This is a genomic window from Citricoccus sp. SGAir0253 (assembly GCF_005877055.1).
GTDB lineage: Bacteria > Actinomycetota > Actinomycetes > Actinomycetales > Micrococcaceae > Citricoccus.
Window position 1 is genome coordinate 961,410 of the sequence record NZ_CP039424.1, and the last position, 56,784, is coordinate 1,018,193.

At 71.6% G+C, this 56,784-nt stretch carries 51 protein-coding genes and 1 pseudogene (1 of these 52 cut by a window edge); 29 read left to right on the plus strand and 23 right to left on the minus strand.

Annotated elements, in window-relative coordinates:
• Positions 1 to 221 precede the first annotated feature (221 nt).
• From E7744_RS04440 to E7744_RS04495, 12 genes are all read left to right on the plus strand, one after another.
• Complete coding sequence (locus tag E7744_RS04440) at positions 222 to 1,367, plus strand: acyltransferase (RefSeq protein ID WP_168199751.1); 1,146 nt, start codon at positions 222 to 224, stop codon at positions 1,365 to 1,367.
• Positions 1,351 to 2,898: a right-handed parallel beta-helix repeat-containing protein gene (locus E7744_RS04445; protein ID WP_168199752.1), complete on the plus strand. Its 1,548-nt coding sequence runs from the start codon at positions 1,351 to 1,353 to the stop codon at positions 2,896 to 2,898. Before E7744_RS04440 ends, E7744_RS04445 begins: the two co-directional genes overlap by 17 nt.
• 62 nt (positions 2,899 to 2,960) lie before the next feature.
• Complete coding sequence (locus E7744_RS04450; RefSeq protein WP_137773091.1) at positions 2,961 to 4,298, plus strand: nucleotide sugar dehydrogenase; 1,338 nt, start codon at positions 2,961 to 2,963, stop codon at positions 4,296 to 4,298.
• On the plus strand, positions 4,288 to 4,905 hold the full coding sequence (locus E7744_RS04455; protein ID WP_210417157.1) for an acyltransferase: 618 nt from the start codon (positions 4,288 to 4,290) through the stop codon (positions 4,903 to 4,905). Before E7744_RS04450 ends, E7744_RS04455 begins: the two co-directional genes overlap by 11 nt.
• Positions 4,895 to 6,019 carry a DegT/DnrJ/EryC1/StrS aminotransferase family protein gene (locus E7744_RS04460; RefSeq protein ID WP_137774835.1) on the plus strand — a complete coding sequence of 375 codons (1,125 nt, stop codon included), beginning with the start codon at positions 4,895 to 4,897 and terminating at the stop codon, positions 6,017 to 6,019. Before E7744_RS04455 ends, E7744_RS04460 begins: the two co-directional genes overlap by 11 nt.
• A complete protein-coding gene (locus E7744_RS04465; protein ID WP_137773093.1) occupies positions 6,016 to 6,999 on the plus strand; it encodes a Gfo/Idh/MocA family protein in 984 nt (327 codons plus the stop codon). Before E7744_RS04460 ends, E7744_RS04465 begins: the two co-directional genes overlap by 4 nt.
• Before the next feature lie 127 nt (positions 7,000 to 7,126).
• Entirely contained in the window at positions 7,127 to 9,247 is a 2,121-nt protein-coding gene (gene glgX / locus E7744_RS04470) for a glycogen debranching protein GlgX (RefSeq protein WP_137773094.1), read from the plus strand.
• Between the two features lie 17 nt (positions 9,248 to 9,264).
• Positions 9,265 to 9,945, plus strand: a complete 681-nt coding sequence (locus E7744_RS04475) for a hypothetical protein (RefSeq protein ID WP_137773095.1) — start codon at positions 9,265 to 9,267, stop codon at positions 9,943 to 9,945.
• Positions 9,946 to 10,032: 87 nt separating this feature from the next.
• On the plus strand, positions 10,033 to 11,031 hold the full coding sequence (rfbB, locus tag E7744_RS04480; protein ID WP_137773096.1) for a dTDP-glucose 4,6-dehydratase: 999 nt from the start codon (positions 10,033 to 10,035) through the stop codon (positions 11,029 to 11,031).
• The gene (locus tag E7744_RS04485) at positions 11,031 to 12,485 is read left to right on the plus strand and encodes a bifunctional dTDP-4-dehydrorhamnose 3,5-epimerase family protein/NAD(P)-dependent oxidoreductase (protein WP_137773097.1); all 1,455 of its coding nucleotides are present in this window, start codon (positions 11,031 to 11,033) and stop codon (positions 12,483 to 12,485) included. The genes rfbB and E7744_RS04485 overlap by 1 nt, the downstream gene beginning before the upstream one ends.
• A gap of 41 nt (positions 12,486 to 12,526) precedes the next feature.
• A complete protein-coding gene (locus E7744_RS04490) occupies positions 12,527 to 12,877 on the plus strand; it encodes a holo-ACP synthase (protein WP_137773098.1) in 351 nt (116 codons plus the stop codon).
• Between the two features lie 25 nt (positions 12,878 to 12,902).
• Entirely contained in the window at positions 12,903 to 14,390 is a 1,488-nt protein-coding gene (locus E7744_RS04495) for an NAD(P)H-hydrate dehydratase (RefSeq protein WP_168199753.1), read from the plus strand.
• A gap of 765 nt (positions 14,391 to 15,155) precedes the next feature.
• Here the strand turns inward: E7744_RS04495 and E7744_RS04500 are convergent.
• Entirely contained in the window at positions 15,156 to 16,898 is a 1,743-nt protein-coding gene (locus E7744_RS04500) for a right-handed parallel beta-helix repeat-containing protein (protein WP_137773100.1), read from the minus strand.
• A 262-nt stretch (positions 16,899 to 17,160) separates the two neighbouring features.
• Positions 17,161 to 18,063, minus strand: a pseudogene (gene rfbA / locus E7744_RS04505) (glucose-1-phosphate thymidylyltransferase RfbA).
• Between the two features lie 252 nt (positions 18,064 to 18,315).
• Between rfbA and E7744_RS15760 the strand changes: the two are divergent.
• The 3 genes from E7744_RS15760 to tsaE are packed head-to-tail and all read left to right on the plus strand — an operon-like array spanning position 18,316 to position 20,422.
• Positions 18,316 to 18,459 carry a hypothetical protein gene (locus tag E7744_RS15760; protein WP_168199754.1) on the plus strand — a complete coding sequence of 48 codons (144 nt, stop codon included), beginning with the start codon at positions 18,316 to 18,318 and terminating at the stop codon, positions 18,457 to 18,459.
• A 50-nt stretch (positions 18,460 to 18,509) separates the two neighbouring features.
• Entirely contained in the window at positions 18,510 to 19,817 is a 1,308-nt protein-coding gene (gene alr, locus E7744_RS04515) for an alanine racemase (RefSeq protein ID WP_168199755.1), read from the plus strand.
• A complete protein-coding gene (tsaE, locus tag E7744_RS04520; RefSeq protein ID WP_168199756.1) occupies positions 19,814 to 20,422 on the plus strand; it encodes a tRNA (adenosine(37)-N6)-threonylcarbamoyltransferase complex ATPase subunit type 1 TsaE in 609 nt (202 codons plus the stop codon). The genes alr and tsaE overlap by 4 nt, the downstream gene beginning before the upstream one ends.
• A gap of 47 nt (positions 20,423 to 20,469) precedes the next feature.
• Here the strand turns inward: tsaE and E7744_RS04525 are convergent, their stop codons facing one another.
• From E7744_RS04525 to E7744_RS04565, 9 genes are all read right to left on the minus strand, one after another.
• Positions 20,470 to 22,266: a thiamine pyrophosphate-requiring protein gene (locus E7744_RS04525; protein WP_137773101.1), complete on the minus strand. Its 1,797-nt coding sequence runs from the start codon at positions 22,264 to 22,266 to the stop codon at positions 20,470 to 20,472.
• Complete coding sequence (locus E7744_RS04530; protein ID WP_137773102.1) at positions 22,250 to 23,734, minus strand: aldehyde dehydrogenase; 1,485 nt, start codon at positions 23,732 to 23,734, stop codon at positions 22,250 to 22,252. The genes E7744_RS04525 and E7744_RS04530 overlap by 17 nt, the downstream gene beginning before the upstream one ends.
• Entirely contained in the window at positions 23,731 to 24,567 is an 837-nt protein-coding gene (locus tag E7744_RS04535; protein ID WP_137773103.1) for an ABC transporter ATP-binding protein, read from the minus strand. The genes E7744_RS04530 and E7744_RS04535 overlap by 4 nt, the downstream gene beginning before the upstream one ends.
• Before the next feature lie 26 nt (positions 24,568 to 24,593).
• The gene (locus E7744_RS04540; RefSeq protein ID WP_137773104.1) at positions 24,594 to 25,424 is read right to left on the minus strand and encodes an ABC transporter permease; all 831 of its coding nucleotides are present in this window, start codon (positions 25,422 to 25,424) and stop codon (positions 24,594 to 24,596) included.
• Positions 25,424 to 26,389, minus strand: coding sequence for an ABC transporter permease (locus E7744_RS04545; RefSeq protein ID WP_137773105.1), 966 nt, complete (start codon positions 26,387 to 26,389; stop codon positions 25,424 to 25,426). The genes E7744_RS04540 and E7744_RS04545 overlap by 1 nt, the downstream gene beginning before the upstream one ends.
• Positions 26,386 to 27,474, minus strand: a complete 1,089-nt coding sequence (locus tag E7744_RS04550; RefSeq protein WP_137773106.1) for an ABC transporter substrate-binding protein — start codon at positions 27,472 to 27,474, stop codon at positions 26,386 to 26,388. Before E7744_RS04550 ends, E7744_RS04545 begins: the two co-directional genes overlap by 4 nt.
• Before the next feature lie 80 nt (positions 27,475 to 27,554).
• Complete coding sequence (locus tag E7744_RS04555) at positions 27,555 to 28,583, minus strand: amidohydrolase family protein (RefSeq protein WP_137773107.1); 1,029 nt, start codon at positions 28,581 to 28,583, stop codon at positions 27,555 to 27,557.
• A 154-nt stretch (positions 28,584 to 28,737) separates the two neighbouring features.
• A complete protein-coding gene (locus E7744_RS04560) occupies positions 28,738 to 29,517 on the minus strand; it encodes an IclR family transcriptional regulator (RefSeq protein WP_137773108.1) in 780 nt (259 codons plus the stop codon).
• The gene (locus tag E7744_RS04565; RefSeq protein WP_137773109.1) at positions 29,514 to 30,578 is read right to left on the minus strand and encodes an amidohydrolase family protein; all 1,065 of its coding nucleotides are present in this window, start codon (positions 30,576 to 30,578) and stop codon (positions 29,514 to 29,516) included. The genes E7744_RS04560 and E7744_RS04565 overlap by 4 nt, the downstream gene beginning before the upstream one ends.
• Positions 30,579 to 30,794: 216 nt before the next feature.
• Here E7744_RS04565 and E7744_RS15765 point away from each other — a divergent pair, with 216 nt between their 5' ends.
• Positions 30,795 to 30,938 (plus strand): hypothetical protein, encoded by a 144-nt coding sequence (locus E7744_RS15765; RefSeq protein WP_168199757.1) that lies wholly within the window; start codon positions 30,795 to 30,797, stop codon positions 30,936 to 30,938.
• On the opposite strand, the gene E7744_RS04570 is transcribed toward E7744_RS15765, so the two are convergent.
• Both E7744_RS04570 and E7744_RS04575 read right to left on the minus strand, forming a co-directional pair.
• Positions 30,939 to 31,154, minus strand: coding sequence for a hypothetical protein (locus tag E7744_RS04570; protein ID WP_137773110.1), 216 nt, complete (start codon positions 31,152 to 31,154; stop codon positions 30,939 to 30,941). It lies immediately after the preceding gene.
• 92 nt (positions 31,155 to 31,246) lie between these two features.
• On the minus strand, positions 31,247 to 32,551 hold the full coding sequence (locus E7744_RS04575) for an AI-2E family transporter (RefSeq protein ID WP_168199758.1): 1,305 nt from the start codon (positions 32,549 to 32,551) through the stop codon (positions 31,247 to 31,249).
• Positions 32,552 to 32,727: 176 nt separating this feature from the next.
• On the opposite strand from E7744_RS04575, the gene galE reads away from it, so the two are divergent.
• Positions 32,728 to 33,705, plus strand: a complete 978-nt coding sequence (gene galE / locus E7744_RS04580; RefSeq protein ID WP_137773112.1) for a UDP-glucose 4-epimerase GalE — start codon at positions 32,728 to 32,730, stop codon at positions 33,703 to 33,705.
• A 193-nt stretch (positions 33,706 to 33,898) separates the two neighbouring features.
• Entirely contained in the window at positions 33,899 to 35,068 is a 1,170-nt protein-coding gene (locus tag E7744_RS04585; protein ID WP_137773113.1) for a glutamate--cysteine ligase, read from the plus strand.
• 26 nt (positions 35,069 to 35,094) lie between these two features.
• Here E7744_RS04585 and E7744_RS04590 read toward each other — a convergent pair whose 3' ends face one another.
• The 6 genes from E7744_RS04590 to E7744_RS04615 form a co-directional block, all read right to left on the minus strand.
• Positions 35,095 to 35,505: a rhodanese-like domain-containing protein gene (locus E7744_RS04590; protein WP_137773114.1), complete on the minus strand. Its 411-nt coding sequence runs from the start codon at positions 35,503 to 35,505 to the stop codon at positions 35,095 to 35,097.
• A gap of 10 nt (positions 35,506 to 35,515) precedes the next feature.
• Entirely contained in the window at positions 35,516 to 36,568 is a 1,053-nt protein-coding gene (locus E7744_RS04595) for a serine hydrolase (protein ID WP_137773115.1), read from the minus strand.
• Positions 36,569 to 36,703: 135 nt separating this feature from the next.
• Positions 36,704 to 37,618: a RimK family alpha-L-glutamate ligase gene (locus tag E7744_RS04600; RefSeq protein ID WP_137773116.1), complete on the minus strand. Its 915-nt coding sequence runs from the start codon at positions 37,616 to 37,618 to the stop codon at positions 36,704 to 36,706.
• A complete protein-coding gene (locus E7744_RS04605; RefSeq protein ID WP_137773117.1) occupies positions 37,615 to 38,343 on the minus strand; it encodes a hypothetical protein in 729 nt (242 codons plus the stop codon). Before E7744_RS04605 ends, E7744_RS04600 begins: the two co-directional genes overlap by 4 nt.
• Before the next feature lie 22 nt (positions 38,344 to 38,365).
• Positions 38,366 to 39,499 carry a tyrosinase family protein gene (locus tag E7744_RS04610; protein ID WP_137773118.1) on the minus strand — a complete coding sequence of 378 codons (1,134 nt, stop codon included), beginning with the start codon at positions 39,497 to 39,499 and terminating at the stop codon, positions 38,366 to 38,368.
• Positions 39,500 to 39,501: 2 nt separating this feature from the next.
• Positions 39,502 to 39,837: a hypothetical protein gene (locus E7744_RS04615; RefSeq protein WP_137773119.1), complete on the minus strand. Its 336-nt coding sequence runs from the start codon at positions 39,835 to 39,837 to the stop codon at positions 39,502 to 39,504.
• 503 nt (positions 39,838 to 40,340) lie between these two features.
• Between E7744_RS04615 and tsaB the strand changes: the two genes are divergently transcribed.
• The 6 genes from tsaB to E7744_RS04645 all read left to right on the plus strand — a co-directional run bounded on the left by tsaB (position 40,341) and on the right by E7744_RS04645 (position 45,184).
• Complete coding sequence (gene tsaB, locus E7744_RS04620) at positions 40,341 to 41,033, plus strand: tRNA (adenosine(37)-N6)-threonylcarbamoyltransferase complex dimerization subunit type 1 TsaB (RefSeq protein WP_246858544.1); 693 nt, start codon at positions 40,341 to 40,343, stop codon at positions 41,031 to 41,033.
• 210 nt (positions 41,034 to 41,243) lie between these two features.
• Positions 41,244 to 41,837 carry a hypothetical protein gene (locus E7744_RS04625; protein ID WP_137773120.1) on the plus strand — a complete coding sequence of 198 codons (594 nt, stop codon included), beginning with the start codon at positions 41,244 to 41,246 and terminating at the stop codon, positions 41,835 to 41,837.
• A 41-nt stretch (positions 41,838 to 41,878) separates the two neighbouring features.
• Positions 41,879 to 42,706: a uracil-DNA glycosylase gene (locus E7744_RS04630; protein ID WP_137773121.1), complete on the plus strand. Its 828-nt coding sequence runs from the start codon at positions 41,879 to 41,881 to the stop codon at positions 42,704 to 42,706.
• Positions 42,707 to 42,862: 156 nt separating this feature from the next.
• Positions 42,863 to 43,456 (plus strand): hypothetical protein, encoded by a 594-nt coding sequence (locus tag E7744_RS04635; protein WP_137773122.1) that lies wholly within the window; start codon positions 42,863 to 42,865, stop codon positions 43,454 to 43,456.
• Between the two features lie 296 nt (positions 43,457 to 43,752).
• Positions 43,753 to 44,799: an S-layer homology domain-containing protein gene (locus tag E7744_RS04640; RefSeq protein WP_137773123.1), complete on the plus strand. Its 1,047-nt coding sequence runs from the start codon at positions 43,753 to 43,755 to the stop codon at positions 44,797 to 44,799.
• A gap of 67 nt (positions 44,800 to 44,866) precedes the next feature.
• Positions 44,867 to 45,184, plus strand: coding sequence for a DUF3072 domain-containing protein (locus E7744_RS04645; RefSeq protein ID WP_137773124.1), 318 nt, complete (start codon positions 44,867 to 44,869; stop codon positions 45,182 to 45,184).
• A 101-nt stretch (positions 45,185 to 45,285) separates the two neighbouring features.
• On the opposite strand, the gene E7744_RS04650 is transcribed toward E7744_RS04645, so the two are convergent.
• Positions 45,286 to 46,347, minus strand: coding sequence for a 2-keto-3-deoxygluconate permease (locus E7744_RS04650; RefSeq protein WP_137773125.1), 1,062 nt, complete (start codon positions 46,345 to 46,347; stop codon positions 45,286 to 45,288).
• Between the two features lie 307 nt (positions 46,348 to 46,654).
• Here E7744_RS04650 and E7744_RS04655 point away from each other — a divergent pair, with 307 nt between their 5' ends.
• Together E7744_RS04655 and E7744_RS04660 are read left to right on the plus strand one after the other, a co-directional pair.
• The gene (locus E7744_RS04655; RefSeq protein ID WP_137773126.1) at positions 46,655 to 48,004 is read left to right on the plus strand and encodes an MFS transporter; all 1,350 of its coding nucleotides are present in this window, start codon (positions 46,655 to 46,657) and stop codon (positions 48,002 to 48,004) included.
• 30 nt (positions 48,005 to 48,034) lie between these two features.
• Positions 48,035 to 50,113 (plus strand): acetoacetate--CoA ligase, encoded by a 2,079-nt coding sequence (locus E7744_RS04660; RefSeq protein WP_137773127.1) that lies wholly within the window; start codon positions 48,035 to 48,037, stop codon positions 50,111 to 50,113.
• 99 nt (positions 50,114 to 50,212) lie between these two features.
• Here E7744_RS04660 and E7744_RS04665 read toward each other — a convergent pair whose 3' ends face one another.
• Both E7744_RS04665 and thpR read right to left on the minus strand, forming a co-directional pair.
• On the minus strand, positions 50,213 to 50,977 hold the full coding sequence (locus E7744_RS04665; RefSeq protein WP_137773128.1) for an IclR family transcriptional regulator: 765 nt from the start codon (positions 50,975 to 50,977) through the stop codon (positions 50,213 to 50,215).
• A gap of 52 nt (positions 50,978 to 51,029) precedes the next feature.
• Positions 51,030 to 51,581 (minus strand): RNA 2',3'-cyclic phosphodiesterase, encoded by a 552-nt coding sequence (gene thpR / locus E7744_RS04670; RefSeq protein ID WP_137773129.1) that lies wholly within the window; start codon positions 51,579 to 51,581, stop codon positions 51,030 to 51,032.
• 352 nt (positions 51,582 to 51,933) lie between these two features.
• Here thpR and E7744_RS04675 point away from each other — a divergent pair, with 352 nt between their 5' ends.
• Positions 51,934 to 52,965 (plus strand): hypothetical protein, encoded by a 1,032-nt coding sequence (locus tag E7744_RS04675; RefSeq protein WP_137773130.1) that lies wholly within the window; start codon positions 51,934 to 51,936, stop codon positions 52,963 to 52,965.
• A 95-nt stretch (positions 52,966 to 53,060) separates the two neighbouring features.
• On the opposite strand, the gene E7744_RS04680 is transcribed toward E7744_RS04675, so the two are convergent.
• The gene (locus E7744_RS04680; protein ID WP_137773131.1) at positions 53,061 to 54,356 is read right to left on the minus strand and encodes a CdaR family transcriptional regulator; all 1,296 of its coding nucleotides are present in this window, start codon (positions 54,354 to 54,356) and stop codon (positions 53,061 to 53,063) included.
• Between the two features lie 60 nt (positions 54,357 to 54,416).
• Here E7744_RS04680 and E7744_RS04685 point away from each other — a divergent pair, with 60 nt between their 5' ends.
• Complete coding sequence (locus E7744_RS04685; protein WP_137773132.1) at positions 54,417 to 55,472, plus strand: ferredoxin reductase; 1,056 nt, start codon at positions 54,417 to 54,419, stop codon at positions 55,470 to 55,472.
• A 127-nt stretch (positions 55,473 to 55,599) separates the two neighbouring features.
• Positions 55,600 to 56,784, plus strand: the 5' portion of a protein-coding gene (locus E7744_RS04690; protein ID WP_137773133.1) for an acyl-CoA desaturase. Its footprint extends 63 nt past the window's final position; the window shows 1,185 of its 1,248 coding nt (coding positions 1-1,185); it begins with the start codon at positions 55,600 to 55,602; the stop codon falls past the right edge of the window.

The window sequence follows — 56,784 nt, forward strand, 5'->3', positions numbered from 1 at the left end:
CTGCTGCCGGGACAAGGTGCGCCGTGCCAGACATTGCATAGATTGTCTGGCCCCCGCACCGAGCGATGACTGTACCGGACCCTGCGATGGATCGATGCACTGACGCCCTTGTCGGGGCCGGGAGGACAAATCGGGGGACCACAAGGCGAGCCCTCGCAGTTGATACACTGACGCCTGTTTGTGTCCAAGGCTGATCGGAGACCAAGATGACATTTGCGCCGATGAGTCGGGACAACGCCTTTGATTTCCTCCGATTATTGGCGTCCTTAATGGTGCTGATCCACCATAGCGTCATCCACTTAGATGCCCAGTTCCTGTGGCATTCCGCCACTGCGGGACCGTGGTTCCACGGCGGTGTGTCCCTCTTCTTCGTTCTCAGTGGATACTTGGTCGTCCGATCGGCGGAGCGGTGTCTCGAAGATCACCGCCCATGGTGGGAGTTCTACCGGAACCGGGCACTACGGATCCTCCCGGCCATTTATGCGTACGGCATCGTATCCATTGTCTTGTTGCTGATCTTGGGCGTCATCGACCTCGGATGGTTTGCCTCACTGGAGTCCTGGGCCTTCGTCCTGAGCTACATGTTCCTCATTCCGGTCTTCAATCCCGAGGCTCTCGGGTCCTTCGGGATCGGTGTCATCAATGGGAGCCTGTGGACAATTCCCGTCGAGGTGAGCTTCTACGTCGTGGTTCCGTTGGTGGTGATCGCGGCGCGGAGATGGGGGTGGCGCGTGGCCATGGTCGCTGTGACAGTCTTGTCCGTTGCCGGTGTCGTCATCTATGGCATTACGGACGGGCCAGCCGCGGAATCCCTCCTTCTCAAAGTCTTTGGCGTAACTTTCATTCCCTTTTTATGGTTTTTTGCAATTGGAATAGTGTGGTCTCGAGCTTGGCACAAGGTCGTGAAATCCGCCTGGCTGGCACTCGCTTCATTGATGGCGTATTTTGCCATCATCAATGTTCCCCATGGCGGAGGCGAAGGGATGGACTCCGTTCTCACGGCCGTGGCGGCAGTCCCCTTGTCCTATGCAGCGCTGTGGTTCGGCCACAACGCGCCGAGGTTCTTCGTGCGGCTGCCCAGAAAGGTCGGCGATCTAAGCTTCGGGACCTATATCTGGCACATGTTCGTGGTCAACGTGATGGTGCAAGCGGGGGCGCGGGACTGGCCGATCAACGGCACCGTCCTTGTGTGTTTGGTGCTCGCTGTCTCCATGGTTTTGGCGGCAATGTCATGGTGGCTGGTCGAGAAGCCCGCCCTGCGCCTGAAGCACTACTCCATCGCGGGCGCGTCCCTATCCTTCGGGGCGGCTCGACGCCCTGCGGATGAGATCGTCAAGGATCAAGGTCGCAGTGCCCGCAGATTCTGAACGGCAGCACCTGCTGCGTCGCCGGTCGATGCTCAAGTCTGCTGCCATCCCACTCGGCGCGGGACTCATCGGCGGTGGAGTGGGCTTCAGCATGTCGGAATTGGGACGCCCTGAGGAGGCAGATCCTCGCGTTGCACCGGAAGGTCTCAAGCGCTTCTCGACGAGCGGCACGGACAGACCGGAGCGGTTTCAGGATTTCCTGGATTCCCTCGCCGATGGTGATTCGGCTGTAGTTGACGGGTCGTTCTCCATCCGTTCTGCCACCATTCGGGCTAATTCTGTCCGCATTGGCTTTGGCCCCGGGGCGAAGCTTGTCCTAGAGGAACCATTCGAGGACGGCGTGGTGATCGAAGGGGACCGCGTTTCACTGTTCGGCGGCAGTATTGAGGGGCCGGGGGCGTGGAATGGCGTCAATACGCCATGGACACATGCCATGGTTCATGTGAAGGGTGAAAGCTTCACCGCCCAAGGGATGACGCTGCTCAAAGTGCCCAAGGTAGGGTTTGGCATCCGAGGCAATGGCGGGGGGATCCGCGACTGCGTCATAGTTGGGGGATATCCGGAGCGGTCTTGGACGGGTGTGGAAACCGGTCACTTCGGTATCGTTTTCGATCCCTCGACCGGTTCATCTCGCAGCACCGCGGGCTCGGTCCACGGCACTAGCATCGCCAGTTGTGTCCAGGGCATCAGCATCGCAAATCACGGCCCCGGCGTGGGCGGATCATATTCGATGGTCCAGAACAGTTTCGAAGACTGCCACAACCACGGAGTGTATGCGCAAAGCGGTCTAGGAAACGTGGTGGCCAATAACTCGTTCATAGGCTGTCAGGTTCCCATAGTCGCTTCGGGAGAGGGTCACGTGATATCGAATAACTCCCTGCGGGCTAAAATGGATGGAACCACTCGGGACCTCACGGGAATAAATGTGCGCGATGCGAGAAATTGCGTTGTTGCCAACAATGTTATAAAGGGTCAAGTTTCCTCCTCAAGCGTCGCAGTGTCCTTGGATTCGATCAATGAAACGGCGATAGTTGGGAATATCATTCATGGAAATGTAATCTCCGTTCAGGGTGAAGGGCGACCTGTAATTCGAGTAGGTCAGAATTCCACGGAGTGCAGCTTTAACAAGGTCGAGGGAAACGTTATCTCGGGTGGGGGGCAGGCGGGTCAGGCCGTGGTGGTCGTGACGGTGGCGAGTGAGTCGACCGGTGGGCGCTTCAACGAAGTTACCTCTAACACCATTCGTACAGTTACGTCGACTGCGGGAATACTCCTCGAGCGGCAGGTCAGCGGGACCGTGCGGCACAACACTGTGATTGCTGATTCGCAGCGCCCTATGCCGGAACAAAAAGCTGTAATCGTCCGCGATTCCTCCAGGGTCTTGGTGAAAGACAACGTCTGGAGAACTTCTGGCGACGGAGACATGACAGAGCCGTTCGTGGAAGTGAATAGTGCGGGGAATTTCCTCGCAGGGAATATGAAGGAAGGTCCTCGGGGTCTTGAGGAAATCGCAAGATCCCCCAGGACTTAGCATTGGTTTGGTCGTCGCTAGCGCTAATGGGTGGAGCGTCAAACGTTGAGGGAGGGCACTCTGTGAAAGTTGCTGTCGTTGCTTTGGGGAAGATTGGACTGCCGCTGGCTGTGCAGTTCGCATCAGCTGGTCATGAGGTCACTGGGGTCGATGTCAATGAGCGTCTCGTGGATGTGGTGAACACGGGACGGGAGCCTTTCCCGGGAGAGGCACGCCTGCAGGAAAAGCTCGCCCACGTTGTGAAGAATGGCAACCTGTGTGCGACGACACAGTATGCAGAGGCGATCCCGCAGGCCGACGCTGTGGTTCTCGTCGTGCCGCTCTTCGTCGACGAGGAGGCTCGACCAGACTTTGAATGGATGGATGTTGCCACGAAGGAACTGGCTAGGCATCTCACGTCCGGCACGCTCGTGTCCTACGAGACCACACTTCCCGTGGGCACCACGCGCAACCGGTGGAAACCGATGCTGGAGGAAGGATCGGGACTTAAGGAGGGCAAGGACTTCCATCTCGTCTTCTCGCCAGAACGAGTCCTGACGGGACGGGTCTTCGAGGACCTTCGCAAGTACCCGAAGCTGATCGGCGGGCTGAGCCAGGCGGGCGCCGACGCTGCCCGGGCGTTCTACGAGTCGGTCCTCGAGTTCGACGAGCGCGAAGACCTCGCGCGGCCCAACGGTGTCTGGGATCTCGGTTCCGCGGAGGCCTCCGAACTGGCCAAGCTCGCGGAGACCACCTACCGGGACGTGAACATCGGCCTGGCGAACCAGTTCGCCCGGTTCGCCGCCGAGCAGAACATCGACATCTACAAGGTCATCGAGGCCTCGAACTCGCAGCCCTACTCGCACATCCACCGTCCGGGAATCGCCGTGGGTGGGCACTGCATCCCGGTGTATCCCCGCCTCTACCTGTGGAATGACCCTGCCGCGACGATCGTGCGCTCCGCGCGCGAGGCCAATGCGGGGATGCCGGACTACACGGTCGGCCTGCTGGAGGGAGTCCATGGGGACCTCGAAGGTCAGCATGTCGTGGTGATGGGGGCTGCGTATCGAGGAGGCGTGAAGGAGACCGCCTTCTCCGGCGTCTTCGCCGCGGTGACGTCCTTGGAGTCCCGAGGTGCCAACGTGACCGTCCATGATCCGATGTACACGGACGAGGAGCTGGCCGGTTACGGCTTCGCTCCCTATGCGCGCGGCACGGGTCCCGTGGACGCGGCCGTGCTGCAGGCGGACCACGCCGAATACAAGGACTGGACGCCGGCCGACCTGCCGGGCATCCGAACGCTCATCGACGGCCGCAGCATCGTGGATGCCAGCGCCTGGGACGGCGTGATGGTCCGGACCATCGGCCGGCCGATGGACAAGGCCGCGGCGGGGGATTGGACCGGTGGCAGTGAGCGTTGAGGGCAGCGCCTTCGTGGCGGCCACGGCGGACGTGGCAGATGACGCCCGGATCCAGGACGGTGCGAAGATCTGGCACCTCGCCCAGGTCCGGGAGGGCGCCGACGTCGGGCCCCGGACCATCGTGGGACGAGGCGCCTACATCGGCACCGGAGTCCGCGTGGGAGCGGACAGCAAGATCCAGAACTACGCGCTGGTCTACGAGCCGGCCGAGATCGAGGACGGGGTCTTCATCGGCCCCGCAGTCGTCCTGACGAATGACACCTACCCTCGCGCGATCGCACCGGACGGTGCTCAGAAGTCCGCCGAGGACTGGGAGGCCGTCGGCGTGACCCTGCGGCGTGGGGCCTCGGTCGGCGCGCGCGCCGTCTGCGTCGCGCCGGTCACCATCGGGCGGTGGTCCATGATCGCGGCAGGCTCCGTGGTGACCAAGGACGTGCCCGACTACGCCCTCATGGCCGGCGTGCCGGCACGCCGGATCGGGTGGGTCGGGGAGGCCGGCCGGCGACTCGAGGCAGACGGCGTGGGCTGGGTGTGTCCGGAGAGCGGGCGACGCTATGTGGAGAACGACAACGGAGACCTGGAATCGGGGGATGAGCATGGCCTTTGAGGGAGCGACCATTCCGGTGGCGAAGCCACTGATCGGTGCGGAGGAACGTCAGGCGGTGGATCGGGTCATGTCGTCGGGCATGGTCGCGCAGGGTCCCGAGGTGGCGGCCTTCGAGCAGGAGTTCAGCGACGTCCTGGTTCCCGGGGTGCACAGCGTCGCCGTGAACTCGGGCACGTCGGCCCTGCACCTAGGGCTCCTGGCGGCCGGTATCGGCGCCGGCGATGAGGTGATCGTCCCGGCCTTCACCTTCGCGGCGACGGCCAACTCCGTGGCCCTCACCGGGGCGACCCCGGTCTTCGCCGACATCGATCCCGCCACCTTCTGCCTCGATCCCGCGGCGGCCGCGGCGGCGGTCACCGCGAACACCCGGGCCATCATGCCCGTCCACCTCTACGGACAGGCGGCGGACATGACCGCCTTCTCCCGGCTCGCCGCGGAGAAGGGCCTGCTGATCCTCGAGGATGCGGCCCAGGCGCATGCGTCCACGTGGGAGGGGAGGCGGGTCGGGACGTTCGGGTCCTTCGCCGCCTTCAGCCTCTACCCGACGAAGAACATGACCTCGGGTGAGGGCGGCATGGTCACCACCGGCGACGAGGAGCTTGCCCGGTCCATCCGCGTCCTGCGGAACCAGGGCATGGAGAAGCAGTACCGCAACGAGGTCGTGGGCCTGAACAATCGCATGACGGACATCCATGCCGCCATCGGTCGGGTCCAGCTGACCAAGGTGCTCGACTGGACGGCTCGTCGGCAGGCCAACGCGGCGGTTCTCGACGAGGCGCTGTCGTCCGTCCACGGCGTGGCGACCCCGGTGGTCGACTCGCGCGCGGGGCACGTCTACCACCAGTACACGATCAGGCTGGACGGTGCCTCCACCGAGGACCGTGACTCCTTCGTCGCGGCACTGAGGGATGAGCACGGGGTGGGGGCCGGCGTGTACTACCCCGTTCCCGTGAACCGCCTGGACTCGTTCGCGGTGGAGGCGGACCTGCCGCACACGGAACGAGCGGCCCGTGAGGTCGTCTCGCTTCCCGTTCACCCCTCGCTCGAGGCGGTTGACCTGGAGCGCATCGCCACCGCCGTCGCGGTTGTGGCCTCCGCGGGGGTGACCGCATGATGCGGGTGGGATTGATCGGCCTGGGCATGATGGGGCGCCACCACGCCCGGGTGCTCCAGCACCTGGACGGCGTCGAACTGGCGGCGGTCTCCGATCCCGGAGGCGACGTCCACGGCGCGGCTCCCGGGGTCCCCTTGTACCCGGACGTCGCGGGACTCATCGGGCACGGCGTGGACGCCGCTGTCTGCGCCGTGCCGACGGCCCTGCACGAGCCGGTGGGGATGCAGCTGGCGGAGGCGGGCATCCACGCCTTCATCGAGAAGCCGATCGCCGCGGACGTGGCCTCGGGACAGCGCCTCGTCGACGCCTTCGCGTCCCGCGGCCTGGTCGGTGCCGTGGGCCACATCGAGCGTTTCAACCCCGCCCTCCAGGAACTCAAGCGCCGACTGGATGCGGGGGATCTGGGCAAGATCCACCAGATCGCGACGCGTCGCCAGGGCCCCTTCCCGGGACGCATCACGGACGTGGGGGTGGCCCGGGACCTGGGTACCCATGACCTCGACCTGACCATGTGGCTCGGCGGCGATCGATTCGCGGAGATCGACTCGCAGTCCGCGATCCTGGTCCGGGACGGGCGGGAGGACCTCATCGCGATCACCGGTCGTCTCCGGAACGATGTCATCACCAATCACCTCGTCAACTGGCTGTCCCCGATGAAGGAGCGGGTCACCACGGTCACCGGTGAGGCCGGGGCCTTCGTCGCCGACACCCTGACGGCGGACCTGACCTTCTATGAGAACGGCAGCGTCGAGACCGAGTGGGAGGCGCTCGCCAACTTCCGGGGGGTGAAGGAGGGGAACATCACGCGCTTCGCCTTCCCGAAGCCCGAACCGCTCAAGACCGAGCTCGAGGCCTTCCGGGATGCGATCCGCAGCGGCGCGCCGGGGATCGTGACGCTCGAGGACGGGCTCCACACCTTGCGTGCCGCCGAGGCCGTGATCAACGGCCCCTCGGTCTCCGGCTCGTTCAACGGCGACTGACGCCGACTCGGCGCCTAGGCCGCCACCTCCAGCCGGGGGTGGCGGCCTGTTGCGTCCCGGGTCGTCGATGGCTCGCGCTCGAGTCGAACTAGGATGTCACGGGAGTATCGACTAGCCAGGGAGACACATGTTCGAGACAGCCGCCGGCGAGCCGTACCCCTTGGGCGCCACGCCCGACGAGGACGGGACGAACTTCGCGGTCTCCGTGGGGCAGGACGCCGAGAAGGTCGTCCTCTGCCTCATCGACGACCAGGGTGAGGAGACCTGCCTCGAGCTGACGGAGCACTCCGGCAACACGTGGCACGTCCACGTGGCCGGAGTCGGCCACGGCCAGATGTACGGTTACCGCGTCCATGGCCCGTGGGACCCGGCCGCCGGCCTGCGGTTCAATGCGGCCAAGATCCTCATCGACCCCTACGCCAAGGCCATCACCGGGGACTTCAACTGGGGCCAGCACCAGTTCTCCTACGACTTCGAGAACAACGACGAGATCGACACCACCGACTCGCTGGGCCACACCATGCTCGGCATCGTCATCGACGACTCCTTCGACTGGGGCGAGGACGAGCGGCCGGGCATCCCGTTCAACGAGACGGTGATCTACGAGACCCACGTCAAGGGCATGACCCAGCTCCACCCGGACGTTCCGGAGGAACAGCGCGGGACCTACGCCGGCCTCGCGCACCCGAAGGTCATCGAGCACCTGACCCGGCTCGGCGTCACCGCGGTGGAACTCATGCCGGTGCACCAGTTCACCAACGACTCGTACCTGCAGGACAAGGGCCTGTCCAACTACTGGGGCTACAACACCCTGGGGTACTTCGCGCCGCAGAACACCTACTCCTCCGGCGGGGACCACGGTCAGCAGGTCGCCGAGTTCAAGCAGATGGTCAAGGACCTCCACGCCGCCGGACTGGAGGTCATCCTGGACGTGGTCTACAACCACACGTCCGAGGGCAACCACATGGGGCCCACCCTGTCCTTCCGCGGCCTGGACAACAAGAGCTACTACCACCTGGTCGAGGGCGACGAGCGCCACTACATGGACTACACGGGGACCGGCAACTCCCTGAACCTGTCCAACCCGATGGTTCTGCAGATGGTCATGGACTCCCTCCGCTACTGGGTGGAGGAGATGCACGTGGACGGGTTCCGCTTCGACCTGGCCACCACGCTGACCCGGACCGAGGGGGAGCAGGGGCCGGACATGATGTCCGGTTTCTTCCAGGTCGTCCGGCAGGACCCGGTGCTCCGCCAGGTCAAGCTCATCGCCGAGCCCTGGGACGTCGGCTGGGCCGGCTACCAGGTGGGCAACTTCCCGGGCCTGTGGAGCGAGTGGAACGGCAAGTACCGGGACTCCGTGCGGGACTTCTGGCGCGGGGAGCCGGGCACCCTGGCCGAGTTCGCCACCCGGATCACGGGCTCCGCGGACCTCTACGAGGACGACAACCGCACCCCCCGCGCCTCGGTCAACTTCGTCACCGCCCACGACGGCTTCACCTTGCGGGACCTCGTGTCCTACAACGAGAAGCACAACGAGGCCAACGGCGAGGACAACAACGACGGCGAGTCGCACAACCGCTCGTGGAACTGCGGCGAGGAGGGGCCGACCGAGGACCCCGCGGTCAACAGGCTGCGGTCCCAGCAGCAGCGCAACTTCCTGACCACGCTGATGATGAGCCAGGGCGTGCCCATGATCTGCCACGGCGACGAGCTCGGGCGCACGCAGCGGGGCAACAACAACGTCTACTGCCAGGACAACGAGTTGTCCTGGGTCCACTGGGACGAGGCGGACGAGGACCTCATCGACTTCACCTCCTCGGTCATCAGGATGCGCCGCGATCACCCGGTGTTCCGGCGGCGCCAGTTCTTCGACGGCCGGCCGATGTCCCGGGAGAACCCGGACGAGTTGCCGGACATCGTGTGGCTGGAGCCGGACGCGACGCCGAAGGACGAGACGGACTGGGAGTCCTACCACGCCCGGTCCATCGCCGCCTTCCTCAACGGCCACCGCCTGCCGCCGTCCACCCGGCCCGACGGACAGGACACCGACCACGACTTCTACGTCCTGTTCAACGCCTACTGGGAGCCGGTGGAGTACACCCTGCCCGGGGAGCCCTTCCCCGGGTCCTGGGAGCTCGTGGTGGACACCGCCCAGGCGTCCACCGACGTCGCCACCTTCAGCGCGGGGGACAAGGTGACCGTGCCGAACCGCGGCATCGTCATCCTCCAGTCCGCGGACCGCTGACGCCGGAGGGGCCCGGCATGACCGTGGAACGGGGGATGCCCGACGGCGGCCCGGACCGGACGGCGGAGGACCCGACCCGCCGCGGGGGCCGGCTGCACCGGTCCACGCGGCGCCACCGGTGGCGCCGCTGGGTCCTGCGCGGCGTCGGGCTGGTGGTGGTGGGCCTGCTGGCCCTCGGCGCAGTGCTGGCCTGGTTGACCGTCAACCCGCGGGTCGACTCGGCAGACCACGTCGACGCCCTCCTGGTGCTCTCGACGCAGGCCGGGGCGCAGGAGGAGGCACATCGCCTCGCGCAGCAGGGCGTCACGGACTTGCTCATCGTCTCGGTGCCCGTGGGGGCCTACGACTGGCTGTGCAGCAACGCCCCGCAGGGCACCGAGGCGGTCTGCTTCTCCCCGGACCCGGCGACCACCCAGGGGGAGGCCATGGGCGGGACCGCCATCGCCCGGGAGCATGGGGCTGGGAGCCTCGGCGCGCTGACCTTCGACCACCACGTCGAGCGATCCAGGCTGCTCGTGGAGCGGTGCTGGGACGGACCCGTGCACATGTACGAGTTCCAGCCGGTCCGCGGCAAGCGGGGGTACCTGTACGACTTCGTCTACGCCATGGCCGCCTACGGGAAGGTGTTCCTCACGCCGGGCTGCGACACCCCGCCGCCCCAGTGGCTGCAGTCGCCGATCGAGCGCGTCAAGCGCTGACGCCGCCATAAGGGCCGCGCTCGCGTACGTACCGATGGGGTAGGGGACACGGATCCGGGGCGGTGCGGCCGTGGCTACCGTGGCGGCGTGAGCACCCTCTTGGTCACCGGCGGCGCCGGCTTCATCGGATCGAACTTCGTGCACCTCCTCGTGGAGCGCACCGAGCACCGCGTGGTCGTCCTGGACAAGCTGACCTATGCCGGCAGCTACGCGTCCCTGGCGGACCTGCCGCCGGATCGCGTCTGCTTCGTGCGGGGGGACATCTGCGACGCGTCGCTCGTCAACGACCTCGTGGCCGTGGCGGATGCCATCGTGCACTTCGCCGCGGAGTCCCACAATGACAACTCGCTGGCCAATCCGCGGCCGTTCGTCGAGACCAACATCGTGGGGACGTACACCCTGCTGGAGGCGGCGCGGAAGCATGGCACCCGATTCCACCACGTCTCCACGGACGAGGTCTACGGGGACCTCGAGCTAGACGATCCGGAGCGCTTCACCGAGACGACGCCGTACCACCCCTCGAGCCCGTACTCCTCCACGAAGGCGGGATCCGACCTCCTCGTGCGCGCGTGGGTGCGGTCCTTCGGCCTGCGGGCCACGATCTCCAACTGTTCCAACAACTATGGGCCGTACCAGCACGTGGAGAAGTTCATCCCGCGCCAGATCACCAACGTCATCGACGGCGTGCGCCCCCGGCTCTATGGCCGCGGGCTCAACGTCCGGGACTGGATCCATACCGAGGACCACTCCGCTGCCGTGCTGACCATCCTGGAGCGCGGTGCGGTGGGGGAGACCTACCTCATCGGCGCGGACGGGGAGCGGAGCAACCGGGACGTGGTCCGGACCATCCTGGAGATCATGGGCGAGCCGGCCGATGCCTACGAGCACGTGGCCGACCGCCCCGGCCACGACCTGCGCTATGCCATCGACTCCACCAAGCTGCGCACCGAGCTCGGCTGGGCGCCGCAATACCCCGACTTCCGGGCAGGCCTGGAGGCCACCGTGCGCTGGTACCGCGATAATGAGCCGTGGTGGCGACCGCAGAAGGCGGCCGCCGAGGCCAAGTACGCCAGGACGGGACACTGATGGCAGAAGCAGCGGCGGAGACGTCACCCCTGAAGTACGCGAAACCGCTGGCCGCCCACGCCACGCCCATCCCGGGGCTCACGCTCTTCGACCTGCCCGTCCACGGGGACAACCGGGGCTGGTTCAAGGAGAACTGGCAGCGGCAGAAGATGACCGAGCTGGGCCTGCCGGACTTCGGCCCGGTGCAGAACAACATCTCCTTCAACGCCGCCCGGGGCACCACGCGCGGCTTCCACGCCGAGCCCTGGGACAAGTACATCTCCGTGGCCACCGGCTCCGTCTTCGGCGCGTGGGTGGACCTGCGGGCAGGCAGCACCTTCGGCCGGGTGTTCACGGCGGTCATCGACCCGTCCGTCGCGATCTTCGTCCCCCGCGGCGTGGGCAACGCCTTCCAGAGCCTGGAGGAGGACACGGCCTACACCTACCTCGTCAACGACCACTGGTCGGCCGAGGCACAGGCCAAGTCCACGTTCCTCAACCTCGCGGACGAGACCGTGGCCATCGACTGGCCCATCGCCCTGGAGGAGGCGGAGGTCTCCGCCAAGGACCGCACCCACCCCCGGCTGCCCGCGGTGACCCCCATGGCTCCGGCGTCCACCCTGATCCTGGGATCCACCGGCCAGCTCGGCCGGGAACTGGCCCGCCGGCTCGCCGACCGGCCGGGGGTCGAGCTGCTCGGACGGGACCGCTTCGACCTGGCCGACCCGGCCGCCGTCGGCTCCATCGACTGGACCGGCGTCACCACCGTGGTGAACGCCGCCGCCTACACCGCCGTGGACGAGGCGGAGACGCCCGAGGGCGCCCGGGCGGCCTGGGCGGCGAACGCCGAGGGCATCGCCCGCCTCGCCTCGGCGTGCGCCCAGCACAACGTGACCCTCTTCCACGTCTCCACCGACTACGTCTTCGACGGCACGAAGGACGCGCCGTACACGGAGGCGGATGCCCTGTGCCCGGTCAACACGTACGGCACGTCCAAGGCCGCCGGTGACGTCGCCGTCGGGGTGGTGCCCAAGCACTACGTGCTCCGCACCTCCTGGGTGGTCGGGGAGGGGAAGAATTTCGTGCGCACCATGCGCTCCCTGGCCGAGCGCGGGGTGAGGCCCACCGTGGTGGACGACCAGGTCGGCCGGCTGACGTTCACGGAGGACCTGGTGGACGCCATCATCCACCTGCGCACCACGGGCGCCCCCTACGGCACCTACAACGTGACCAACGGCGGGCAGCCTGGATCGTGGGCGGACATCGCCCGGCGGGTCTTCGAGCACGCCGGACGGCCGGCGTCGGACGTTGCCGGCACGACCACGGGCGTGTACTTCGCCGGCACGGCGGCGGCCCCCCGGCCTCTCTACTCCGTCCTCGATCTCTCCAAGCTCGAGGCGACCGGATTCACGCCCCGGGACCAGTGGAAGGCACTCGATGCCTATCTCGAGGCGGGCGCCTCGGCAGGGGTCTAACGGCCGGCCGGTCCCGACGGGGCAGTGGCTAGGATGGCCAGATGATCATCGGCATCGGAGTGGACGTGGTCCAGGTCAGCCGCTTCCAGGAGCAGCTCGCCAAGGCCCCCGGGCTGCGCGAGCGACTGTTCACCCCGGCCGAGCGCCAGCTGAACCTGCGCTCCCTGGCCGCGCGCTTCGCCGCGAAGGAGGCCATCGCCAAGGCCCTCGGCGCGCCGGCTGGCATGAACTGGCAGCACTGCCAGATCGACGTGGACGCCGCCGGCGCCCCGCACGTGGTGGCCACCGGCACCGTGGCGGACGTGGCGGACGCCAAGGGCGTGAAGAGGTGGCACCTGTCCCTGAGCCATGATGGTGACGTGGCCACCGCCATGGTCGTGGCCGAGGGCTGATCCACAGCAGACCGGGAGAGGCGCCATGATCCATGCCTATACGGGCTCCGCCGTCCGGGCCGCGGAGAAGCCCCTGCTCGAGGCCGGACAGGGCGAGGAGTTGATGCGTCGTGCCGCGTGGGGGTTGGCGGCCGTGGTCCTGCGCGAGCTGCGCGCCCGCGGACCCGTCGCCGGATCCACCGTGGCCGCCCTCGTGGGCACCGGGAACAACGGCGGGGACGCCCTCTGGGCGCTGAGCTTCCTGCGGCGCCGGGGCGTGGATGCGGTGGCCGTGCCGATGGGGGAGAGAATGCACGAGGTCGGCCGCATCGCATTGCTGCGGGCCGGCGGCCGGGTGGCCGAGCGGGTTCCCCCGCGGACGACCCTGCTGATCGACGGGGTGTTGGGCACCGGCGCCCGCGGGGGATGGGACCCCCCGGCCATCCCCGAGGGCCTGGCAGTGGTCGCGTGTGACCTGCCCTCCGGCGTGGACGCGGACACGGGCCACGTGGCCCGGGGCGTCATCCCCGCGGACGTGACCGTCACCTTCGGCGCCCTCAAGACCGGCTTGCTCGTCGGCGCCGGGGCGCATGCCGCCGGCCGGGTGGAGCTCGTGGACATCGGACTGGGGCCGTACCTCGGCGAACCGGACGTCTCCTCCCTGCAGGCCGAGGAGGCGCTCGCCGTCTTCGGGCCGCCTGTCTGGAACGCCCACAAGTACAGCCGCGGCGTGCTGGGGGTGTGCGCCGGTTCCGAGCAGTACCCGGGTGCCGCAGTGCTCGTGTGCGCGGCGGCCGTGGCTTCCGGCCTGGGCATGGTGCAGTTCGCCGGTCCTGCCGCCGTGCGCGACCACGTCCTCTCCTCCTTGCCCGAAGTCGTCGTTGGTGAGGGAACCCAGGGCAAGGCCCGGGCGTGGGTCGCAGGTCCCGGGCTGGGATCGGGCGAGGATGCTGGGAAGCGGCTGTCCGAGGTTGTCGACACGTGCGTTGAAGGCTCCCTACCGCTCGTCCTGGACGCCTCCGCCCTGGACCTGGTCACCTTGGGAGACCTCAAGCGACTGAGGTCGGCCGGCTGCCCTGTCGTGGTGACTCCCCATCAGGGGGAACTTGTCCGCCTCACGGAGCGCCTGGTGAAGCCGTCTGCTGCACCTGGAAGTGCCGTCGCGCCTGCGCCCTTCGAGGAGGTCGCCCGGAAGGACCCCGTCGCAGCGGCCAGGTTTGCCGCTCGTTCACTGGACGCTCTCGTACTCTTGAAGGGGCCGACGACGGTATGCGCCTCGTCTGACGGCGCCGTCTTCGTCCAGAACGAGGGGGGTCCCGAATTGGCCACCGCCGGATCCGGTGACTGTCTCGCGGGACTCGTGGGGTCGGCGGTTGCGCGAGTTCGGCGGCCAGAGGTCACTCATGAATTGCGGCGCGTTGCCGCAGCCTCGTGGCTTCACGGTGAAGCAGGCAAGCGGGCAGTCGTTTCCGGACCTTTCGGTGCATCTTCCCTCATTGGTGCCGTTCGCAAGACCTTAGCGCTAGGACCTTAGTCGCGTGGATGATTTTTCTGACGCGTCTGAATTCGGCGTGCATTCTGAGAGAGCTTCGCGACTAACGGGGTCGCGGAACGTGCTGCGCGCTCACACCGATGCCGGGACACGAGCCTTTCCGTGGTGCCGCGTAATCGCTTGCCAACTTGTCTTCCTGAAATTTCTCCCTCCGCCCGGGGCGACCCTGCACCGACCCTTGGTCGGATGCCGTGACTATGGAGGGAGGAGACAGCTTGCCGACGAAGATCCAGGAGCAAACCGACCCGCTGGTGGCTTGGCTGGCATTGGGCGGACTCGATGAGTATCTCCACGCGAACCGTGGACCGCCAGTCCGTCGGAGAGTCGCTTTGCCTCATCAGGACCGCGATGCACGGGCGATGGAAGATAACCGCGCAACTGCCGCGCCCTTGTCTTCAGAGGCCGGGGACTCGGGTGTACCAGTTGATGGGTCAGCTTGGGACTGCGGGCCTGAGCGGATCCATGGAGCGTGCACACCACCGCGCTCCAGAGGGCTCTATAGCTGCGTAATCGGAGCACGATGGCTGGTACATCAGGGCGAGGGCAGGCCGCTTTGGAGTAGCGCCTCCTTCGCTAATTCCTGGGTGGTTGAGGGCATCGCCGCCTCATTGGATCGGTCACGAGGCCTGCGACAACGCGTTGCCCGAGTCGACGATAGGGATGTTCAAGCATCAAGCTATCCGAGACGTGCGCATTCGGGACTGTTGCGTAGCGTTGACGACGTCGAGCGAGTCTTGACCTGCTGCATCAAGTAATGGACCTATACACGGGCACCCACCCGCGTACGGCCCCGCTGGGCGAACGCACTTCAAGCTTGCCGATGAGTCGTCCAAGGGTATGAGCAGTTGCATAGTTGCCTACAATCTCCTCGCATACCGATGTTGACGAGGTGTTGGCTTTGACGGTCGCCGTGGACGAGGCGAGTCTCGTTTTGTCGTGCTTGACGATGTTGCTGATTACGTTATTCGTGCTCTTGATGTCTTCTTGTACGCCGCGTAGCGCGACCTTTATTCCGGCTGATGCCGGGTTGACGAGTTCATTGTCGGTGACGGCGGAACTGCTTACCCTGTCGAGGTAGATCTGAACCAGTGTGGTAAGGGATGAGGCGTTATACCCGTTAGAGACAAGATTTCCGCTGATTTTCGCGTTGATCTGATTAGCCACATAAATTCCGTGGTTTTTGTGGACCGCCGATACTCGATTGCCGACGACCATGTTGTCACTTCCCAGATAGGTTGAAGACGCGGTGGTCAGCAGGATAACTCCGGCAGATGCCTGTCCGCCCCCAACGCACAGGTTGCCTTCAATCACGTTGTCCGTGCATTCTCTCGCGCCGACTCCTACCCTGATGGCCGGCCGGCCGGAGCCTTTGAGGACGAGAACATTTCCCTTGATAATGTTCCGCGATACGACGGTTCCAGAGAGCGCGTCCAGTCCAATACCGCTGTTCGTTGCGGTCGAGTCTCCGAAGATGGTGTTGCCTTCCACGACGCATCCCACGGCGTCGCGAATGCTAAGACCTGTCATGTCGAAGCTTCCCCCCGTGCCTGTCGTATAGAGGGTGTTGCCGGAGATCACGTGGGCTGCGCCCGTGATCACCACGGGCACTTGGCATTTAGAGAACGCATTGCCGCTGATGACGTTTCCAACGCCACTCTGGGAGTAGATGCCGTGGTTGTAGCAGCCATAGAAACTGTTCCCAGTGATGGTGTATCCAGTGCCCCTCCCGGAACCATAGTTTGCTACTGAAAGTCCCTGGACGCACCCGCTGATGTGGTTGTTGGAGACGATGCCCGCGCCGCCCATGCCTTGCGCGGTGGGATCGAGTGCGATACCTAGGTGCGCGGTTTCCACGCCAGTCCACTGGGCGGCGGGGTAGTTGCCGACGATCCGGCAGTCGGTGATATTGACCGCGTCGGCTCGAACTCCGATGCCTACCTTATGGATGTTCTCCAGGGTGACACCCCGGATGGTGGCGTTATTGGCAGTAGTCTCCTTGACATGGACCATCGCGTAGGTCCAGGAAGTGTTTCTTCCGTTCCAAGCAGCGGGGCCTTTGATTTTGCCGCCCTCAATGGTGACATTTGCCGCGTTTATGGTGATGCCGTCGCTGCCGGCGTCGATTTTATTTAGGACTGCCCCGGGGGCAAGGCGCAGGCGGATGTTAGCTCGATTGATGGTGACGGTGGTGAAGTCCACAATGCCACGAATTTCGACATCCCGGCCTACTGGCAAATCATCGAGGAATGCCTGCAAAGCCACTGTTTGGTCCCCTTCAGTGGCCCTGTAAACGGCGGGCGTGACTTCCGCGCTGACCTCGTTCAAAGCAGACCGCGTCTTGGTGCGTTCGTCTTGGATCTTCGTGGCGATCTGCTCGTCGTCCACGTCGCCGGCGCTCGGCTGGAGATTCGCGCCCAGGGACGTGACGGCGGCGGCCATGGCGAAGAGCGCCGCCCGTCGGTTCGTCACCATGCCGTTGATGTTGACCATGGTTCTTCCTCATGCTCCGGTAGTCCAGAAGTGCCTTCTTGGCGAAGAACCTAGGAGCAATGGCAGCTTCGGAAACGCGAAAGCGATACTCGTCCACCTCTCACTCATTTGCCGCCTGACGTGGGACGTCCCTCATGAGTAGAGGTGGTGGGAATCTCCGGCGGACCACGTGGTCGCAGCAGGTGTCATCACGTGAGCCGGCCTCCGCATCCAGGGCAGCGGAAGGCGGCCGCTGGCATCGGGCGGCCGCTCAGGAGATCACTCAGGACGCCGCGCGGAGCCGCAGCTCCGGCACCTTCGACTCCCGCTCCAGCAGGTCGAGCAGGTAGGCGCCGTAGCCGCTCTTGACCAGGGGCTCGGCCACGCGGCGCAGGTCGTCGTCGGAGAGGAAGCCTCGGCGCCAGGCGACCTCCTCGGGGGCGGAGACCTTCAGGCCCTGGCGCTTCTCGAGGGTGCGGATGAAGTCCGAGGCGTCGATGAGGTCCTCGAAGGTCCCGGTGTCCAGCCACGCGGTGCCGCGGGGCAGGATGGAGACCTGCAGCCGGCCCTGCTCCAGGTAGGTGCGGTTGACGTCCGTGATCTCCAGCTCGCCGCGGGCGGAGGGCTCCAGCCCCCGGGCGATCTCGATGACGTCGTTGTCGTAGAAGTACAGCCCGGGCACGGCGTAGTTGCTCCGGGGCTCGGCCGGCTTCTCCTCCAGGGACAGGACGCGGCCGTCGTCGTCGAACTCCCCCACGCCGTAGGCGTGGGGGTTCTTCACTCAGTAGCCGAAGACGGCCCCGCCCTCGATGTCCTGGAAGCGCTGGAGCTGGTCGCCCATGCCGGCGCCGTAGAAGAGGTTGTCCCCCAGGACCAGGGCCACGGTGTCCTGGCCGATGTGCTCCTCGCCGAGGAGGAAGGCCTGGGCCAGCCCGTCCGGGGAGGGCTGGACCGTGTAGCCGAGGTTCACCCCGAAGCGGGAGCCGTCCCCGAGCAGGCGGTGGAAGGCCTCGGCGTCGTGCGGGGTGGTGATGACGAGGATGTCCCGGATGCCCGCGAGGATCAGCGTGGAGAGCGGGTAGTAGATCATCGGCTTGTCGTAGACGGGGACCAGCTGCTTGCTCACGCCCAGGGTGATCGGATGCAGGCGCGAACCGGTGCCCCCGGCCAGGATGATGCCCTTCATGGTCCCGAAGCTACGGAGGCCGCGCCGGATCCGGAACGGGGGGGCACACCCGTCCGCCACGGGGGCGCGGCCCCCGGGTCCGCGCAGGGCACGTAACGGTTACCTGATCGTGATGAAATACCTTGTCTGACAAGGTTTTATTCGTATACTTACTAATGACCGGTCCGGCGTCATCCCCGACGCCCCGACCGCCTCCCGGCGGCGCCGCATCCCCGCGCGCCGTCTCCCGCACCGTCCCCCTGGAGCCGTCTCATGACCCAGCACACCCCCCATCTCCGTTACCGTTCGCGCTACGCCCGGAACGGCTCCGCCACCACCGGACTCCAGGTCGCCGCGATCGCCCTGGTGGTCTGCGTGCTCGGCGTCCTCGCCATGGTGCTGCTCAGCAACCCGTAGGCCGCGCTGCCGCGTGGCGCGGCGGTGCGGGTGGAACAATGGAACGCATCATGTCTTCCGTCAGTGACGCCCTCGCCGCCGCCCACCACGACCCCGCCCGGCACCCCGCCGGCGGCCCGGACGGCCGCCGCGCCGCCGTCCCCGGCGGCCGCCACCACTCCCGTCCCGACCACCGCCCGGCGGGACCGTCCCTGCCGGCGGAGCGCGCCGCCGTCGTGGACCTCGCGGCCATCCGGCACAACGTGGCCACGCTGCGCTCCTGGGTCCAGCCCGCCGCCCTCATGGCCGTGGTCAAGGCCGACGGCTACGGGCACGGGGCCGTGCCCGTGGCCCGCGCGGCCGTGGAGGCCGGCGCCACGTGGCTGGGCACCGCGCACGTGGCCGAGGCGCTCGAGCTGCGCGAGGCCGGGATCAGCGCTCCCCTCCTGGCCTGGCTGCACACCCGCGCCACCCCGTTCGGGCGGGCGATCGAGGAGAACGTGGACCTCGGCGTCTCCGGCTGGGAGCTCGAGCCGATCGCCGAGGCCGCCCAGCGCCTCGAGCGCCCCGCCCAGGTGCACCTCAAGGTGGACACCGGACTGGGCCGCAACGGCGCCACGCTCGCCGACTGGCCCCACGTGGTCCGGCGCGCCCACGAGCTGCAGGAGGCCGGGCTGATCCACGTCATCGGCATCTTCTCCCACCTGGCCGTGGCGGACGAGGAGGAGCGCGGCGGCGAGACCGACGAGCAGCTCGAGCACTTCCACGCCGCCGTGGAGGCCGCGCGCGCCGCCGGGCTGAACCCCGAGGTCCGGCACATCGCCAACACCCCCGGCATCCTCAGCCGCCCGGATGCCCACCTGGACCTGGTGCGCGCCGGCCTGGGCATCTACGGGCTCTCCCCGTTCACCGGCCGGGCCGCCGCGGACTTCGGGCTGCGCCCGGCCATGAGCGTCACCACCACGGTGGCCAACAACAAGGCGGTCGAGGCCGGGCAGGGCGTCTCCTACGGCTACCGGTACCACACGAGCGCCCCCACCCGGCTGGCCCTCGTGCCGCTGGGCTACGGCGACGGCGTGCCGCGCACCGCGGTGGCCGCGCCCGTGGCGATCGACGGGCGCCGCTACGAGGTGGCCGGGCGGATCGCCATGGACCAGTTCGTGGTGGACCTGCACACCGAGGACGGGGCCGTGGCCCCCGTGGGCTCCTCCGTGGAGCTGTTCGGGCCGGCCTCCGGGATCGCCGCCGACGAGTGGGCCGCGGCCGCCGGGACGATCAACTACGAGGTGGTCACCCGGATCGGGGCGCGCGTGCCGCGCATCCACGTGGACACGGACCCGGGCAACGCCGCCGGCGCGCCCACGGGGGAGAGCCGGTGAGGCCCGTGCACGTGCCGGCGCCCGAGCCGGTGGCCCGGCTCGAGGTGACCCTCGACGGCGCCGCGGCCACCCAGGGGTGGGCCCGGCGGCTGGCGGGGGTGCTGCGGGCCGGCGACGTGCTCATCCTGACCGGGGAGCTCGGCGCCGGCAAGACGACGTTCACGCAGGGGCTCGGCGCGGGCCTGGGCGTGCGCGAGGGCATCATCTCCCCGACGTTCGTGCTCTCCCGCATCCACCCCGCCCTCGCCGAGGGCCCGGACCTGGTGCACGTGGACGCCTACCGCCTGGGCTCCGCCGGGGAGTTGCTGGACCTGGACCTGGACGCCACCGCCGACCGCTCGGTGACCGTGGTGGAGTGGGGCCGGGGGATGGCCGAGGCCCTCGCCGGCTGGCCGGACGACCCGGACGCCTCGTGGCTGGACCTCGAGCTCGTGCGGGCGCAGGGTGCCGGGACGAGCGGGGGCGCCGGGGTCCGCGCGGACGCCGAGGCCGGGACGATCCTCACCGACTTCTCCGACGAGGACGGGGCGGGCCAGGACGAGCTGCGCGCCGCCCACGTGGTGGCCTACGGGCCGCGCTGGGAGGGCGTGGAACTGCCCGCCTGACCCCGCGCGCGCCGCGCACCGGGCCCCCGTGGGCCGGCCCATGCCGGTCAGCGCAGCGCGTCCGGCGCCTGCCGGGAGATGGGCGGCAGCCGGACGGCCACGACGGCGGCCCGCCCGCCGGCCACGGCCTCCAGCCCCCGGCGCAGGGCCGGCTCCAGGTCGGCGTGCCGAGCCACGGTGGCACCCCAGGCGCCGCCCGCGGCCGAGGCGATCCCGGGCAGGTCGGCGGTCTGCCCCAGGTTCACGAAGGCCCGGTCCGTGGCGTCGGCCACCCCGCCGGGATGCTGGCGGACGAGGTTGCGCTGGGTCGCGCGCCACCCGCCGTTGTCCAGCACCACGGTCAGCGTGGGCAGCCCGTAGCGACCGGCCACCCACGCGGCGGATGCCGGCTCGCCCAGCAGGTACGTGCCGTCACCCACCACCGCGACCACCGGGCGATCGCCGGCGGCCAGCCTCACCCCGAGGGCGCCGCCGCCGAACCAGCCCAGCGAGGTGCCCCGGTTGCCGAACAGCGTGCCCGCCCGCGTCCGGGGCAGGTGCCGCCAGACCGCGGGCGCCTCCGTGATGGCCTCGTTGATGACCACGGCCTCCGGCGGCAACAGCTCGGCCAGGGCGCCGGCCACCGTGGCCGCCGTCAGGCGCTCCCCGGAGCGGTCCTCGCGCAGCTGCCGCCGCCACTCCTCCCGGGTCTGCCCATGGAGGCGCTCGGCGGCCTCGACGCGCTCCGCCCGTCGGTCCGGGTCCGGCCCCCGTCCCGAGTGGAGCGCGGCGGCCGCGGCGAGGAGCTGGCGCAGGAACGTGGCGGCGTCGGCGCGCACCACGTGCGTGGCCGGGTAGTACCAGAGGGGGATGGACTCCTGCAGCGGGTCCTCGTTGACCACGGCCACCGTGGCCCCGGGCCGCGGCGAGACCGCGGTGTGCAGCCACGGGGCATCCGTCTGCAGCGCGATGATGACGTCCGCCTCCGCCACGAGCGGCCGCGGATCGTCCCCGGCGTGCAGGGGATGGTCGGCCGGCAGGGACACGTGCTCGGCGTACGGCTCCACCACCGCCAGGCCCAGCCGCTCGGCGGCCTCCGCCAGTGCCCCGACGGCGTCCCGGTCCCGGCCCGCGTACGAGGTCACGACGACGGCCGACCGGGCGGCGTCCACGGCCTCGGCCAGGGCCTCCACCGTGCCCGGCGGGGCCGGGCACGGGGCGAGGGGCGGCCAGTCCCCGTGGGCCGTGGTGTCCGGCCGCGGCGCGGTCTCGGCGAGCACCTCCCGTGCCGCCGTGAGGTACACCGGCCCGCGCGGGGCGCTGAGGGCGAGCTGCAGGCCCCGGCGGACCACCTGGGGGACATTGCGGGCGGTCCGCAGGTCATAGCTCCACTTGACGTACTGGCGCACGAGGGCGTGCTGGTCGGGCACGTCCTGCAGGTGGTTGACGTGGGTGGTCCGGCTGCCGGGCAGTTCCCCCTCCAGCGTGTAGGGCGTCAGCCCGGCGAACACGAGCACCGGGACCCGGGACCGGTGGGCGTTGTGCACCATGCCGCCCAGGTTCGCCGTCCCCACGTCCGTGTGCACCAGCACCGCCGTGGGCTCCCCGGTGGCGGCCGAGTAGCCGTGCGCGGCGCCCAGCGCCGTGGCCTCGTGGGGGCACAGGACCACCCGCGGGGCGTCCTCGCCGCGCTCGCGGTCCTCGGCCAGCGCCTCGATGAGGGCCGGGTGGTCGCTGCCGAGGTTGGCGAAGGCGTAGCGCACCCCCGCCTCGCGCAACGCCTCCACGAGGAGCCGGGCCGCCGTGGCCTCCTCCGCGGGCGGAGCCCCCGCGGCGGGCGGATCCTCCTCAGCGGGCGGGGCCACGGTGCCCCTGGAAGTCGGTGGAGTGGAACTGCAGGTACTCCTCGATCCCGTGGGGCGAGCCCTCCCAGCCGATGCCGCTGCGCTTCCAGCCGCCGAACGGGATCCGGGCGGTGCCGGTGGGGGAGAACAGGTGGCTGTTGACGATCGTCATGCCCGCCTCGATCCGCGAGGAGACCTGCTGGGCGCGGTCCGGGTCGGCCGTCCACACGGAGGAGCACAGGCCGTACTCCGTGTCGTTGGCCATCCGGACCGCCTCGTCCAGGTCGTCGTAGGCGACGACGGGCAGGACGGGGCCGAACTGCTCCTGGCGCACCAGCTCGTCGCCGTGCTCGGCGTCCAGGACGAGCGTGGGGCGGTGGAAGTGGCCGCCGGACCAGCCCTCCGGGTCCAGCACCGTGCCGAGTTCCCGCACGTCCCGGCCGGCCTCGCGGGCCCCCGCCACGAGCGCGGCCACCTTCTCCAGCTGGCCGGCGTTGTTCAGCGGCCCCATCCCGGCCCGTGGGTCCAGGGGATCCCCGACGGCGATGCGGTCCACGCTCTCCACCAGCCGGGCCCGGAACTCCTCGGCGAGCCGGCGCGGGACGTAGACCCGCTTGGCGGCGAAGCACACCTGGCCGGCCCGCCGGAAGGCCGAGGCCACGATCCCGTCCGCGGCGCCGGGGAGGTCGGCGTCGTCGAGGACGAGCGCCGGGTCGTTGCCGCCGAGCTCGAGGTGCACCCCCGTGAGGTTGGCGGCGGCCTGGCGCAGGATGTGGTGGGCGGTCTCGCCGCCGCCGGTGAAGGAGACCTTGCGGACCCGCGGGTGCCCGACCAGGGCGGCCCCGGTCTCCCCGCCGCCGTTGAGCACGTTGACGACGCCGGCCGGCAGCACCCCGGCGGCGATGCGCCCGATGGTGCTGGCGCCCAGCGGCGCCAGGGGGGAGGGCTTGAGCACGATGGCGTTGCCGGCGGCCAGCGCCGGGGCGATCTTGTTGGCGGTCAGCAGCAGGGGCGCGTTCCACGGGACGATGCACCCGACCACGCCGAAGGGGCGACGCTCCACGCGCACCCGCTCGCCGGCGTCGCCGTGGTGCTCCTCCGGGGCGAGCCGTTCGGCGAGGTAGGTGCCGACCGCGCGCCAGGCCCCGGCGGCCCCCTGGAGCTCGCGCCGGATGATCGCCCGGGCACTGCCGTTCTCCCGCGCGGTGAGGTCGGCCAGGTCCTCGGCGACCGCGTCGATCCGGTCCGCGATCTCGGCGAAGAGGGCCAGCCGCTCCTCCACGGGCGTGGCCTCCCAGCCCGGCTGGGCGCGCTCGGCGGCGGCGACGGCCGCGTCCACGTCCGCCGCCGTCCCGACGGCCACGGTGCCGACGGTCTCGGCGGTCCGGGCGGGGTTGGACACGGTGATGACCTCCGCGCGCGGGACGTCCCGGCCGTCGATGAACAGGCCGAGCCGGTGGTCGAGGGTCGTCTGGTCGGCGGTGGTCATGGGCGCTCTCCCTTGGGCATCACGAGGGCCAGCAGGTGCTGCCGCAGCTCGACGAACGCCGTGCTGGCCCGGGTCTCGGACTGGGTCCGCTCGGGACCGAGCGGGACGTCGACGATCTCCCGGACCACGCTCGGGCTGGCCGAGAGCACGACGATCCGGTCGCTGAGGTAGATGGCCTCGTCGATGTCATGGGTCACGAGGACCACCGTCACGCCCAGGTCCCGCCGGACGCGCAGGATGAGGTCCTCGAGGTCGAAGCGCGTCTGGGCGTCCACCGAGGCGAACGGCTCGTCCATGAGCAGCAGCTCGGGGCGGTAGGACAGGGCGCGCGCGATCGCCACGCGCTGCTGCATGCCGCCGGACAGCTCCCAGGGATACTGGCGCTCCACGTGACCGAGTCCGACGGCGGCCAGCACCTCGGCCACGCGCGTCGCGCGCGCGGCCTTGGGCACCCCGCGGGCGGCGAGCGGCAGGGCGACGTTCCGGCCGTTGGTGAACCACGGGTAGAGCGAGCGGCCGTAGTCCTGGAAGACCAGGCCGAGCTTCTGGGGGACGTCCGAGAGCACCTGGCCCTCGAACACCGTGGACCCGCGCGAGGGCGCCGCGAGACCGGCGATCGCCCGCAGCAGGGTGGTCTTGCCGGCGCCGCTGGGCCCCACGACGCAGACGAACTCGCCCTTCTCCACGGTGAAGGAGATGTCCCGGATCGCCGTGACCTCGTGGTCGGTGCCGGCGTTGAACGTCTTCTGGATGCCCCGGACCTCCAGGATGGGGCCCGGGGGTGCGGCGCCTGCGGCGGCGGGGACCGGGTGGTCACTGGTGGTCGACGACATGTCGTGTCCTTTCACGGGGCCGGGGGTCACGAGGCCAGCGCGCGCGAGCGGTAGTGCCACCGGAGGACCCGGCGCTCGATCGCGACGAAGAGGTAGTTGAGCAGCGTCCCGATCAGCGCCAGGACGAGGATCCCGGTCCACATCTTGAGGATGGCGAACTCGGCCTGGGCCTGGAGGATGAAGTACCCGATCCCGGAGCGTGCGGCCACCATCTCGCTGACGACCATGAGGATGATGGCCACCGTCAGGCTGGCCCGCAGGCCGGCGACGATCTGCGGCGAGGCGCCCGGCAGCACCAGCTGGAAGTAGCTGCGCCAGCCGCCCAGGCGCAGCGCCCGGGCCGTGTCGAACTTCACCGCGTCCACGCCGCGCATGCCGTCGAGGGTGTTCAGCAGGGTGGGCCAGATCGAGCCGAGGGTGATCAGGGCGATCTGCCGGACGTCCCCGATGCCGAACAGGGCGATCATGGCCGGCAGCAGCGCGGGGGAGGGGAGGACGTAGAGGAAGTAGATGATCGGGTTCGAGGCCGTGCGGACGGCCCGCCACCGCCACATCAGGGACCCGGCCACGATCCCGACCAGGGTGCCGGCCAGGTAGCCCAGGAAGAGGTTCCGCAGGCTGGTGACGGCGTTGACCCAGGCCCCGTACCTGATCCACTGGTTCCACGTCTCCTCGACGATGGCGGACAGCGGCGGGAAGAACGGGGAGGTGCTGTTCTCGCTGGCGAACCACCAGGCCACCAGGAGGAGCACGGGCAGCCAGGCCATGGCGGCCGCGCTGCGCCAGCCGGTCCGGGCCCGGCCCGGGGACCGCCCCCGTGCCGGGGAGGGGATGTAGGCGCCGGTGACGCGACTCATCAGGCCCCACCCGCCCCGGACTGCCGGATGCCGCGCTGGGACTCGTGCCAGTGCATGAGCCTGCGCTCCATGAGGAAGAACGCGCCGGTGAGGACCAGGCCGAGCAGGCCGGCCACCAGGATGTACGCGTACATCCGGGGATAGGCCTCGAAGCCGACGTTCTGCGCCAGCAGGATCTGCCGGCCGATCCCGTCCGCGCCCCCGACGATCTCGGCCACGATGGCCAGGATCAGGGCCTGCGCCGAGGCGATCCGCATGCCGGTGACGATGAACGGCGAGGCGCTCGGGATGCTGACGGCCAGGAAGCGGCGGACGCCCCGGACGCCCAGGGTGCGGGCGGTGTCCCGGACCAGCGGGTCGATGGCGCGCACGCCGTAGATCACCTGGATGGTGAAGGGCCAGAAGGCCGCGAAGAAGATCAGGAACACCTTCATCGGCAGGGTGGAGCCCACGACGAGGATCACCAGCGGCAGGATGGCGATCGCCGGGATGGCCTTGAAGATCTCGATGACCTGCGAGGTGCTGAGCCGGGCGAAGTCGTTCACCCCGAGCAGGGTGCCCACCACCAGGCCCAGGGCGACGGTGACGGCCATGCCCAGCGCCCAGGCCACGAGGGTGGCCCCGACCGAGTCCCACAACCGGTCGTCGCCGAGTTCCGAGGCCAGGGCGGCCATCGAGTCCGTCATCGTGGGGAAGTCCGAGCGGCCGACCATCCCGGAGGCGGTGACCAGTTGCCACAGCCCCAGGACCACCGCGACGCTCAGCACCGGTAGGCCCCAGGACATCCACCGGCTGGTCCCGGAGGAGCGCCCCGGTCGCCGCGTCCGTCCGGACCGTCCGGCGGAGCGGGCGGAGCGCGCGGGGGCGGGCCCCGGCACCCCGTGCGGGGTGCCGGGGCCGTCGTCGCCCCCACGGCCGGGCGCCGCCGCGTCGTACGGCTGACGGGGGCGCATGGTGGCGGTCACTGCTCGAGGGCGCCCGGCCAGACGAGCGTCTCCAGGTCGAGGTCCTGTACCTTGTCCTGGACGGTCGGGTCGTCGCTGTACTTGACCAGGCTCTCGACCGTCTTCTCGAAGGCGTCCATGTTCACGGGCGGCTTGCCGCCCACGTTCCACCGGGCGTTCTCGGCCTGCTGCTCGCTGAAGTCCAGCCCCTCGACCAGGGACATGTTGGCCGCCTCCGGATCCTCGTTGGCGGCCTCGATGGACTCGACCATCGCGGCGTTGAAGGCGGCCACGGTGTTCGGGTTCTGGTCGATGAACTGCTGGGAGGTGTTGAAGAAGGTGGTGGCCGTGTTCGCGTACAGCGCCCGGTTGTTGTAGGCCAGGGTCTTGCCGCCGGCCTCGAGGGCCTGGCCGGCGAAGGGCCACTGCAGCACGGCGGCGTCCACGTCTCCGGCCTCCAGTGCCGCCGGCATCTGCGGGAACGGCAGCTGGACGAGCTCGATCGAGCGGGGGTCGATCCCGGCCTGGTCGGCCAGGGCCCGCAGGGTCAGGGTGTTGTGCGAGGACAGGCCCACCGTGGCCACGCGCTTGCCCTCCAGCTCGGCGATCTCGGTGATCCCGGACTCCGCCGAGGCGATGGTGGTGGTGCCCTCGTCGTCCTCCTGGATCTGCCCCTCGATGGTGGACACGGTGCGGATGGGCACGCCATTGGCGTTGGCCGTCACCACGTGGACCACGGTGGCGAAGCCGAAGTCGTAGGTCCCCGAGGCGATGCCGGAGATGATCGCGGCGATGTCCGTCTGGGGGACGACCTCCAGCTCCAGTCCGTGCTCCTCGAAGATGCCCTCCTGGATGCCGTAGAAGAACGGGGCGAACTGGGTCGAGGGGTTGATGGCCACGGTGAGGTCGGTCTTCTCCGGCTCTCCGGTGGCCTCGCCACCGCCGGCCGTGCCGGTCTCCCCGCTCGGGCTGGTCTCCCCACCGGGGCTGGCGTCGCCGCCTCCGCCCCCTCCGCTGCCGCCCCCGCCGCCGCAGGCGGCCAGGGCGAACAGGGCCAGGACGGCGGTGACCAGCAGGGCGAGCCAGCGGGGTCTGCGGGTGTTCATGATGGGCCTCGATTCGGTGCCGGGGTGGGTGATGCGTGCGGTGGGGACGCCCCGGGGATAGGGCGGTCCCCGGGTGGTCCTCAGTCCGGCAGGCCGAGCAGCCGGGCGACGTTGCCGTGGTAGATGGCCTCGCGGTCGGCGTCCTCGAGGATGTCCATCTCCTCGAGGTTCGCGATGGTCGAGCGGATGTACCCGGGACCCTTCTCGGGGTCGAAGGGGGAGTCCGAGGCGAACAGGGTGTGGTCCACCCCGAAGAACCTGATCGCCGTCCGCATCGGGTCACCGGCCCCGAAGTAGGCGGTGTCCACGTAGAACTCCTTGAAGTAGTCCAGGGGACGGCGCGTCAGGGGGTAGCCGGTGATGTCCTCCTGCTGGTCCTCCGGGGTCCGCGCGCCCAGCTGGTCCCAGCCGGGACCCACGCGTCCGGCGAAGTGCGGGATCATCGCCCCGCCGTGGTGGATGAGGATCTTGATCCCGGGCAGTCGCTCGAAGACGCCGGCGAACACGAGCCGGGACATGAAGGCCGAGAGGTCGTACTCCCAGCCCAGCGTCCACCAGATCTCGAACCTCGAGCGGTCCTCGGTCTTGTAGTCCGCCCAGCTGGAATCGCGGCACGGGTGGACCTGGATGATCTTGTTCCCGCGCTCGGCCACCGCCTGGTAGAAGGGGAAGAACCGCTCCTGGTCCATCGGCCCGCCCTGGAAGTGGGTGTAGATCTGGACCCCGTGGGCCCCCAGGTCGTCGAAGGCCCGCTGGGCCTCCTCGATCGCGGCGTCGACGTCGGCCAGCGAGACCGCCGCGACGAAGCCGGCGAAGCGGTCCGGGTGGGCCGCGACGATCTCCGCCATGCCCTCGTTGGCGATCCGCGCCAGTTCGGTGGTCCGGTCCCGGGGACCGAGGTCCTCCAGGGGCGGTGCGGCCGTGTTGATGATCTGCCGGTAGTCGGGCCCGAACTCGTCCATGATCCGCAACCGGACGTCCATGTCCACCAGGGCAGGCACGCCCGCCACCCGCTTCTGGACGTTCCGGGCCACCGGGCTGTCGTCGATGGCGAACAGCCGCTGGGCGTAGGCCGGGGGCAGCACGTGGTTGAACGCATCGATCTTCATGGACGGCCTCCACGGTGCGGTGATGTGGTGTGGGTCACAGTGAACGCCGGGGACGGAGGGGCGGCAAGGGGGTGCGCGCGGTGATTCCGCAGGAGGGAATATCCGGGGTCTGGCATCTGCCTTCCCGCCGCGGGGCCGGCGGCTCGGCGGCGGATCAGCCGCGGTACCGGTGGAGGTCCTGGCGGATCGCGGCCACGTAGGCCCGCAGGTGGACGACGGCCTCGCGGATCCGCGCGCGGTCCATGCGCTCGGTGGGCGCGGACATGGCGAGCGCCGCGATGGTGGTGCCCGTCTGGTCCTTGAGGGGCACCGCCACGGCGGTCAGGCCGGGACTGCTCTCCCCGCGGTTGACGGCGTAGCCGCGCATGATGACCAGGGAGAGCTCGTCCACCAGTTGGGTGAAGGTCCGCGTCCGGGGCGTGAGCTTGCGCAGGCCGTGGGGGTAGAGCCGCTTGAGCTCCTCGCGGCTCAGCTCCGCCAGGAGCACCTTCCCGCCCGAGGTGGCGTAGGCCGGGAGCAGGGTGCCGGTCAGCACGTGGGTCCGCACCGCCTGCGTGGTGGTCTCGAGGCCCGCCACGAAGCGGATGGACGGGCCGTTCAGCACCATGAGGTTCACGGTCTCCCCGGCCTCGCGCACCAGCCGGCGCATGTGGGGCTCGGCGACCGCCCGCAGGTCGAAGGAACTCGTGCTGCGCACGCCGATCTCGACCAGGCTCGGTCCCACCCGGTAGGTCCGGGAGACGCGGTCCTGGACCACCAGCATCCTGGCCTCCAGGGTCGTCAGCAGCCGGTGGGCCGTGGAGGGCGCGATGCCCAGGCGCCGGGCGACCTCGGTGACGCGCACCTCGCGGGACTCCTCGAAGAGCAGGAGGATCTGCGCGGCATGGTCCACCGACTGCACGATGTGCCGGGGGCCGGGATCCGGCTCGGTCATCCGATGCCGAACACCTCCTCGGCGATGCCCTGGAAGAAGGCGGCCTTCTCCTCGTCCGGGATCGGCAGGGCGTCCTGCTCCGCCACCTCCGCCGCCTCGTACTGGTAGGGGTAGTCCATGGCGTACATGACGCGGTCCCGGCCCACCACCTCGCGGGCGAACAGGATGGGCAGGGTCGCGGGCATCCCGGAGGTGGTCAGCCAGACGTGCGTGCGCAGGTACTCGGAGGGCCGCTGCTCGAGCGGACGGATCGCCTCGTACCGCCCGGAGGCCACCTGCTTGGCGTGCATGTGGTCGATGCGGTGCGCGAAGTACGGCAGGCCCTCGCCGAGGTGCCCGACGACGACGCGCAGCCCCGGGACGCGGTCGAGGGTGCCGGAGGTGATGATCCGCAACAGGTGCAGTCCCGTCTCCGCGGCGAAGCCCCAGATCGCCCCGTCCAGCCCGGCCTCCTGCCACGGCCCGACGACCGGTCCCGGGAGGGTCTGCGGGTGCAGGTAGAGCGGGACGCCGAGGTCGGCGACCTTCTCGAGGATCGGCCGGAACCGGGGATGGTCGAGGTACTGGCCCTTGACGTGCGAGTTGACCATCAGGCCCCGCAGCCCCAGCTGGTTCACCGCGCGGTCCAGCTCCTCCACCGCGGTCCCGGCGTCCTCCAGGCCCACCGAGGCCAGGCCCGTGTACCGGTCCGGGTGGTCGCGGACCGCCTCGGCCAGCCGGTCGTTCGCCAGCCGGGCCATCGCCGTCGCCGTGTCCGGATCGAGCACCTGGGTGCCGGGGGCGGTCATGGCGATCACCTGGCGCGCGATGCCCGTGGCGTCCATGGCCGCCAGGCGGTCCGGGCCGAGCGAGGTCAGGCGCTCCACCACGGTGCGGGGCTGGGGGTGGGACGAGGTCAGGAAGTACCCCATGAGCGAGGCGAAGCCCACGTCGGCCTCACCCGAGTCGAGGATCCGCCGGTACTCGGCGAAGAGCTCGGGTGGTGCCCACGCCTCCTCGGTCGCGATCCTGCGGTACGGCCGGTCCTCCAGGCCCGCTGCCGGTGCCGAGTCGCCCTCCATGGCCCGCCCCCCTTCGCCCCGACATGGTGCGGGGCACCACGTCCGTCATGGCGCCCAGTATGGCGAGGCTCCGGCACCTCGGCCATGGCCCGTCCTCTCGCGGGGCACCGGCCCCGTGGTGAACGAGTACCCGCCTCGCATCCGCCGGCACCCTCCCCGCGCCTAGGTTCTGCCGTAGGCAGGACGGCCCTGCCGCCCAGGAGACGAGGACACACGGTGGCACGAGGCAGCGAAGGCGTCGCATGGATCTGCACCTGCATCCGGGACGACCATGACCCCCGGCACGTGGCCGTCCCCGACGAGGAGTGCCCGCGGCACGGTGCCTGGGACGGGCACTACGCGTTCCCCCAGGCGAGCTGATCAGGCGAGCTGGACCCCGCGCGGGTCCCCGCCCTGGGCGTCCGCGCACTCCGGGGAGCAGAAGCCCTCGTGGCCGGCGGCGCGCGCCTCGCGGAGCATGAAGGTGTTGGGGCAGCGGAAGCCGCCGGGGCTGCGCCGTCGCGAGCAGCCGAGCTCCTGGTCGAGGGTGGCCGTGAGCAGGGACCGCAACAGGTTCATCGAGCGCAGGGGAGCCATGGCCTTGACCCTACCGTGACCTGCGCGGACACTGCGATCCGTGTCACGCCCGGACGGGAGTCGGGCCGCCGCCCTCGGGCCCGTCCCGGGGCCTATGGCTCGCGCGCCGGCTCCCCGGTGCCGTCCCGCTCCGGCTCGTCCCGGTCCGTGCGGTCCTCCCGGTCCTCCTGCGCGGTGACGGTCCCGAGCTCGGCGCCCAGGTCCTGCGACTGGCGCCGCATGCGCCAGTAGCGCAGCCGCTGCGCGGGGGTGGCCTTCGCCGCGGCGCGGTCCTTCGGGTCCAGCGGGTCCTCGCCCAGCACGGGGTCCGTGCCGGCCTGGTAGCGGTCGCTCCACACCTGGATCAGCGTCCACGCCACCGCCGTGTACGGCACCGCCAGGATGGCGCCGAAGATGCCGCCGGCGATCGTGCCCACGGTCAAGGCCAGCAGCACGACCAGCGCGTGCAGGCTCAGGGTGCGGCCCATGACCACGGGCTGCAGGAAGTTGCCCTCGACCTGGTTGACGAGCACCACGATGCCCACCACGACCAGCGCCGCCACCGGGCCGTTGGCCACGAGCGCCACCAGTGCGGCGAGGATGCCCGCCGCGGTGGCGCCCACCACGGGGATGAAGGCGCCGATGAACACGACGAGCGCCAGTGGCAGGGCCAGCGGCACGCCCACGATGAACAGGCCCAGGCCGATCAGCACGGCGTCCACGGCCGCCACGGTGGCGGTGCCGCGCACGTACCCGCCGAGCACCTGGGAGGAGCGGTCGATCGACTCGGCGAGCTTGGCCCGGGTGCCGTCCCGGAACCAGCGCAGCGTGAAGTTGGTGAACTTCCAGCCGTCCTTGAGCAGGAAGAACAGCACCACGATCATCAGCACGAGCCCGGTGAGGAACGTGGTCGCCGCCGAGAGCCCCGTGAGCGTGTTGCTGGCCAGGCCGCGGGCGAAGTTCCCGCTCGTGACGAAGTCCGTGACCTGCTGGGTGGCCGTGGACAGCTCCTGCTCGTCGATGGGCAGCGGGCCGGAGGTCAGCCACGTCTGCAGCTGGCCCCAGCCCTCCACGGCGGAGTCCACGAGGGTGTCCCACTCGCTGCGCACCGCGAAGACCACCCCGGTGAGCAGCGCGCCGAGCAGCACGAGGATGCCGAGGAACGCCGTCAGCGTGGCCAGCAGGTGCGACCAGCCGCGGTCCACCAGCCTCCGGACCAGGGGAGCGACGGCGGCGGCCAGGATGAGTGCGACGAGCACCGCGACCAGCACGACGCTCACCCGCAGCAGCAGCCAGATGAGCCCGACGGCGACGGCGGCGATCAGCAGGGTCTGGCCCGCGCGGGCCCCGGCCCGGCCGAGGGGGTCGGACCACGGGTTCGGCGGGGTGGTCCGGGGAGGGTGGGGCGTGGTGCTCACGTGCGTTCTCCTGGGTGTCGGCGGCGCAACGGTCTCCCTCACCCTACGGCCGTCGGGCCCGTCCGTGGGGTGCGCGCGGCGCCCAGGGGGTCTTTCCCGGGCCGCGGGCTGCCGCGCACCCCTCGGGTGGTCGGCCCGGTGGCGTCCGTCACGGGGGCCGTGGGTAGCCTGAGGGCATGACGTGGATGGTGACCGGCGGGGCCGGGTACATCGGGGCCCACGTGGTCCGGGCGCTGCGGGAGGCGGGGACGGCGGCGGTGGTCCTGGACGACCTGTCCACCGGCCACCGGCGGTTCGTGCCGGAATCGGTGCCGTTCGTGCAGGCCGACCTGGCGGACACGGACGCGGTCCGCGCGGCGCTGGTGGAGCACGGCGTCACCGGGGTCATCCACGTGGCCGGGTTCAAGTACGCCGGGGTCTCGGTGGACCGGCCCCTGCACGCCTACCGGGTCAACGTCACCGGCACCGCGAGCCTGCTCCAGGCGATGCAGGACGCCGGGGTGGAGCGCGTGGTGTTCTCCTCCTCCGCGGCCACCTACGGCACCCCGGACGTGGACCTCGTCACGGAGGCCACCCGCACCGCGCCGGAGTCCCCCTACGGGGAGTCCAAGCTCATCGGCGAGTGGCTGCTCGCCGACCAGGCCCGCGCCACCGGCCTGCGCCACACCTCGCTGCGCTACTTCAACGTGGTGGGCTCCGGGGACCCGGCCCTGCCGGACACCTCCCCGCACAACCTCTTCCCCCTGGTCTTCGACGCCCTCGTGGCCGGACGCACCCCGCGAGTGTACGGCGACGACTACCCGACGCCGGACGGCACCTGCGTGCGCGACTACGTGCACGTGGCCGACCTGGCCCTGGCCCACGTGGCCGCCGCCCGCCGCCTCGAGGCCGGCGAGCCCGTGGAGCCGGTCTACAACCTCGGCTCCGGCCGGGGCACCTCCGTGCGGCAGATCATGGACACCATGGCCGCCGTCACCGGGATCGCCTTCACCCCCGAGGTCCACGAGCGCCGCCCGGGCGACCCCGCGCGGATCGTCGCCGACGGCCGGCTCGCCGCGCGCGACCTCGACTGGCGCATGCGCCACTCCCTCGAGGACATGGTCGCCTCCGCGTGGGCCGCCCGCCGCGCCGGGGAGCCCGCGCCCACACGCTGACCCCGCGCGCTGACCCGGCCGCGCTGGGACCGCGGCGCCCGCCCGCTGACGCCGCGCGCTGACCCGGCCGCGCCGGGACCGCGGCGCCCGCGCGGGGGAGGCCGCCGGCGTCGGGCCCCGCGCCCCCACCGTGTCCGCGGCACCCGTCCCTCTGCGATGCTGGGACCCCTCGGACCCGGCGGGAGGAGTGCGCGTGCGGACGTTCGGCGTGGAGGAGGAGCTGCTGCTGGTCGAGACCTCTGCCCTCGAGCCGCTGTCCGCGGGGGAGTGGACGGCCGGGCTGCCGGCCGAGGCGTCGGCGACCGGGCACGAGATCACCATGGAGCTCCAACAGGAGCAGATCGAGGTGGTCGGCCCGCCGCAGGCCACGCTGGCCGGCCAGCTCGAGGCGATCCTCGCCGGCCGGGCGCTCGCCGACCGCGCCGCCCGGCGGGCCGGGGGACGGGTGGTGGCGCTGGCCACGCCGCCGGGCGGGATGATTCCCCACCTGGTCCCGAAGGCGCGCTACCAGCGGATCGGGCACGAGTTCGGCGTGACCGCCCGCGAGCACCTCACCAACGGGCTCCACGTCCACGTGGCCGTGGCGGACCCCGAGGAGGCCATCACCGCCCTGGACCGGATCCGCGTGTGGCTGCCCACGCTGCTGGCCCTCAGCGCCAACTCCCCGTTCTGGCAGGGGGCGGACACCTCCTATGCCTCCTACCGGCACCGGCTGATGTCCCGCTGGCCGGTCAGCGGGCCCACCGAGGTGTTCGGCTCCGCGGCCGCCTACGCGCGGCACCGCCGGCAGCTGCTGGACAGCGGCATCCCGCTCGACGCCGGCATGTTCTACTACGACGCCCGTCCCAGCGAGCACCAGCCCACCCTCGAGGTGCGCGTGCCGGACGTGCCCCTGGACCCCACCGAGGCCGCCGTGATCGCCGCGCTCGTCCGGGCCCTCGTGGAGACGGCGCTGCGGCAGGCCCGGACCCCGCCGCCGGACGTGCCCGCCTCGCTGCTGCGCGCGTGGTCCTGGCTGGCGAGCCGCTCCGGGGTGGAGGACCGGCTCATCGACCCGGCCACGGGCATGCCCGCGCCCTCCGGCGACGTGGTCAGCCGGCTGCTGGACACCCTTCGCCCGGTGCTGGCGGAGCACGGGGAGGAGGGACCCGTGGAGACGGTGGTCGCCGGGATCCTCCGCGAGGGCCCCGGCGCGCGCGTGCAGCGGCTCGCCTACGGGGTGCGGTGCGAGGTCCGGGACGTGGTGGCCGCGGCGCTGGAGGCCACGCACCGGGTGCGCGGGGTGCCGGGGCTGGCGCCGGCGGCCTCCCGGCCGGCCGGCGCCGGGGAGCACCCGCCGGGCCCGCCGCCGTCGGGGTCCTGAGCCCGGGCGGGCCGGTTCGGAGCCGCTCAGCGCCGGACGTCGTGCGGGCCGGGGCCCACCGGCAGGCCCTGCCCGCTCCAGGCCTCGAAGCCGCCCACGATGTCCGTGGCCCGGTGCAGCCCCATCTGGCGCAGCGTCCACGCGGCCAGCGAGGACGAGTAGCCGTGCCGGCAGAACAGCACGTACCGGGTGTCCCAGCTCGTGGCCTCGGGGATCCGGTGGCCGAAGCCGGGGTCCAGCCGCCACGGCAGTACCGTCAGGTCGATCACCAGCGCGCCCGGGATGCCCGGGGCCTCCGCGCGCTGGGCCTCGGTCCGCACGTCCACGAGCACGGCGCCGCGCCGCTGCTCGGCGTGCGCCGCCGCGGGGGACAGGCGGTCCAGGTCCCGCCGGGCCCGGTGGAGCAGTTCCATCGAGCCGGGACCGGGTGCCTCCATGCGGCCCAGCCTATCCGCGGTCCAGCCAGTCCACGTAGCGCCGGATCACCGGCCAGGCCGCGTCCGAGCTGTTGCCCACCACGGTCACGGTGGTGCGGGTGACCGGATCGAAGCGGGTGCGCACGGACACCCCCGGCCCGGCGCCCTCGAGGATCCAGCCGGGGCCGTCGGCGTCGAGCCAGAAGCCCAGCCCCGAGTGCAGCCCGCGCTCCACGTCCGCGTGGCGGGGGCGGACCATCCGCTCGACCGCCGCGGCCGAGACGATCCGGCCGTCGGCGAGGGCCCGCCAGAACCGGCTGAGGTCGCCCACCGTGGTGTGGGCGCCGCCGTCGCCGTTGCCGCGCACGGGCAGGTGCAGGACGTTGGTGCGCACCGAGTCGTTGCGCAGGTAGCCGGTGGCGGTGCCGGCCGGCAGCTCGTCCAGCCGCGGGTAGCCGGTGCCGGCCAGGCCGGCGGGGGCGAGGACGCGGTCGGCGACGAGGTCGTGGAAGGGGGTGCCGCTGGCCCGCTCGGCGGCGAGGGCGAGCACGAGGTACGCGGCGTGGTTGACCGCGAAGCGGGTCCCCGGCGGGTCCACCTGCGCCCGGCCGTCCAACAGGGGCAGGAAGCCCGCGGTCTCGGCGAGGGTGTGCGTGGGCTCGGTGAGCACGTAGTCCGTGGCGTCCGCGCCGGGGACCTCGTCCCGGTAGTCCCCGATGCCCGAGGTGTGCGCGAGCAGGTGCTCGAGGGTGACGTCCGCGTGCACGTCCGGCAGGTCCCGCCCGAGCATGGGCCGCACGCGGGACGCCAGGGACAGCGTGCCGTCCTCGATGAGGGACATGACCGCCAGGGCCGTGAACGCCTTGGACACGCTCCCCACGGCGAACCGCGTCTGCGCCGTGTTGGGCACCCGCAGGACCCGCTCGGCCCAGCCGTAGCCGCGGCACATCACGGCCTGGCCGTCCTCGTCGATGGAGATGGCGCCGGAGAAGGTGTTGGCGCGCGCGGACTCGTCCAGGATGACGGCGAGTTCGTTCAGGTCAACGGCGGTTCTCAGGGCCCCCACCGGGGTCGTAGGTGTCACCCCGCCAACTTAGTCGACAGTGGCTGGTGTCAGGGAGTGTGGCGCGCGGTGACTATGGGCGTAGTGAGGGTGGTGGGAACACTGTGACGGCACGGTGCGCGGGGGACTCGCGCGTGGACGCGGATGCGCGGGGCCTCACCCGACGGAGTGGTGGCCGCCCAGGTGACGCGCCAGGGCCTCGGCCATGGGTTGGCCCGTGACCTCCTCGTAGGCGCTGTAGGCGGGGCTCGGGTTGACCTCGAAGCAGACGACCCGGCCATCCTCCGTGAAGCGCAGGTCGATGCCGGACATCTCCAGTCCCAGCCGCCGGGTCAGCGCCCTGCACTCGTCCTCGACCTGCTCCGGCAACACGACGGCGTGCATGTCCGCGCCGGGGCCGTATCGGTAGTCCGTGGCCTCGCTGTCCACCGCGGTGGCGAACACGCGGGGACCCACCACGTGGACCCGGACGTCGACCCCCGGCACCAGTTCCTGGAACTGGACGGGGCAGTTCTCCAGCAAGGGCAGCCGTGCGGTGTCGACCTCCGTGAACTCCGTGACGATCGAGCGCTCGCCGCTGATCGACTTGAAGATGATGCGGCCGTGCTCCTCCCGGAACGCATGGACCTGCTCGGGATCATTGGTGACCAGGGTGGCGGGGACCTCGAAGTGCTCGCGGATGATGAGGGCCTGGTAGGGCTTCGAGTTGTTGGAGTCATTGGCACTGGTCCGGTTGACCACGCGCGCCTCCGTGGACTCCAGCCACGCCTCGAGCGCGTGGTGCACGGACATGGCCTTCGCGAGGGACTCGGCGGACTCCCGGACGACGGGCAGTTCCGTCCACGACGTCAGCCGGGTGTAGACACCGGTGACCCGGTCCAGCGGGACCGGGGGATCGACCCGTACGAGGCCCCCGGCGTGGCCGCCTTCCCACCAGGTCGAGACGTCTGCCACGGCCAGTTCCCGCTGGTCCAGGAAGCGGTGGGGCACTCCCAGCCGGGCCAGCTGTCCCAGGACGGCGGCGACCGGTGGCTCGTGGGGCAGCCCGAGGACGAGCGCGAACCCGGTCATCGGGGATCGGCCTCCGTGCCGGCCAGCTCTGCGAGGGCGTCCAGCAGGGGCGTGCCCCCGGGGACCAGCGCCGGGAGGGGATCCGTCCCGACCAGCACTGGCTCGCCGTCCTCCAGGACGAAGGTCGCACCGAGCAGCGGTATGCCGACATGCCGTGCCAGGGACACCAGTCCGTGGCGGACCGATTCAGTGAGCACGTCCTCCGGGCCGAGGCACCGGCCCGCGATGCAGAGGACGGAGACGGCGTCGGGGGCGAGACCGGGGGCCGCAGCCGTCCCCGGTGCATCACTCCGCCACGGTCGGGAGGGGACCCCGTGGGCGGTGGCCACGGCCCGCCACGCCGCCGTGGGCAGGTCCGCGCCCGTGATCGAGGCGGCACGGGGCGGATTGAGGACCGGACACCGCAGGGAGCGCAGCCAGCCCGTGGCCGCCGCTCGCCACTCCTCGCCGACGAAGGCGGCATCTGCCTCCGTGGGGTGCCTGGCCGGCAGTGGCAGGTCCCGCCACCGGTTGACCACGAGGTCCCACGCCGCCGGGTCCATGACGCGGCCATCGCGCAGTTCCAGGCTCCACGTGGTGGTCGAGCTGGCCACCCTGTAGGACCACCGCGAGCCGAGGACCAGTTCGTCCGGGAGGAGCACCTCGACCACCAGTCCGCGGCGCCGCAGGGAGGTGGCGAGCCAGAGGACGTCCGTGTCCTCCGGCTCGCCCAGCACGCAGATCACCTGCCCCTCCCGTATCCGCGCCTCAACCGTGCCGGTGCAGGTCTTCGCGCCGCATCGACAAGGCCTGCCCCAAGGCGGCCACGTCCGGGTTCGGAGCCACCCCCGGATCCGGCTCGAACTGCAGCGCCGCGCCGGACAGGTCCGGGCGCAACTCCGGCCGGATGAAGGGGTCGCCGGGGATCTCGCGGATCTCCTTCGACTCCTTGGGACCCACTTCCTTGGGCGCGAGTTCCTTGGGGAGGCGTTCCTTCGACTCCTTCGGAAGGCGCTCCTTGAGCTCCTTGGGCAGCCGCTCCTTGAGTTCCTTCGGGAGCCGGTCCTTGAGCTCCTTGAACCGGACCTTCACGACGGGACGGCACTCCGGGTCGACCGTGTCGTAGAAGTAGTCCAGCGCCCGGTGGTCGACCAGGTCGGCCGGGCGGATCGACTCGGGGACCACGGTCCACGGAAGGACACCGAACGGCGTCGTGGAGCCGTTCCACGGCCACATCGAGTCCGTGAGGTTGTGCCCCAGCGGTCCCCCACTGAGGGGCAGGAAGGGCTGGAACCCCGCCGTGGCCGCATGCCGGGTGATCCACTCGGACCACAGTCGGTCCACATTGGCGTGGAGCAACCAGAAGACCGGGTCCCGGGGTGCGATCAACGGATTGCCCATGAAGCCGCCCACCCACACATGGGCGGCGCCGTGAGGCCCCTCCACGGATCGGAACGTGGTGTAGTCCGGGCTCGACATGCTGGTGCCGATCGTGCCGCCCGTCCCCGGGAAGCCGAAGACGTCGAACCGGTTCCGGACCAGGCCCCAGGAGGCGAAGGGCCCCGTGGTGACCGCGCCCGTGCCCGCCGCGCCGGGACCGCCCATGAAGTCGTCCCGCCAGACCAGGCTCTCCGTGCCGGCTGGATTGACGTTGGCCTGCGTCCAGTCCCAATAGGGGATGCTCACGCTGGGGTCGATCGCCTGGAGGTCGTCCTCGAACCGCCGGAGGAACTCGCGGTGCCACGGGAAGAACGCCGGGCCGCCATGACCGTGGCCCATCGCCCCCCGGTGTTGCTCCACGTAGTCGTCGTAGCCGCCATTGGACCGCAGCTGGTTCACGGCGTTGGTGAACGCCACGCGCTCCGCGATCGTCAGCCGTGACAGGTTCTTACGGCATCCCATGGCTACTGCTCCCCGTCCTCGTGGCCGTCTGCGCCGCCGTCGCCGTCATGGCCTCCGTGGCCTGGCGACCGCTCGACGACCCGCCCCGCCTCGTCCACGACCACGCGGCCCGGGGCGTCGAACATGTATCCGTAGTCCGCGAAGTGGCGGGCCAGTTCCTTCAGGTCCGGCGAGGCGAAGTACGCCTCGTCGCACATCCACATGCTCAGGCCCACACCATCCTCGGCGTGGTGATGGTGGCAGCGGAACTCTCGCCCGTCCACGGTCACGACCGCGTCGGGATGCTCCTCATGGATGGTGATCTTCTTGCCCATGTACGTGAATTCCACGTCGCTCATGGCGCCTTCTCCCAGGGAAAGGGTGGGGTCCGTCAGGGTCGTCCGCGAGGTGGCCGCACGAGGGCAGGGGTGGGGACGGGTAGCGGTCCCGGACCGTCCTGCCGTGGGTTCGGCCGTGGCCTACACGGTGGTATGCGCGAGTGCGCCTCTGGCAATGCACGGTGCCATGACCGTCCGTTTCGCCGCACGTGGGGCGCCCTCATCCCGTGGCCGCCGCAGGGGTAGCACCATGGTGGGATCCCACCTGCCGTGCGTCAAGGTGTCCCGTCCTGCCTGCGGCCCGGACGCCTCGGCCGCCACGGACGCCGCCGTGGCACGGTGGCTACCGCGGCATGGTCCGGCGCCTGGTCCGGCTGCTGGCTCCCCGCGAGGCGGCAGGCGTGAAGGGGCTCCGACGGGAGGCGGTCACGGGAGCCGACGCGCCGAGGGCCCGTGGGGCGCGCCCGAGGACTCCCCAGGCACCGCCCCGGGTGCCCCCGGATCACGTCCGTAGACTGGAGCGCGTGACTCCCGACCCCCGCCCCCTGCTCGCGATCGATGCCTCCGCGGCCGCCGGCGCCGCCGTCGTGCTCTCCGGGGAGGTCCTCGCGCGCTTCGCCTCCACCGAGACCAACACGCACGCGGAGGTGCTCGCCCCCGCCGTGCGCCAGGTGATGGCCGAGGCCGGCGTGGCGGCGGGCGACCTCGGCGGGGTGGTCGCCGGGGTGGGGCCCGGCCCGTTCACCGGGCTGCGCGCCGGGCTGGTCACCGCCCGCTCGCTCGCCTTCGCCTGGGGGCTGGAGGTGCACGGCGTGATGAGCCTGGACGCGATCGCGCACGCCGCCGCCGAGGACGCGTGGCGCCGCGGCGTGGACGAGTTCGTGGTGGCCACCGACGCCCGCCGCCGCGAGGTGTACTGGGCGCACTACTCCCACGTGGGTGGCCAGTTCCAGCGCCTGCACGGCCCCTTCGTCACCGCCCCGGCGGACGTCACCCCGCTGCCCGCCTACGGCGCGGGCGCCGGGATGTACGCGGACGTGCTCTCCGCCGTCCCGGAGTTCCGCACCACGGTGCCCGACGCCGGCGCCCTCGGCCTCGTGGGCGAGCTCGGCCTGCGCCGGGGCCGGGGCCTGCTGCCCGTGCAGCCGCTGTACCTGCGCGAGTCCGACGCCAAGGTGCCCGGCCCGCGCAAGCGGGCGGGGACCGGCCGGCGCTGAGGCCCGCGGCCGCCGTGCGTGGCGCGGCGCGGACCGCCGCGGACCCGCGTCACGTACACGACGGAGGGTGCTGTCCGCGGCGTGTCCCCACGCGGAGCGTGATCGTGACGGCGGTGAGGTGGGGCAGCGGGGTCGGGAGTCGGCGGGGCCTGCGTGCCGCCCTGCCGGCGGACCTATGATGACCGCACTCATCTAGGCGGGGCGATCCTCATGGGCGAGACGGTGCAGCAGGACAAGAGGTCCTCCGGGTTCTGGCACACGGTTCCCGGACTGATCACCGCCGTCGCCGCCCTGCTCACGGCGCTGGGCGGGTTCCTCGGCGTCCTCGTCCAGACGGGGGTGCTCCGGTTCGGCGGCGAGGACGGGTCCGGGACCGGTCCGTCCGGCGCCGCGGCGACCGGCGACGCCGAGCGGTCCGTGCGCCCCGGGGGCACGGCGCCCGCCGCGCCGGGACCCACCCCGCTGGCGGCCGACCCGGTGCCGTGGGAGCGGGCCACCGCAGACCTCGTGCGTCGGGACGGGACGACGACCAGGGTGAAGGCCCCCACCGTCGGGCTCTCCTGCGACACCGAGACGCTGACGTTCGAGAACGGCCAGCGCGTGGCCCTGGAGACGGTGCGCAGCATCCGCTTCGACGCCGTCTACCTGGACAGCGCGAGCGCGGACGGCGTGGTCACCCTGCTGGACGGCCGGGAGCTCACCGATCCGATCGACACGTGGAACTGCCCCGTCACGGGCCAGAACGAGCTGGGCAGCGTGCAGGTGGAGCTGGAGGACATCCGCCGCATCGACTTCCACCGCTGAGGTGCCGCGCGCAGGCCGCGCCGGCGCGCCACACTGGGAGGATGACTGGCCTCCCGCTCCCGCACCCCCTGACCGGCGCGCCGTTCCCCTCGCCCGTGCCGCCGGGCACCGGCTGGCCCGAGGACCCCGCCACCTCCGCGACGCCGGCCGCCGCCTCCGCCGAGGACGTCCGGTCCCTGGCCGGCACCGCCGGGTCGCTCGCCGAGGTGAACGCGCGCGTCAGCGTGTGCCGGGCGTGCCCGCGGCTGGTCGACTGGCGCGAGTCCGTGGCCGTGCAGAAGCGGCGGGCGTGGGCGGACGAACCCTACTGGGGGCGGCCGGTCCCGTCCTACGGGGACCCGTCGCCGCGCGTGCTCGTCGTCGGCCTGGCCCCCGCCGCCCACGGCGGCAACCGCACCGGGCGCATGTTCACCGGCGACCGCTCGGGGGACTGGCTCTTCGCGGCGCTGCACCGGGCCGGCTACGCCGCCCGGCCGACGTCGACCGCCGCCGGCGACGGCCAGCGCCTGGTGGGCCTGCGGATGGTGGCGCCCGTGCACTGCGCCCCGCCGGACAACAAGCCGACGCCCGCCGAGCGGGCGACGTGCGGCCACTGGCTCGACCGCGAGCTGCAGCTGGCCACCACGGTGGAGTCCGTCCTGGTGCTCGGCTCCATCGGCTGGCAGTCCCTCCACGCCGCCGCGGCCCGCCTCGGCTGGTCCGTGCCCCGGCCGCGCGTGCGGTTCGGCCACGGCGCGCAGACGGTGTTCACCGTGCCCGACGGCGGCCGGCGGGTCCGCGTGGTCGGCTGCTACCACGTGTCCCAGCAGAACACCTTCACGGGGCGGCTCACCGAGGCGATGCTGGACGAGGTCATCGGGCTGCTCTGAGGGGCGGGCGGGGGACGGGGCAAGTGATCGGCGTCACGTCAAGTGGCCAATCGTCCAATACCGTTCCGACCTGCGGGAACCTATCCTTTCGACCGGATGCCGCCCCGGGATGGGCGGTGCCGATCCGTGATCGCGATCCCTTGGAGGGGAATCACCATGACCGAGAACCTGACCACGACCACTGACCGCCCCGCCGTCCGCCGCCGCACCCGCCGGGCGCTGGCCGCCGTCGCCATCTCCGGCGCCCTGCTGGTGCCGACCGCCGCCGTCACCATCGCCGCCCCGTTCCACGCCAACGGCAACGCCGCGGCGCAGGCCCAGGGCGCCGGCCAGGCCAAGGGCAAGGCCCAGGAGCAGTCCTTCACCGAGTGCGTGGAGTCCGTGAACCCGTCCGGCAACGGCGAGCTGACCCCGGCCGTCATCATGAAGGGCGCCCGCTGCGTCGCCGCCGTCGGCGACATCAGCCCCGAGGCCCTGACCGTGGAGAAGGCCACCGACCTGGTCTCCGGCGGCCTGGCCGCGGTGGAGACCGCCGGCTTCGACCGCTCCGAGATCCCGGGCCTGCTGGACCGCGTGAGCGAGTCCGAGGTGCTGCAGCGCTTCGTGGGCGAGGACAAGCTCGCCATCGTGGAACTGGCCGCCGACTCCGAGATCCTCGCCCTGTACGCTGCGGGCGAAATCGACCGTGACGAGGCCGCCGCGCTCATCGCCGAGGCCTACGTGACCCGGGGTGCCGACGCCGGCGAGTGACCCTCCGCGCAGGACCGCCCGTCGGTCCCCGTCCTGCCACGTCAGGACGCCCCACGCGCCTCGGCCCGGGTGACCCCGTCACCCGGGCCGAGGCGCATCCGGGACCGGTGCGGATGGAGCGCTGACGCGGTGCCGGCGGCGGTGGTCGCCTCCGGGATCCGGACGGTCCGCCCGCGGAGGCCGATACCCTGAGGTGCATCGCGACCGGCGGGGCCGTGTCCTATCGTGGGCCACCGGTGGACGCCCGGCCCGGGTGCTGCCGGACCGTAGCCGTCGAACCCCTGGAGGATGAACGCATGGTCGCCCACACGAATCGCCGACGTCTCGCCGCAGCCCTCACCGCGGCCGCCGCATCCAGCGCCCTGGTGCTCTCCGGAGCAGGCGCCGCCACCGCCGCCCCGGCGTCCTCCGAGACGGCCTCCGAGTGCCTCGGCGCCTCCTTCCCCGGGACCTCCGGCCGCACCACCCCCGCCGCCGTGGACGAGTGGCTCGGCTGCATGGGCCTGACCGACGGCAGCGCCTACGCCGACCCGGGCATCACGCGCGGCGAGGCGGCCGAGATCGTCCACGCCGCCGTGGGCGCGGGGGACTCCGGCTCCGCGGCCGTCTTCGGCGACGTCCCCGCCGGCGCCTCCGGCTTCGACGCCGTCAACTGGCTCGGGACCTCCGGCGTGGCCCACGGCTACGCGGACGGCGAGTTCAAGCCCGAGCGCTCCATCACGCGCGACGAGCTGGCCATCTTCCTCGTCGGCGCCGCGCTCGTGGCCGGCCCGGACGCGGGCGGCGGCACGGGCGGCGGGTCCGCCGGGGGCGCGGAGTCCGACGGCGAGGCGACCGGCGACGGGACCGAGCCGGCGTCGGGCGCGGGGCGGCAGGAGTCCGCCGCGGGCGCCTACGAGGAGCGCGCCCGGGAACTGCTGGCCGCCTACGGCTGCTCGGACGCCGCGCTCGAGGTGGTGGAGACCTTCGAGGACCCCGCCGCCACCGGGATGACCACCATGGCCCCCGGCCGGCCGGCCACCGTCCAGGTCGCCGCCGGGCTGCCGGGCGACTCCCTGCGCCACACCATGGCCCACGAGTGCATGCACGTGCAGCAGCACGCCGTGTCCGGCTACGACCTCGCCGCCGGGCGCGAGATGCTCGAGGACTGGTACTCCGAGGAGTACACGAGCTCGTGGGGCCGCGTCTCGGTCTACGAGCAGAACGCCGAGTGCGCGCTGCAGACCCTGGGCTTCACGCGGGCCGACTCCAGCTACGACGTGCGGTGCGACGAGGCCGGCCTGGAGGCCGGCGCCGCCATCGCCGCCGGCCGGGCCCCGGGCAAGGCCGCGGCCGCGGGCTGATGGGCGGCCCGGGCCGCGGGCTACCATGGCCGCACCACCGCCGTTGCGTCACGGAAGGAGCACGATCATGAGCACCACCGGATCCGGGCAGGGCCGCGGGGACGTCCCCGGGCCGATCGAGGCCAACGAGGCCGACCTCGCCGAGCAGCAGACCGCCGCCGCGCTCGAGGACGGACAGGAGACCATCGGGGCCTCCGGGCCCGAGGACCCGGCGCTGGAGAAGGAGCCGGACGAGTGGGTCAGCGGTGACGACCCGATGACCCCGGCCCAGCGCTCCTACCTGGACACCCTCGCCCGGGCCGCGGGGGAGGAACTGCCCGCCAACCTGACGAAGGCCGAGGCCTCCGTGCACATCGACCGGCTGAAGCGCCACCAGGAGCAGTAGGGCGCCACGGTCCGCACGCCCGCGGTACGCACCACGGCCACCGTCCGAGCGATCGGACGGTGGCCGTGGTCGTGTCCGGGGTCCTGCGCCGGGGGACGGGACTACCGCTGCGCCGCCAGGGGCGCGCCGAGGTCCTGTGCGGCGTCCACGCGCCCACCCCGGGGCGCCTCGTAGAAGGCCTCCTCCGCCTCGACGGTGACGCCCCGGTTCCGCTGCGCCCTGCTGACGAGGGCCACGAGGAAGGGTGCGATGAACGCGGTGGTGACCACGGCCGCGGCGACCTGTGCCGTGGCCACGTCCTGGACGGCGAGGAAGCCGGGGTCCACGGCGGCGACGGCGGCCGGGGTGGCGATGGCGTTGCCGGCCGTCGAGGCCTCTGCTGCACCGGAGACCACGTTCCGGGCCGGCTTCGGATGACGACGGAGGACGTGCCACAGGTACAGCAGGCCGATGGCCGCTCCGCCGGAGAGGACGACGGTCGCCAGCCCCAGGACGATGCCGATGGCACCGGAGGTGAACAGCACGCCGAAGTCGATGCCGGAGCCGAGGGCGAACGCCGCGAACGGGATGATGAGCTTCTCGCCCGGCGCCAGGAACTCGCGCATCAGGGCGCTCGCGTTGCCCAGGACGAACCCGAGGATCATCGGCAGCACGGCCGCCAGTAGCGCCAGGAGGGGCAGGTCGGCCAGCCCGGCGGCGCCCAGGGCGATGAGGGTGAGGAACGGGCCGTCGTTGATGGACAGGACCGAGATCGCACCGCGGTCCGTCTTGTTCCCGAACTGGCCCATCAGGGCCACGTAGAGGGACCCGTTCGAGTTGGACATCGCGGCGATGATCGCGATCGGCACGAGGCCCCAGAGCGTGCCCTCCGGGGTCAGGAAGGCGACGGCCAGCCCGACCAGCACGGCGGCGGCGTACTTCCCGATGAGCAGCGCCAGGCCCTTCTCCAGCGAGGGCAGGGCACTCTTGACGTTGATCTGGGCACCGATGCACAGGAAGAACAGCCCGATCAGGACCGGTGCTCCCTCGCTGAACAGGGCGGTGGTGAAGCTGCCGATCTCCAGTACCGCGGGGGCGAAGGTGTTGATGACGGCGCCCAGGAAGAGGGGAACCACCATCAGTGCGCCGGGGAGCCGGCCCATGAAGCGCAACATCGAGTCCATGTGCAAGTGCCTGTCGTCAGGGGACTCCGCGGCGGGAGTCCGAGATGGAGGGGGAGCCAGGGGCGCCGGGGCGCCGCGCTGGCGAGTCGGGGGTGACGCACGTCACCGGACCAGTCCAGCAGCCCTGGCGAACGCACGGAAATATCCGTGGGGACTCCTTTCGGAGGGAGGGGATATGAGCGCGGCCGCCACCCCGCACTGGCGCCCGTCGTTCCGCAGGGCGGAACATGGTCCCGTGGTGTGGATCACTTTGGGGGAGCGCCCTAGCGTTCGGGGAGACCCACATCACACCACCCTTGGAGTTCCCATGGACATCCTGCGCGAGATCCACCGATCTCGAATGACCCGCTTCCAGGTGATGGCCGTCACCGTCGCCCTCGTCATGATCCTGCTGGACGGGTTCGACGTCGCCGCCATGGCCTACGCCGCCCCCGCCCTGAGCGCCGAGTGGGGCGTCGAGCCCGTCATGCTGGGCTACCTGCTCAGCGCCAGCCTGTTCGGCATGGCCGCCGGCTCGATCCTCCTCACCCCGCTCGCCGACCTCATCGGCCGCCGCTGGCTCGCCGTCGGCGCCATGTTCGTCATCACCCTCGGGATGGCCCTCTCCGCCCTCGCCCCGGACGAGACCTGGCTGCTCGTGTGCCGCCTGCTGACCGGGCTCGGCGTGGGCGGGATGATGGCCAACCTCAACGTCCTCGTCTCCGAGTACGCCTCGGACGCCCGCCGCGGCTCGATCATCGGCATCTACGCCGCCGGCTACCCGATCGGCGCGACGATCGGCGGCGTGGTCGCCGGGCCCCTCATCGACGCCCTCGGCTGGCACTCCCTGTTCTGGGCCGGCGCCCTGCTCAGCGGCCTCATGTTCCTCGTCGCCCTGGCCCTCCTGCCCGAGTCCCTCGACTTCCTCATCGCCCGTCGCCCGGCCGGGGCCCTCGAGAAGGCCAACCGCATCCTCGTCCGGATGCACCGCGAGCCCCTGGCCGCGCTGCCCGAGGCCCCGGCCGCCGAGCGGTCCTCCTCCGGCATCGGTGAGATCTTCCGCGGCGCCGTGCGGACGCGCACCTTCATGCTGTGGATCGGCTACGCCTGCCTCGTGGCCGCCTACTACTTCGCCAACACATGGACCCCGCAGATCATCGCCCAGGCCTCCGGGGACAAGGCCCTCGGCATCCAGACCGGCACCCTCGCCAACCTCGGCGGCATCATCGGCTGCTTCCTCTTCAGCGGCCTGGCCCTGCGCTTCCGCTCCCAGCGGCTGCTCTTCGGCGCCCTGGCCGGAGCGGCCGGCGCCTACGTCCTGTTCGGCACCGTGTTCTCCGTGGTCCCCGTGGCCATGGGCACCGCCGTGCTGCTCGGCGTGCTGACCACCGCGGGCATCGCCGGCTTCTACGCCGTGGCCCCCGGCGTCTACACGGCCACGGCCCGGGCCACCGGCATCGGCTGGATGATCGGCATCGGCCGGCTCGTGTCCATCGCCGCCCCGATCCTGGTGGGCTACCTCGTCGACGGCGGTTGGGCCCCCGAGACGATCTTCCACCTGTTCGCCCTGCCGCTGCTGCTCGCCGCCGCGTGCGTGGCCGTCCTGGCCCTGTCCCTGCGCCGGGAGGCAGCGGCCCGCCACACCGTCCCGGCCACCCCTGCCACCGCCTCCGCCTGACCCCCGACCCCGTAACCCGAAGGACACGCCATGACCCTCACCACCGCCCCCGGCACCCTGCTCCGGCCCGCCCTGCCCCGCGACGCGTGGACGACCACCCGGATGGGCCGGTTCCTCGAGGAGGTCGAGGCCCGCCACGGCGTGCGCTTCGAGACCTACGAGGACGCCTGGGCGTGGTCCGTGGAGCACCTCGAGGACTTCTGGGGCCACGTCTGGGAGCACTTCGAGGTCATCTCCCACGCCCCGCACACCGCCGTGCTCGCCGACCGCACCATGCCCGGCGCCCAGTGGTTCCGGGGCGCGCGGCTGAACTACGCCGAGCACGTCCTGCGCCGGCTCCGCGAGCGCGCCGACGACGTCATGGTCACCTCGCGCAGCCAGACCACCGGCGCGGTCGAGTGGACCGGGGCGCGGCTGGAGGAGGAGATCGCGCGCATCCAGGCCGGGCTCGTGGCCCGCGGCATCGGCGCGGGGGACCGGGTGGCCGGCTACCTGCCCAACATCCCCGAGACGCTGGCCGCCTACCTGGCGACGACGGCGCTCGGCGCGATCTGGTGCGCCGTGCCCCCGGAGATGGGCCCGCAGTCCGTGCTGGACCGCATCACCCAGCTCGAGCCGGCGCTGCTCATCGCGATCGACGGCTACCGCTACGGGAAGCGCGAGCTCTCCCGCGCCGACGACCTCGCCCGCATCCGGCAGTTCCTGCCCGGCACGCGGACGGTCCTGCTGCCCTACCTCGACCCCGAGGCACCGGCGCCCGAGGGCGCCGAGACGTGGGCCACGTTCACCGGCCGGGACGGCGCGTCCGGTGCGGCGGCAGGGGAGGGGCCCGACGGCGGCCCGGCGGCCGGGCGCGGGACGGGCCCGGCCGGCGTCGGGAGCGTGCCGGAGGTGCACGTGGAGCCGGTGCCGTTCGACCACCCGCTGATCGTGCTGTTCTCCTCCGGGACCACCGGCCGGCCCAAGGCGATCGTCCACGGGCACGGCGGGATCCTGCTCGAGCACCTCAAGGCCCACGGGCTGCACTACGACATGAGCGAGCGGGACAACGCCTTCTGGTTCTCCACCACCGGCTGGATGGTGTGGGCCATGGGCATGTCCTCCCTGCTGCTGGGGGCCTCCGTGGTGCTCATGGACGGGGACCCCAACTGGCCCTCGGCGGACGGGGAGTGGTCGCAGTGGGCGGTAATGGCCGAGACGCGGTCCACGTACATGGGCACCGGCTCGGCGTACCTGGCCGCGTGCGCGCACGCCGGGATGCGCCCGCGGGAGCAGTGGGACCTGTCCCGGCTGCGGGAGGTCCAGTGCTCGGGCTCGCCGCTGGCCGCGGACGTGGCCGGCTGGGTCATGGACGCGGTCAACCCGGAGCTGCTGCTGGCTCCCACGTCCGGCGGCACCGACATCTGCGCCGCCTTCGTGGGCGCCAGCCCGCTGACCCCCGTGTGGGCCGGGGAGATGTCCTGCCGGCCGCTCGGCGTGGCCGTGGAGTCCTGGGACCCCGAGGGGAAGCCGCTGCACGGCGAGGCCGGCGAGCTCGTGTGCACGCAGCCGATGCCGTCCATGCCGGTGTGCTTCTGGGGCGACCCGGAGGGCGAGCGGTACCGGGACAGCTACTTCGGCGCCTACCCGGGCGTGTGGCGCCACGGCGACTGGCTCGTGCACACCGAGCGGGGCAGCTGGGTCATCACGGGCCGCTCGGACGCGACCCTGAACCGCGGGGGCGTGCGCCTGGGCACCGCCGAGTTCTACGCCGTGCTCGACGCCCTGCCGCAGGTGGCCGACACCATGGTGCTGCACTTCGAGGACGCCGGCGGGATGGGCAAGCTCGTGCTGCTCGTGGACGCCGCCGAGGGGGCGGACGAGGCCGCGCTGGAGCGGACGATCCGCACCACGCTGCGCACCGAGCTCTCCCCGCGGCACGTGCCCGACCACGTGGTGTTCGTGGACTCGATCCCGCGCAACCCCACCGGCAAACGGCTGGAGATCCCGCTCAAGCGGATCATCCAGGGCGCCGTGCGCGGGGAGGTCATGGACCCGGGGGTCGTGGCGCGGCCCGAGCAGGTGGACGCGACCGTCGCGCGGGTGCAGCGGGTGCTGGCCGAGGGCTGACGCGGCCTGGCGGGGTGCGGGGGCGGTGGGGCCGGGGCCGCGCTGCGGCGCCGTCCCCGCACGGCCGAAGCGCTCGGTCGAGTCGTTCTGCCGAGCCGCTCAGCCGAGCCGCTCGGCGTACCGCTGCTCGAGCAGGCCCGCGGCCGCCTGCAGGACCTCGACGTGCCGGGGCACGTCGGTGCGGGCGAAGCGGACGCTGGGGGTCGCCGTCGTGAGCCCGGCCAGCGGCCGGCCGAGCGCGTCCACGACCGCCACGCCCACGCCGATCACGCCCTGCTCGGTCTCCTCCAGGCTGGTGGCGTAGCCGTCCTGGCGCACGCGCGTCATCCGGCGCTTGAGCGCGGGGAGGGAGCGGATGGGGGAGGTGGGCCACGCGGGCAGTCCCGCGCGGTACAGCTCCTCCAGCTGCTCGTTGTTCAGACGGGACAGCAGGGCCTTGCCGCCGGCCGAGGAGAACGCCGGGACGGTGTCCCCGTGGCGCATGGCGATCCGCAGGCCGTGCCCGGACTCGATCCCGTCCACGAACAGGATGGCGCCGCCGCGCAGCACCATCAGCTGCACGGTCTCGCCGGTCTCGGCGTGGGCGTGCTCGAGGGCGGGGCGGGCGGCGTCGCGCAGGGCGGCGAGGGCGGGCGAGCGCACGGGAGCGGTCCAGAACGCCGGACCCACCCGGTAGCGGCGCAGGTGGTCCTGGCGGGCGAAGTCGCGGTGCAGCAGCGCGGTGAGCAGCCGGTGCGCCGTGGAGGGGGCCACGCCCAGGTGGGCCGCGGCCTCGGAGACGGACACCGAGCCCTGGTTGCGCATCATGGTCAGCAGCACGAGGGCGCGGTCCACCGACTCGATGGGGGAGGACGCGGTGGGCATGGACCACAGGGTAGCCGGGCCGGCGCGGGGGAGGCGGGCGCCGCCGTCGGGCTCAGTCCGCGAGCGGGAACACGGCCACCGACCGGTGCCGCGGCCGGTGCCCGTGGCCCTGCAGGTGGGACTCCACGAGGTGCACCTCGTCCACGGTCCACAGGGGCGGCGAGAACCTCTCCAGCACGCGGATCCACCGCGTGGCGTTCTCGCCGCGGGGCGGGCGGGCGACGGTCAGGTGCGGGGCGAACGCCTTGCCGTCCGGGGCGACGCCGGCCCGGTTGGCCGCCCCGCGCACGCGCCGGGAGAGCCGGGCGAGGTCCTCGGCCCCGTCCTCCACGTCGAGCCACAGCACCGCCGGCCGGTCCGGGTGGGGGAACGCCCCCGCGCCGTGGATCCCGCACACGAAGCCGCGCACCGGGGCGCAGGCCTCGGCGAGCAGGTCCTGCAGCGGCTCCACGGCATGCTCCGGCACCGAGGGCAGGAACGCCAGGGTCACGTGGAGCTGCTCCGGGTCCGACCAGCGCATCCCCGGCCGGGCGGCGAGGAACTCGGCGAGCTCCTCGCGGACCGACTCGGGCGGGTACACGGCGACGAACATGCGCGATCCCATGCACGCCAGCGTAGGCCGCGCGGGCGGTGCCCGGCAGGGCCGCGGCGTGGGGTGCGGAGGGGGGCCTACGCCGCTTGGGTCACGTACACGCTCGAGGGGGCATGCAGCGGCGTGTCGCGACGCCGGTCGTGTACGTGACCACTCGCCGTGGGGAGGGGAGGGGCGCGTATGCCCCTGGGGTTACGTACACGCTCGAGGGGGCGTGCAGCGGCGTGTCGCGACGCCGGTCGTGTACGTGACGACTGTGGGAGGTGGCGGGAGGAGCGGCCCTCGAGGGAGGGCGACCCCTGCGAGGGGCGGGGCTGTGGACAACCGCCGCGCCGGTGTCGGGCAGTGCGGGATGCTGAGGCCCATGACGCCGAGGGAGTTCCCGGACCGGGACGTGCACCCCGCCAGCACGGTTTCGCTCCACGCCGCAGGGCCGCTGCACGCAGCGGGGCCGCTTCCCGGCGCGCTCGGCAGGAGCGTCTTCTCGGTGCGCGAGGCGCGGGCCGCAGGGATGACCGAGCACCAGCTGCGCGATGCCCGCCTGAGCTCGCCCACCCCGGGGATCAGGGCCTGGGACGGCGCGGACCGGCCCTGGCTGGAGTCGGTCCACGCCGTGTCCGCGCTGCCGGGGGACCACCACCTGAGCCACACGACGGCGGCGCGCCTGTGGGGTCTCTGGCTGCCACCCTGGCTCGACGCGGACTGGCCGGTGCACGTGACCGGGCGGCAGGGTGCGGCCGGTGCGCGACGCAGGCCCGGCATCGTGGGACACCGCGCGAAGCTCGATCCGGCCGAGGTGGTGGAGACGGGCGGACTGCGCCTGACGTCCCCCGAGCGGACGTGGCTGGACCTCGCCATCCGCGGGATGGACCACGACTCCCTCGTGGCGGCGGGCGACGCGCTCCTGCAGCGGGCGGACGGCCCGCCTCGTCCGCCCGGGGTCGTGGGGGCCAACCCGCTGTCCTCCCTCGCCGCGATCGACGCCGCACTCGGCCGCCGTCGCCGCACGAAGGGGATCACCGCCGCCCGGGAGGCGCGGGAGTGCCTGCGGGCCGGCGTCGACTCGGCGCCCGAGAGCAAGATCAGGATGATCATCGTGGCCGCCGGGCTGCCGGAACCGGTGGTCAACGACGTCGTGTGGCTCTCGCCCACGGTGCGCCGGCGGCCGGACCTGCACTACCCCCGCTGGAGGATCGCCATCCAGTACGACGGGCGGGTGCACGAGGCCGCGGGCCAGCTCGCCAGTGACATCCACCGGGACGACGACTTCTCCGTGCACGACTGGATCACCGTCCGGGCCGCCAGCGACATCTACACGGTCCCGGGCCGGGCGCGGTTCCTCGAACGCCTGCGCCGGGCGATCGCCCGCCAGGAGGGACGGGCCGCGGCGGCCTGACCCCACTCCCTGCAGTCACGGGAACGATCGATGGGCGATTCGTCGGCGTGTCCCGGCGTGCATCGTGTACGTGACAGGGGCAGGGGAGGACCGGGCTACGCCCCGCGGGCGCGGAGGACCATCTCCAGCTCGAAGCGGGTCGTGGGGTCGTCGAGCTCGCCGCCGAACAGCTCCCGCAGCCGGTTCAGCCGGTAGCCCACGGTCTGCGGGTGCACCCCGAGCTCCTCGGCCACGGGGCCGCGCTGGCCCCAGTGGGTCAGCCAGGACAGCAGGGTGGTCTCCATGACCTCCCGCTTGGCGTCGGTCAGCTCCGCCAGCGGCGCCAGCCGGCGGGAGGCCAGCTCCGCCATGACGGCGGGGTCGGCGCCGAGGATGACCCCTCCCAGGTGGTCGACGGCGAACACCGGCGCGCCGCCGCCGTCGGGACCCGCGGCGGACGGGTGCTGGGAGGCGACCAGCCGAGCCACCCGGTGCGAGTGCGGGAGCGCGGACAGGTCCGCCGCCGGGCCGACCACCGCGCCCGTGCCGGCGAACACCGCCTCGAGGCGCTCCCGCAGCCCGGCGCCCCGGTCCGCGCTGACCACGGCGGTGGCCTCCGACTCCCGCTCCACCACGAGCCCGGCCCCGCCCAGCCGGGTGCGCACCCTCGCCGCCGAGGCCACCGGGAGCACGGCCGCGGCCAGGCGCTCGGGCAGCCGCCAGTCCGCCGCGGCCGCCAGCCGGCGCAGCTCGGCGGGCTGCGCGTCGCCGCGCAGCAGGGCTGCCATCAGGTCGGAGCGGCGCAGTTCCAGGGCACCGGCCCGCAGGGTCTGCTCGAAGGCATAGGCCTGCACGCTGACGGCGGAGAGCTCGTCGATGTAGGCCAGGATCGACTCGCCGAGGTCCACCACCACGGACAGGCCCATGCCCTGCTCGGCGCACGCCTCGGACAGCCCGCGCAGCGTGATGCGCGCGCCCGTGCGGTAGGCGGCGAGCAGGGCGTCCATGCTCCGGCCCTGGCGGTACTCGCCGGCGCCGAGCGCGGCCACGAGCTCGCGCGACTCCTCGTTGAGCGCGGGGGCGTCCGTGCCCGGCAGGGACAGCAGCTGCTCGATCGCCCCGCGCACGCCGAGGTGGAGCACCTCGTTGAAGCGCTCCGAGCGGGTGATGGCGTAGGCGGGGATCTGGTCCGGGACGATCTCGATGATCTGCGCCGTCACGCGGTCCACGGCCGGGGCGAGCCGCTCGCCCAGGTCCGCCGGCAGGGACAGCCACGGCGGGTTCAGCCGCTGCGCGCCGGGGGTGTGCTCGGCGGCCGGCGCGGGCGGTCCGCCGGCGAGGGGATGGGACGACGGCGGCCCGTCCAGCCCGGTGGTCCGTCCCCTTGAGTTGTTCCCCTGTGATAGTTCCATGCCACCGATCGTACGCCGCGGATGCAGAAATCTATCGTGCTGTTCTATAGGCTGGAGCCCATGGCCGGAAAGTCCCTGATCACCCTGCTCGCCTCGGCACTGACCACCCCGCGGGCGCCGCAGGACTTCCTCGCGCTGCTGGACCCCGTCCACTCGGCGCGGCAGCTGCGCGGCGTCGTGACCCGGGTGGACCGCTCGGTGCCCGGCTCGGCGACCATCGCCTTCCGTCCCGGCCCGGGCTGGAGGGGACACCGGGCGGGGCAGTGGGCGCGCATCGGCGTGGACGTGGACGGGGTCCGGCAGTGGCGCTCCTACTCCCTGTCCGCCGCGGCCGGCGCCGACCCGGAGATCACCGTGACGGACATCGGCACCGTCTCCGGCACCCTGGTGCGGCACACCGAGCCGGGGGACGTGCTCTTCCTGGCCCGTCCCGAGGGTGACTTCACCCTGCCCGAGCACCCGCGGCCGCTGCTGATGCTCACCGCCGGCTCCGGGCTGACCCCCGTGATGTCCATGATCCGCACGCTCGTCCCGCGCCGGCCCGACGCGGACGTGGTGCTGGTCCACTCGGCGCGCACCCCCGAGACGTCCCTGTTCCGCGAGGAGCTGGCCGAGCTCGCCGACCAGTTCCCCGGACTGCGGGTCCACCACCACGCGAGCGCCGAGGAGGGCCGGCTGGACCTGACCGGCCCGGACGTGCTGGACCGGCTGTGCCCGGACTGGCGCGAGCGGGCGGCCTACGCGTGCGGCCCGTCCGGCTTCCTCGACGACGCCGAGGCGCTCTGGGCGGGCGAGTCCCGTGCCGGCGAGTTGACGATCGAGCGCTTCCGGGCGGACCTCGTGACCGGCGAGCCCGGCGCCGGCGGGCTCACCGTGTTCGAGGCCTCGGACGTGGAGGCGGACGCCCCCGGCGACGTGCCCCTGCTCGAGGTGGCCGAGGACGCCGGCATCCCCGCCCCGAGCGGGTGCCGCATGGGCATCTGCCACGCCTGCCTCGTGCCGCTGCGCTCCGGGCAGGTCACGGACCTGCGCACCGGCGAGGTCCACGGTGACCCCGGCCAGCTCATCCAGACGTGCGTCAGCGCGGCGGCCGGCCCCGTGAGCCTGGGCCTGTGAGCCGGGCACCCCGTCCCGCCGGGCGCCCTCCCGACGCTGGCCCCGGCACCTGACCCACCCCGCGCCGTCGGGCCCACCGGTCCGCGGACGCCCACCGATCCTCCCTCTCCCGACCCCTAGGAGAACCATGACCCTCACCGCAGACCGCCGGACCGCCGGACTGGCCCAGGCCGCCGGCCGCCTCACCTCCGGGAAGCGGCCGAACGCCGTCGCCGGCCCGGACACCGTCAGCTGGGTGCCCACCACCACGTCCGCGACCGTGCGGCCCGGGGCGCTCGCCGCGAGCGGCGCGCCCGCCGTCCGCCCGCCCGCGGCCGCGCACCTGTCCGATGAGCAGGTGGCCGAGCTCGGCCGCGAGCTCGACGCCGTGCGCGACGGCATCCTCGCGCAGCGCGGGGCCTCCGACGCCGCCTACATCCGCCGGGTCATCCGGCTGCAGCGCGGGCTCGAGGTCGCCGGCCGCGCGTGCCTGTTGAACAGCCGCAGCAAGACCTCCTGGGTGGCCGGCACCGCCATGCTCACGGTCGCCAAGATCGTGGAGAACATGGAGATCGGGCACAACGTGCTCCACGGCCAGTGGGACTGGATGCGGGACCCGGACATCCACTCGACCACGTGGGAGTGGGACTTCGTCACCCCGTCCAAGGCCTGGCAGAACACCCACAACGACCTGCACCACCGCTGGACCAACGTGATCGGCAAGGACCGGGACGTGGGCTACAACGTGCTACGCGTGGACGCCGACCAGCCGTGGGAGCCCAAGCACATCCTCAACCCCGTCATCAACGCGGGCCTGGCCCCGATCTTCGAGTGGGGCATCGCCCTGTACGACCTCGAGATCGACCGCGTGAAGGCCGGCGAGAAGTCCACGGCCGAGCTCATGCACGACCTCAAGGTGGTGGGCCTGAAGGCCGCGCGGCAGTTCGCCAAGGACTACGCCGCCACCCCGCTGGCCGCGCAGCTGGTCTCCGGCTCCGGCAAGCAGGCGCTGCTCGGCACCGTCGTGGCCAACGGGCTGCGCAACATCTGGGCGCACGCGGTGATCTTCTGCGGGCACTTCCCCGAGGGGGCGGAGACCTTCACCGAGGAGATGGTCGAGGGCGAGACGCGCGGTGACTGGTACGTGCGGCAGATGATCGGCTCGGCCAACATCTCCGGCTCGAGGCTGATGCACTTCATGACCGGCAACCTCTCCCACCAGGTGGAGCACCACCTCTTCCCGGACCTTCCCTCCAACCGGTACGCCGAGGTGGCCGTGCAGGTCCGGGAGATCTGCGAACGCTACGGCCTGCCGTACAACACCGGCCCGTTG

What these genes read in the sequence shown, in the direction of transcription:
- E7744_RS04440 (WP_168199751.1), top strand. Translation starts at nt 222, where the DNA reads ATGAGTCGGGACAACGCCTTTGATTTCCTCCGATTATTGGCGTCCTTA.
- E7744_RS04460 (WP_137774835.1), top strand. Translation starts at nt 4,895, where the DNA reads ATGGCCTTTGAGGGAGCGACCATTCCGGTGGCGAAGCCACTGATCGGT.
- E7744_RS04465 (WP_137773093.1), top strand. Translation starts at nt 6,016, where the DNA reads ATGATGCGGGTGGGATTGATCGGCCTGGGCATGATGGGGCGCCACCAC.
- glgX (WP_137773094.1), top strand. Translation starts at nt 7,127, where the DNA reads ATGTTCGAGACAGCCGCCGGCGAGCCGTACCCCTTGGGCGCCACGCCC.
- E7744_RS04475 (WP_137773095.1), top strand. Translation starts at nt 9,265, where the DNA reads ATGACCGTGGAACGGGGGATGCCCGACGGCGGCCCGGACCGGACGGCG.
- E7744_RS04485 (WP_137773097.1), top strand. Translation starts at nt 11,031, where the DNA reads ATGGCAGAAGCAGCGGCGGAGACGTCACCCCTGAAGTACGCGAAACCG.
- E7744_RS04490 (WP_137773098.1), top strand. Translation starts at nt 12,527, where the DNA reads ATGATCATCGGCATCGGAGTGGACGTGGTCCAGGTCAGCCGCTTCCAG.
- E7744_RS04495 (WP_168199753.1), top strand. Translation starts at nt 12,903, where the DNA reads ATGATCCATGCCTATACGGGCTCCGCCGTCCGGGCCGCGGAGAAGCCC.
- E7744_RS04500 (WP_137773100.1), bottom strand. Translation starts at nt 16,898, where the DNA reads ATGGTCAACATCAACGGCATGGTGACGAACCGACGGGCGGCGCTCTTC.
- E7744_RS15760 (WP_168199754.1), top strand. Translation starts at nt 18,316, where the DNA reads ATGACCCAGCACACCCCCCATCTCCGTTACCGTTCGCGCTACGCCCGG.
- alr (WP_168199755.1), top strand. Translation starts at nt 18,510, where the DNA reads ATGTCTTCCGTCAGTGACGCCCTCGCCGCCGCCCACCACGACCCCGCC.
- E7744_RS04530 (WP_137773102.1), bottom strand. Translation starts at nt 23,734, where the DNA reads ATGACCACCGCCGACCAGACGACCCTCGACCACCGGCTCGGCCTGTTC.
- E7744_RS04535 (WP_137773103.1), bottom strand. Translation starts at nt 24,567, where the DNA reads ATGTCGTCGACCACCAGTGACCACCCGGTCCCCGCCGCCGCAGGCGCC.
- E7744_RS04540 (WP_137773104.1), bottom strand. Translation starts at nt 25,424, where the DNA reads ATGAGTCGCGTCACCGGCGCCTACATCCCCTCCCCGGCACGGGGGCGG.
- E7744_RS04550 (WP_137773106.1), bottom strand. Translation starts at nt 27,474, where the DNA reads ATGAACACCCGCAGACCCCGCTGGCTCGCCCTGCTGGTCACCGCCGTC.
- E7744_RS04555 (WP_137773107.1), bottom strand. Translation starts at nt 28,583, where the DNA reads ATGAAGATCGATGCGTTCAACCACGTGCTGCCCCCGGCCTACGCCCAG.
- E7744_RS04560 (WP_137773108.1), bottom strand. Translation starts at nt 29,517, where the DNA reads ATGACCGAGCCGGATCCCGGCCCCCGGCACATCGTGCAGTCGGTGGAC.
- E7744_RS04565 (WP_137773109.1), bottom strand. Translation starts at nt 30,578, where the DNA reads ATGGAGGGCGACTCGGCACCGGCAGCGGGCCTGGAGGACCGGCCGTAC.
- E7744_RS04570 (WP_137773110.1), bottom strand. Translation starts at nt 31,154, where the DNA reads ATGGCTCCCCTGCGCTCGATGAACCTGTTGCGGTCCCTGCTCACGGCC.
- galE (WP_137773112.1), top strand. Translation starts at nt 32,728, where the DNA reads ATGACGTGGATGGTGACCGGCGGGGCCGGGTACATCGGGGCCCACGTG.
- E7744_RS04590 (WP_137773114.1), bottom strand. Translation starts at nt 35,505, where the DNA reads ATGGAGGCACCCGGTCCCGGCTCGATGGAACTGCTCCACCGGGCCCGG.
- E7744_RS04600 (WP_137773116.1), bottom strand. Translation starts at nt 37,618, where the DNA reads ATGACCGGGTTCGCGCTCGTCCTCGGGCTGCCCCACGAGCCACCGGTC.
- E7744_RS04610 (WP_137773118.1), bottom strand. Translation starts at nt 39,499, where the DNA reads ATGGGATGCCGTAAGAACCTGTCACGGCTGACGATCGCGGAGCGCGTG.
- E7744_RS04615 (WP_137773119.1), bottom strand. Translation starts at nt 39,837, where the DNA reads ATGAGCGACGTGGAATTCACGTACATGGGCAAGAAGATCACCATCCAT.
- E7744_RS04625 (WP_137773120.1), top strand. Translation starts at nt 41,244, where the DNA reads ATGGGCGAGACGGTGCAGCAGGACAAGAGGTCCTCCGGGTTCTGGCAC.
- E7744_RS04630 (WP_137773121.1), top strand. Translation starts at nt 41,879, where the DNA reads ATGACTGGCCTCCCGCTCCCGCACCCCCTGACCGGCGCGCCGTTCCCC.
- E7744_RS04635 (WP_137773122.1), top strand. Translation starts at nt 42,863, where the DNA reads ATGACCGAGAACCTGACCACGACCACTGACCGCCCCGCCGTCCGCCGC.
- E7744_RS04640 (WP_137773123.1), top strand. Translation starts at nt 43,753, where the DNA reads ATGGTCGCCCACACGAATCGCCGACGTCTCGCCGCAGCCCTCACCGCG.
- E7744_RS04645 (WP_137773124.1), top strand. Translation starts at nt 44,867, where the DNA reads ATGAGCACCACCGGATCCGGGCAGGGCCGCGGGGACGTCCCCGGGCCG.
- E7744_RS04650 (WP_137773125.1), bottom strand. Translation starts at nt 46,347, where the DNA reads ATGGACTCGATGTTGCGCTTCATGGGCCGGCTCCCCGGCGCACTGATG.
- E7744_RS04655 (WP_137773126.1), top strand. Translation starts at nt 46,655, where the DNA reads ATGGACATCCTGCGCGAGATCCACCGATCTCGAATGACCCGCTTCCAG.
- E7744_RS04660 (WP_137773127.1), top strand. Translation starts at nt 48,035, where the DNA reads ATGACCCTCACCACCGCCCCCGGCACCCTGCTCCGGCCCGCCCTGCCC.
- E7744_RS04665 (WP_137773128.1), bottom strand. Translation starts at nt 50,977, where the DNA reads ATGCCCACCGCGTCCTCCCCCATCGAGTCGGTGGACCGCGCCCTCGTG.
- thpR (WP_137773129.1), bottom strand. Translation starts at nt 51,581, where the DNA reads ATGGGATCGCGCATGTTCGTCGCCGTGTACCCGCCCGAGTCGGTCCGC.
- E7744_RS04675 (WP_137773130.1), top strand. Translation starts at nt 51,934, where the DNA reads ATGACGCCGAGGGAGTTCCCGGACCGGGACGTGCACCCCGCCAGCACG.
- E7744_RS04680 (WP_137773131.1), bottom strand. Translation starts at nt 54,356, where the DNA reads ATGGAACTATCACAGGGGAACAACTCAAGGGGACGGACCACCGGGCTG.
- E7744_RS04685 (WP_137773132.1), top strand. Translation starts at nt 54,417, where the DNA reads ATGGCCGGAAAGTCCCTGATCACCCTGCTCGCCTCGGCACTGACCACC.